The 43,898-nt window shown below is 71.0% G+C and carries 38 protein-coding genes and 1 pseudogene; 25 read left to right on the top strand and 14 right to left on the bottom strand.

The features are described from left to right. From AB0C73_RS34515 to AB0C73_RS34490, 6 genes and pseudogenes are all read right to left on the bottom strand, one after another. A pseudogene (locus AB0C73_RS34515) lies at nt 1–82 on the bottom strand (low molecular weight phosphotyrosine protein phosphatase); the annotation flags it as partial. A 102-nt stretch (nt 83–184) separates the two neighbouring features. Further along, entirely contained in the window at nt 185–1,234 is a 1,050-nt protein-coding gene (locus AB0C73_RS34510; RefSeq protein WP_362537626.1) for a PAC2 family protein, read from the bottom strand. 172 nt (nt 1,235–1,406) lie between these two features. After that, nucleotides 1,407–3,014 carry a glycerol-3-phosphate dehydrogenase/oxidase gene (locus AB0C73_RS34505; protein ID WP_362537624.1) on the bottom strand — a complete coding sequence of 536 codons (1,608 nt, stop codon included), beginning with the start codon at nt 3,012–3,014 and terminating at the stop codon, nt 1,407–1,409. Between the two features lie 16 nt (nt 3,015–3,030). Further along, nucleotides 3,031–4,560, bottom strand: coding sequence for a glycerol kinase GlpK (glpK, locus tag AB0C73_RS34500; RefSeq protein ID WP_362537622.1), 1,530 nt, complete (start codon nt 4,558–4,560; stop codon nt 3,031–3,033). Nucleotides 4,561–4,596: 36 nt separating this feature from the next. Continuing rightward, on the bottom strand, nt 4,597–5,355 hold the full coding sequence (locus AB0C73_RS34495) for an MIP/aquaporin family protein (RefSeq protein WP_362537620.1): 759 nt from the start codon (nt 5,353–5,355) through the stop codon (nt 4,597–4,599). Nucleotides 5,356–5,621: 266 nt separating this feature from the next. Next, a complete protein-coding gene (locus tag AB0C73_RS34490) occupies nt 5,622–6,386 on the bottom strand; it encodes an IclR family transcriptional regulator (RefSeq protein ID WP_362537618.1) in 765 nt (254 codons plus the stop codon). 243 nt (nt 6,387–6,629) lie between these two features. On the opposite strand from AB0C73_RS34490, the gene metH reads away from it, so the two are divergent. From metH to AB0C73_RS34470, 4 genes are all read left to right on the top strand, one after another. Then, entirely contained in the window at nt 6,630–10,139 is a 3,510-nt protein-coding gene (gene metH, locus AB0C73_RS34485) for a methionine synthase (protein WP_362537616.1), read from the top strand. Nucleotides 10,140–10,290: 151 nt separating this feature from the next. Next, complete coding sequence (locus AB0C73_RS34480; RefSeq protein WP_362537614.1) at nt 10,291–11,010, top strand: HAD family phosphatase; 720 nt, start codon at nt 10,291–10,293, stop codon at nt 11,008–11,010. 457 nt (nt 11,011–11,467) lie between these two features. Further along, nucleotides 11,468–13,057: an ABC transporter substrate-binding protein gene (locus AB0C73_RS34475; protein WP_362537612.1), complete on the top strand. Its 1,590-nt coding sequence runs from the start codon at nt 11,468–11,470 to the stop codon at nt 13,055–13,057. Between the two features lie 68 nt (nt 13,058–13,125). Further along, nucleotides 13,126–14,706, top strand: coding sequence for an ABC transporter substrate-binding protein (locus AB0C73_RS34470; RefSeq protein WP_362537610.1), 1,581 nt, complete (start codon nt 13,126–13,128; stop codon nt 14,704–14,706). A 118-nt stretch (nt 14,707–14,824) separates the two neighbouring features. Here AB0C73_RS34470 and AB0C73_RS34465 read toward each other — a convergent pair whose 3' ends face one another. Together AB0C73_RS34465 and AB0C73_RS34460 are read right to left on the bottom strand one after the other, a co-directional pair. Continuing rightward, a complete protein-coding gene (locus AB0C73_RS34465; RefSeq protein WP_265865528.1) occupies nt 14,825–15,496 on the bottom strand; it encodes a response regulator transcription factor in 672 nt (223 codons plus the stop codon). An 18-nt stretch (nt 15,497–15,514) separates the two neighbouring features. After that, complete coding sequence (locus tag AB0C73_RS34460) at nt 15,515–16,438, bottom strand: PD-(D/E)XK nuclease family protein (RefSeq protein WP_362537608.1); 924 nt, start codon at nt 16,436–16,438, stop codon at nt 15,515–15,517. Nucleotides 16,439–16,679: 241 nt separating this feature from the next. On the opposite strand from AB0C73_RS34460, the gene AB0C73_RS34455 reads away from it, so the two are divergent. From AB0C73_RS34455 to AB0C73_RS34445, 3 genes are all read left to right on the top strand, one after another. Further along, entirely contained in the window at nt 16,680–17,813 is a 1,134-nt protein-coding gene (locus tag AB0C73_RS34455; RefSeq protein ID WP_362537632.1) for a site-2 protease family protein, read from the top strand. A 109-nt stretch (nt 17,814–17,922) separates the two neighbouring features. After that, on the top strand, nt 17,923–18,810 hold the full coding sequence (locus tag AB0C73_RS34450) for a tRNA (adenine-N1)-methyltransferase (protein WP_362537606.1): 888 nt from the start codon (nt 17,923–17,925) through the stop codon (nt 18,808–18,810). A gap of 321 nt (nt 18,811–19,131) precedes the next feature. Continuing rightward, nucleotides 19,132–19,695, top strand: a complete 564-nt coding sequence (locus AB0C73_RS34445) for a hypothetical protein (RefSeq protein WP_362537604.1) — start codon at nt 19,132–19,134, stop codon at nt 19,693–19,695. 64 nt (nt 19,696–19,759) lie between these two features. Here the strand turns inward: AB0C73_RS34445 and AB0C73_RS34440 are convergent, their stop codons facing one another. Then, the gene (locus AB0C73_RS34440; protein WP_362537602.1) at nt 19,760–20,071 is read right to left on the bottom strand and encodes a ferredoxin; all 312 of its coding nucleotides are present in this window, start codon (nt 20,069–20,071) and stop codon (nt 19,760–19,762) included. A 242-nt stretch (nt 20,072–20,313) separates the two neighbouring features. Here AB0C73_RS34440 and arc point away from each other — a divergent pair, with 242 nt between their 5' ends. From arc to prcA, 5 genes are all read left to right on the top strand, one after another. Next, nucleotides 20,314–22,080, top strand: coding sequence for a proteasome ATPase (gene arc, locus AB0C73_RS34435; protein WP_362537600.1), 1,767 nt, complete (start codon nt 20,314–20,316; stop codon nt 22,078–22,080). A gap of 165 nt (nt 22,081–22,245) precedes the next feature. Beyond that, the gene (gene dop / locus AB0C73_RS34430; protein ID WP_362537598.1) at nt 22,246–23,766 is read left to right on the top strand and encodes a depupylase/deamidase Dop; all 1,521 of its coding nucleotides are present in this window, start codon (nt 22,246–22,248) and stop codon (nt 23,764–23,766) included. A 136-nt stretch (nt 23,767–23,902) separates the two neighbouring features. After that, nucleotides 23,903–24,115: a ubiquitin-like protein Pup gene (locus AB0C73_RS34425; protein WP_030759619.1), complete on the top strand. Its 213-nt coding sequence runs from the start codon at nt 23,903–23,905 to the stop codon at nt 24,113–24,115. 159 nt (nt 24,116–24,274) lie between these two features. Beyond that, complete coding sequence (prcB, locus tag AB0C73_RS34420; protein ID WP_362537596.1) at nt 24,275–25,114, top strand: proteasome subunit beta; 840 nt, start codon at nt 24,275–24,277, stop codon at nt 25,112–25,114. A gap of 56 nt (nt 25,115–25,170) precedes the next feature. Further along, nucleotides 25,171–25,932: a proteasome subunit alpha gene (gene prcA, locus AB0C73_RS34415; protein ID WP_362537594.1), complete on the top strand. Its 762-nt coding sequence runs from the start codon at nt 25,171–25,173 to the stop codon at nt 25,930–25,932. Between the two features lie 82 nt (nt 25,933–26,014). Here prcA and AB0C73_RS34410 read toward each other — a convergent pair whose 3' ends face one another. After that, a complete protein-coding gene (locus AB0C73_RS34410; protein ID WP_362537592.1) occupies nt 26,015–27,040 on the bottom strand; it encodes a LacI family DNA-binding transcriptional regulator in 1,026 nt (341 codons plus the stop codon). A gap of 185 nt (nt 27,041–27,225) precedes the next feature. Between AB0C73_RS34410 and AB0C73_RS34405 the strand changes: the two genes are divergently transcribed. The 12 genes from AB0C73_RS34405 (at nt 27,226) to AB0C73_RS34350 (ending at nt 40,151) form a co-directional block, all read left to right on the top strand. After that, entirely contained in the window at nt 27,226–28,563 is a 1,338-nt protein-coding gene (locus AB0C73_RS34405; RefSeq protein ID WP_362537590.1) for an MFS transporter, read from the top strand. A gap of 9 nt (nt 28,564–28,572) precedes the next feature. Next, nucleotides 28,573–29,934 (top strand): Pup--protein ligase, encoded by a 1,362-nt coding sequence (gene pafA / locus AB0C73_RS34400; protein WP_362537588.1) that lies wholly within the window; start codon nt 28,573–28,575, stop codon nt 29,932–29,934. Nucleotides 29,935–30,053: 119 nt separating this feature from the next. Next, complete coding sequence (locus tag AB0C73_RS34395; protein WP_362537586.1) at nt 30,054–30,992, top strand: FKBP-type peptidyl-prolyl cis-trans isomerase; 939 nt, start codon at nt 30,054–30,056, stop codon at nt 30,990–30,992. 62 nt (nt 30,993–31,054) lie between these two features. Further along, nucleotides 31,055–31,429, top strand: a complete 375-nt coding sequence (locus AB0C73_RS34390; protein WP_362537584.1) for an FKBP-type peptidyl-prolyl cis-trans isomerase — start codon at nt 31,055–31,057, stop codon at nt 31,427–31,429. Nucleotides 31,430–31,578: 149 nt separating this feature from the next. Beyond that, nucleotides 31,579–32,535 (top strand): WYL domain-containing protein, encoded by a 957-nt coding sequence (locus AB0C73_RS34385; protein ID WP_362537582.1) that lies wholly within the window; start codon nt 31,579–31,581, stop codon nt 32,533–32,535. Between the two features lie 16 nt (nt 32,536–32,551). Further along, nucleotides 32,552–33,502, top strand: coding sequence for a WYL domain-containing protein (locus tag AB0C73_RS34380; protein WP_362537580.1), 951 nt, complete (start codon nt 32,552–32,554; stop codon nt 33,500–33,502). A 119-nt stretch (nt 33,503–33,621) separates the two neighbouring features. Next, the gene (locus AB0C73_RS34375; RefSeq protein WP_362537579.1) at nt 33,622–33,876 is read left to right on the top strand and encodes a hypothetical protein; all 255 of its coding nucleotides are present in this window, start codon (nt 33,622–33,624) and stop codon (nt 33,874–33,876) included. Nucleotides 33,877–33,983: 107 nt separating this feature from the next. Beyond that, complete coding sequence (locus tag AB0C73_RS34370) at nt 33,984–34,181, top strand: hypothetical protein (RefSeq protein WP_362537577.1); 198 nt, start codon at nt 33,984–33,986, stop codon at nt 34,179–34,181. A 187-nt stretch (nt 34,182–34,368) separates the two neighbouring features. Then, entirely contained in the window at nt 34,369–34,653 is a 285-nt protein-coding gene (tatA, locus tag AB0C73_RS34365; RefSeq protein ID WP_362537575.1) for a Sec-independent protein translocase subunit TatA, read from the top strand. Nucleotides 34,654–34,757: 104 nt separating this feature from the next. Then, nucleotides 34,758–35,660, top strand: coding sequence for a twin-arginine translocase subunit TatC (gene tatC / locus AB0C73_RS34360; protein WP_362537630.1), 903 nt, complete (start codon nt 34,758–34,760; stop codon nt 35,658–35,660). Nucleotides 35,661–35,784: 124 nt separating this feature from the next. After that, nucleotides 35,785–38,613, top strand: a complete 2,829-nt coding sequence (locus tag AB0C73_RS34355) for a DEAD/DEAH box helicase (RefSeq protein WP_362537573.1) — start codon at nt 35,785–35,787, stop codon at nt 38,611–38,613. 152 nt (nt 38,614–38,765) lie between these two features. Further along, nucleotides 38,766–40,151, top strand: coding sequence for a cytochrome P450 (locus AB0C73_RS34350; protein ID WP_362537571.1), 1,386 nt, complete (start codon nt 38,766–38,768; stop codon nt 40,149–40,151). Here the strand turns inward: AB0C73_RS34350 and AB0C73_RS34345 are convergent. Genes AB0C73_RS34345 through AB0C73_RS34330 form a run of 4 tightly spaced genes read right to left on the bottom strand, consistent with a single transcriptional unit; the run spans nt 40,148 to nt 42,948 of the window. Then, nucleotides 40,148–41,095, bottom strand: coding sequence for an ADP-ribosylglycohydrolase family protein (locus AB0C73_RS34345; protein ID WP_362537569.1), 948 nt, complete (start codon nt 41,093–41,095; stop codon nt 40,148–40,150). The two genes, AB0C73_RS34350 and AB0C73_RS34345, sit on opposite strands and share 4 nt — an antisense overlap. Then, on the bottom strand, nt 41,089–41,604 hold the full coding sequence (locus tag AB0C73_RS34340; RefSeq protein WP_362537567.1) for a hypothetical protein: 516 nt from the start codon (nt 41,602–41,604) through the stop codon (nt 41,089–41,091). The genes AB0C73_RS34345 and AB0C73_RS34340 overlap by 7 nt, the downstream gene beginning before the upstream one ends. Before the next feature lie 16 nt (nt 41,605–41,620). Further along, a complete protein-coding gene (locus AB0C73_RS34335; protein ID WP_362537565.1) occupies nt 41,621–42,049 on the bottom strand; it encodes an ABA4-like family protein in 429 nt (142 codons plus the stop codon). After that, a complete protein-coding gene (locus AB0C73_RS34330) occupies nt 42,046–42,948 on the bottom strand; it encodes a hypothetical protein (RefSeq protein WP_362537628.1) in 903 nt (300 codons plus the stop codon). Before AB0C73_RS34330 ends, AB0C73_RS34335 begins: the two co-directional genes overlap by 4 nt. 196 nt (nt 42,949–43,144) lie before the next feature. Between AB0C73_RS34330 and AB0C73_RS34325 the strand changes: the two genes are divergently transcribed. After that, a complete protein-coding gene (locus AB0C73_RS34325) occupies nt 43,145–43,792 on the top strand; it encodes a MerR family transcriptional regulator (protein ID WP_362537563.1) in 648 nt (215 codons plus the stop codon). The last annotated feature ends 106 nt before the right edge of the window (nt 43,793–43,898 follow it).

Genomic DNA, 43,898 nt, shown 5'->3' with positions numbered 1-43,898 from the left:
GACCCTCACTCGCCGCCTCCACCATCTCCAGGCACTCCTCGAAGCCGCCCAGATCACCGTAATAGGGGTCCGGTACGTCGACGGGAGCGGCCCGCGCGCGTTCCTGGCCCGGCCTGTCGGTCTGTCCGGCCCGGGCCCGGAAAGCCGTACGGGAGGGGCGGCCGCGCCACCCCTCCCGTACCGCTCACTCCTCCGAGGCCGTGCCCTCGTCGCCGTCGCCGTCGCCGTCCTCGGCGTCGGGCCGCTCCGCCTCCGCGCCGCCGGGGGCCGCCTCCGGGCCCGGCTGCTGGGGCTTGGGCGGGCGGGTCCGCTCGCTGGGGGCGTCGCGGAGGTACGAGGCGTCGCCGCCCTCCGTCGCCACACCGGGTCCCTGACCCTGGCCCGGTCCCTGACCGGGGTCGCGGCGGCGCAGATAGCGCTCGAACTCGCGGGCGATGGCCTCGCCGGAGGCCTCCGGCAGCTCCGCCGTGTCCCGCGCCTCCTCCAGGGTCTGCACGTACTCGGCGACCTCGCTGTCCTCGGCGGCCAGCTGGTCCACGCCCAGCTGCCAGGCCCGCGCGTCCTCGGGCAGCTCGCCCAGCGGGATGCGCAGGCCGAGCAGGTCCTCCAGGCGGTTGAGCAGGGCCAGGGTCGCCTTCGGGTTCGGCGGCTGCGACACGTAGTGCGGGACCGCGGCCCACAGGCTCACCGCGGGGACCCCGGCGTGCGTGCAGGCCTCCTGGAGGATGCCGACGATGCCGGTCGGACCCTCGTAGCGGGTCTCCTCCAGGTCCATCGTGCGCGCCAGGTCGGGGTCGGAGGTGACGCCGCTGACCGGAACCGGACGGGTGTGCGGGGTGTCACCGAGCAGCGCGCCCAGGATCACCACCATCTCGACGCCCATCTCGTGGGCGAAGCCGAGCAGCTCGTTGCAGAACGAACGCCAGCGCATCGACGGCTCGATCCCGCGCACGAGGACCAGGTCGCGGGGCTTGTCACCGCCGATCCGCACCACGGAGAGCCGGGTCGTCGGCCAGGTGATCTTCCGCACGCCGCCGTCCAGCCACACCGTGGGCCGGTTGACCTGGAAGTCGTAGTAGTCCTCGGCGTCCAGCGCCGCGAACACCTCGCCCTTCCACTCCCGGTCCAGATGGGCGACCGCGGCGGAGGCGGCGTCACCGGCGTCGTTCCAGCCCTCGAACGCGGCCACCATGACCGGGTCGATCAGCTCGGGAACCCCCTCGAGCTCGATCACCCAGCGCCTCCTTCGTCGAAGTTCCTGTCGTACGGACCAACCTTATGCCTTGCGGGCGTCCCCTCGGCCTTGATCGGCTACCCAGGAACGCGGCCCGGCACACGGGGCACACGGGACACGCGTAAGGGGCGGTCTCCATCGAGACCGCCCCTTACCGCCCCGCGGGGGGTGGCTACTTGGCGCGCAGCATGTCCTCGACCCTGCCGCGGATCGCGTCGTCCGCGAGGCCGCGGATGGTCAGGGTGGTGCGGCGGCGCAGCACGTCGTCCGCGGTCTCGGCCCACTCGTGGTCGCGGGCGTAGGCGACCTGGGCCCAGATCTCCGGGGCGTCGGGGTGGACGCGCTCGGCGAGCTCCGGGTTCTCGTTCGCCATCCGGGCGATGCCGAAGGCGAGCGAACCGTAGTGGGTGGCCAGGTGCTTGGCGGTGTCGGCGGCCATCCGCGGGCCGGGCGCCGGGCCGTCCACGAGCAGCCGGTGGGCCACCGCGCTGGGGTTGGCGATGCCCGGCAGCGGCAGCCGCTTCGGCAGCGCGGAGACCGGCTCGTAGTCCTCGCCGAGCGGCCGGCCCGGCAGCGCCTCCAGCTTCTTCATGATGGTGCGGCCGATGTGCCGGAAGGTGGTCCACTTGCCGCCGGCCACCGACAGCATGCCGCCGCGGCCCTCGGTGACGACCGTCTCGCGCTTGGCCTTCGAGGTGTCGCCGGGACCGCCCGGGAGCACCCGCAGGCCCGCGAAGGCGTAGGTGATCAGGGAGCGGTCGAGCTGCTGGTCGCGGATCGAGAAGGCGGCCTCGTCCAGGATCTGGGCGATGTCCTTGTCGTTGACCGCGACCTCGCCCGGGTCGCCCTCGTACTCCTCGTCGGTGGTGCCGAGCAGGAGCATGTCCTCCCAGGGGAGGGCGAAGGTGATCCGGTACTTGTCGATCGGGGTGGCCAGCGCGGCCTTCCACGGGGAGGTGCGCTTGAGGACCAGGTGCGCGCCCTTGGAGAGACGGATGGAGGGCGCCGCGTTCGGGTCCTCCATCCTGCGCAGGTGGTCGACCCACGGACCGGTGGCGTTGAGCACCAGGCGGGCGTCGACGCCGAACTCCTCGCCCGACAGGCGGTCGCGGAGCTCGGCGCCGGTGACCCGGCCCCGGGTGAAGCGGAGGCCGGTGACCTCGGCGTGGTTGAGCACGACCGCGCCGGAGTCGACCGCCGCGCGCACCGTCATCAGCGCCATGCGGGCGTCGTTCATCTGGTCGTCGCCGTAGACGGCGACGGCCTTCAGGTTGTCGGTGCGCAGCTCCGGCACGTCCTGGGCGGCCTTGGCGGGGCTCAGCAGGTGGCCGACGCCGTCGCCGAACGCGGACAGCGCGCTGTAGGCGAAGACACCGGCGCCCAGCTTGGCCGCGCCGTGCGGGCCGCCCTTGTAGACGGGCAGGTAGAAGGTGAGCGGGTTGGACAGGTGGGGGGCCACCTGGCGGGAGACCGCGCGCCGCTCGAAGTGGTTCTCGGCGACGAGCTTGACCGCGCCGGTCTGCAGGTAGCGCAGACCGCCGTGGAGCAGCTTGGAGGAGGCGGAGGAGGTGGCGCCGGCGAAGTCGCCGGCGTCCACCAGGGCCACCCGCAGCCCGGACTGCGCGGCGTGCCAGGCGGTGGAGATGCCCAGGATGCCGCCGCCGATCACCAGGAGGTCGTACGTCGCCTTGGACAGCTGCTCCCTGGTCTCTGCGCGGGTCGGAAGCGAACCGGAAGCCGGGTGCATCCCCAGGGAGGGGAGGCTCTGCAGGGTGGTCATCGCGAATTGCTCCTCGTCAGTTCTCTTCTGCTTCGATCCAGCCCATGGAGCGCTCTACGGCCTTGAGCCAGTTCTTGTACTCGCTGTCGCGCTTGTCGGCGTCCATGCGAGGGGTCCATTCGGCGGCCCGGCGCCAGTTGGCGCGCAGGGCGTCGGTGTCCGGCCAGAAGCCGACGGCCAGACCGGCGGCGTAGGCGGCGCCGAGGCAGGTGGTCTCGGCGACCATCGGGCGCACCACGGGGGCGTCCAGGAAGTCGGAGAGGGTCTGCATCAGCAGGTTGTTGGAGGTCATGCCGCCGTCGACCTTGAGGGCGGTCAGCTCGACGCCCGAGTCCTTGGTCATGGCGTCGGTGATCTCGCGGGTCTGCCAGGCGGTGGCCTCCAGGACGGCACGGGCGATGTGCGCCTTGGTGACGTAGCGGGTGAGGCCGGCGATGACACCGCGGGCGTCGGAGCGCCAGTACGGGGCGAACAGGCCGGAGAAGGCCGGCACGAAGTAGGCGCCGCCGTTGTCCTCGACGGAGGAGGCGAGGGTCTCGATCTCGGCCGCGGACTTGATCAGGCCCATCTGGTCGCGCATCCACTGGACGAGCGAGCCGGTGACGGCGATGGAGCCCTCCAGGGCGTAGACCGGCTTCTGGTCGCCGATCTGGTAGCCGACGGTGGTCAGCAGGCCGCTGTAGGAGTTGATGATCTTGTCGCCGGTGTTCAGCAGCATGAACGTTCCGGTGCCGTACGTGGACTTGGCCTCGCCCTCGGCGAAGCAGGTCTGGCCGAACAGGGCGGCCTGCTGGTCGCCGAGCGCGGAGGCGACCGGGACGCCGTCGAGGACGCCGCCCTTGACGGCGCCGTACACCTCGGCGGAGGAACGGATCTCCGGCAGCACGGCGGCCGGGATCTCCATGGACTGCAGGATCTTCTCGTCCCAGCCCATGGTGTGCAGGTTCATCAGGAGGGTGCGCGAGGCGTTGGTGACGTCGGTGACGTGCACGCCGCCCTCGGTGCCACCGGTCAGGTTCCAGATGACCCAGGAGTCCATGGTGCCGAAGAGGATCTCGCCGCGCTCGGCGCGCTCGCGCAGTCCCTCGACGTTGTCGAGCAGCCAGCGGACCTTGGGGCCGGAGAAGTACGAGGCGAGGGGGAGGCCGGTCTCGCGGCGGAAGCGGTCCTGGCCGACGTTGCGGCCGAGCTCCTTGCACAGGGCGTCGGTGCGGGTGTCCTGCCACACGAGCGCGTTGTGCACCGGCTCACCGGTGTTCTTGTCCCACATCAGCGTGGTCTCACGCTGGTTGGTGATGCCGATCGCCTTGACGTCGGCGGCGGTGATCCCCGCCTTGGCGATGGCGCCGGCGACGACCTCCTGGACGTTGGTCCAGATCTCGGTGGCGTCGTGCTCGACCCAGCCCGGCTTCGGGAAGATCTGCTCGTGCTCCTTCTGGTCGACGGAGACGATGCGTCCGTCCTTGTCGAAGACGATGCAGCGCGACGAGGTGGTGCCCTGGTCGATGGCGGCGATGAACGGGCCGGCGGTGTGGGCGTCGGTCACGGTGAACTCCAAGGGGAAGTCTGGAAGAAGGACGGCTCAGGCGAACGCGATGTTGTAGATACCCGCGGCGAGGGCGCCGCCGATCAGCGGACCGGCGACCGGGATCCAGGCGTAGCTCCAGTCGGAGCCGCCCTTGTTCGGCAGCGGGAGGAGGGCGTGCACGATGCGCGGACCGAGGTCGCGGGCGGGGTTGATGGCGTAGCCGGTCGGGCCGCCGAGCGAGAGACCGATGGAGACCACGACGAAGGCGGTGATCAGGGCGCCGATGACGCCGAGGCCCTTGCCGCTGTCGTTGAGGCCCTGGGTGAGCACGGCGAGCACCAGCACCACGGTGCCGATGATCTCGGTGGCCAGGTTCTGCCAGGTGTTACGGATCTCCGGGCCGGTCGAGAAGATGCCGAGCACCGGACCGGGGCCCTCGACGGGCTTCTCGCTCACCGTCTCGGGGTCCGTGAGGTGGGCCCGGAACTGCCCGTAGTACGTGATCCATACCAGCGCCGCACCGATCATGGCGCCGAGCAGCTGACCGGCGATGTACACCGGCACGTTGCTCCAGTCGCCGTCCTTGATCGCTATCGCGACCGTGACGGCGGGGTTCAGATGGGCGCCGGAGAGGGAAGCGGTCATGTAGACCGCCGTCATGACGGCGAAGCCCCACCCGAAGGTGATCGCGAGCCAGCCCGCGCCGCGGGCCTTGGAGCTCTTGAGCGTGACGGCGGCGCAGACACCGCCGCCGAGCAGGATGAGTACGGCGGTACCGATGGTCTCGCCGATGAAGATGTCGGAGCTGGACACCCGCGACTCCTTTGTCCTTCGTCCAGGGGAAGGCGAACCACGGGTGACTCCGGTGGTCCGCGCCCTCACATGAGGGCGTTGCCGGCCCTTGGCACTGTCACACCCTAGCGTGTATTGCCGGTAGCTGTTCGACAATGCCGACCGATGAACGGAAGTTTTGCGTCACGGTTAACAGCGCGTCAAGGGTCGCGGGCGCGAAAAACCCGCCGATAACGCGATCGTTACCGACGGGTTTCAGGGGTGTCCGGGCGCGGTCGCCGCGTACGTCAGAAGCGGCCCGCCCCGAGGTCGCGGGAGACCGCACGGGCGCAGTCGCGGACCGCGGCCACCAGCTCCGAGCGCAGCTCGCCGCCCGAGCAGACCCGCTCCACGGCGCCGGTGATGGCCACCGCGCCCACCGGCATCCGGCGCCGGTCGTGGATCGGCGCGGCCACCGAGGCCACGCCCTCCCAGGTCTCCTCCACGTCGGCGGCCCAGCCGCGCGCCCGGGTCAGGTCGAGCAGCGTCTCGAAGTCCGCGAGCTCCGTGACCGTACGGGGCGTGTAGGGCTTGCGCTCGACCTCCACGACCTCGCTGTGCGCCACCGGGTCGTAGGCCGACAGGACCTTGCCCAGGGCCGTGGAGTGCAGCGGCTGCATGGCGCCGACCTCCAGGACCTGACGGCTGTCGTCGGGCCGGAAGACATGGTGGACGATCAGCACGCCGCTCTGGTGGAGCACGCCCAGGTGCACGCTCTCGCCGCTGGAGCGGGCCAGGTCGTCGGTCCACACCAGGGCCCGGGCGCGCAGCTCGTGCACGTCCAGATAGCTGTTGCCGAGGCGCAGCAGCTCCGCGCCCAGCTGGTAGCGCCCGGAGGCGGGGTCCTGCTCCACGAAGCCCTCCGCCTGGAGGGTGCGCAGGATGCCGTGCGCCGTCCCCTTGGCGAGACCCAGGGACGAGGCGATGTCGGACAGGCCGAGCCGGCGCTCGCCGCCCGCGAGCAGTCGCAGCATCGCCGCCGCCCGTTCAAGCGACTGGATGTTCTTCGCCATCGCCCGGCCTTTCTCCTCACATGCTGTTCGACAATGCTGAACACTATCGGTCGATGCCGACCTTGTGTCACACCTGACAGTGTCGGACAAGAACGGGCCGGACCGGGAGTCCCCGGACACAGGATGCCGTCCACCAGCTGGAACCCCATGCCCACCCCGGCCCTCGCACGGTTAGTCTGGGCCCGTGCACCCTCTGCCGAGCGTGCAAAGCCGACAGCCGTCGCATCCCAGGGAGCCCTATCCATGGCCTCGTCGCCGACCCCTTCCGCCGACCTCCGCAGCCGAGCGGCAGCGCTCCGCGAAGCACTCGCCACCCGAGTCGTCGTCGCCGACGGCGCGATGGGCACCATGCTCCAGGCCCAGGACCCCACCCTCGAGGACTTCCAGCAGCTCGAGGGCTGCAACGAGATCCTCAACATCACCCGGCCCGACATCGTCTCCTCCGTGCACCGCGCGTACTTCTCCGCCGGTGTCGACTGCGTCGAGACCAACACCTTCGGCGCCAACCTCGCGGCCCTCGGCGAGTACGACATCGCCGAGCGCGTCCACGAGCTGTCCGAGGCCGGCGCCCGGATCGCCCGCGAGGTCGCCGACGAGTTCACCGCGAGCACCGGACAGCAGCGCTGGGTGCTCGGCTCCATCGGCCCGGGCACCAAGCTGCCGACCCTCGGCCACGCCCCGTACCGCGCACTCCGCGACGCGTACCAGCAGAACGCCGAGGGCCTGATCACCGGCGGCGCCGACGCGCTGCTCATCGAGACCACCCAGGACCTGCTGCAGACCAAGGCCTCGGTCATCGGCGCCCGGCGCGCCCTCGACGCCCTCGGCGCGGACGTCCCGCTGATCTGCTCCGTCACGGTCGAGACCACCGGCACCATGCTCCTCGGCTCCGAGATCGGTGCCGCCCTGACGGCCCTGGAGCCGCTGGGCATCGACATGATCGGCCTCAACTGCGCCACCGGCCCGGCCGAGATGAGCGAGCACCTGCGCTATCTCGCCCGCCACTCGCGCATCCAGCTGTCCTGCATGCCGAACGCCGGCCTGCCGGTCCTCACCGCCGACGGCGCCCACTACCCGCTCTCCCCGGCCGAGCTCGCCGACGCCCAGGAGACCTTCGTCCGCGAGTACGGCCTGTCCCTCGTCGGCGGCTGCTGCGGTACGACCCCGGAGCACCTGCGCCAGGTCGTCGAGCGGGTCCGCGGCCTGGCCCCGGCCGCGCGCGAGCCGCGCCCCGAGCCGGGCGCCGCCTCCCTGTACCAGACCGTGCCGTTCCGCCAGGACACCTCGTACCTCGCCATCGGCGAGCGCACCAACGCCAACGGATCGAAGAAGTTCCGCGAGGCCATGCTCGACGAGCGCTGGGACGACTGCGTCGAGATGGCCCGCGAGCAGATCCGCGAGGGCGCGCACATGCTCGACCTCTGCGTGGACTACGTCGGCCGCGACGGTGTCCGCGACATGGAGGAGCTGGCCGGCCGCTTCGCCACCGCCTCCACCCTGCCGATCGTGCTGGACTCCACCGAGGTGGAGGTCCTGCGGGCCGGTCTGGAGAAGCTGGGCGGCCGCGCGGTCATCAACTCCGTCAACTACGAGGACGGCGACGGCCCCGAGTCCCGCTTCGCCAAGGTCACCCGGCTCGCCCAGGAGCACGGCGCGGCGCTCATCGCGCTGACCATCGACGAGCAGGGCCAGGCCCGTACGGTCGAGAACAAGGTCGCCATCGCCGAGCGGCTCATCGACGACCTCACGGGCAACTGGGGCATCCACGAGTCCGACATCCTCATCGACACCCTGACCTTCACCATCTGTACCGGGCAGGAGGAGTCCCGCAAGGACGGCGTCGCCACCATCGAGGCGATCCGCGAGCTCAAGCGCCGCCACCCCGACGTGCAGACGACCCTCGGACTCTCCAACATCTCCTTCGGGCTCAACCCGGCCGCCCGCATCCTGCTGAACTCCGTCTTCCTCGACGAGTGCGTCAAGGCGGGCCTGGACTCGGCCATCGTCCACGCGTCGAAGATCCTGCCGATCGCCCGCTTCGACGAGGAGCAGGTGACCACCGCCCTCGACCTGATCTACGACCGGCGCACCGCGGACTACGACCCGCTGCAGAAGCTGATGGCCCTCTTCGAGGGCGCCACCGCCAAGTCCCTGAAGGCCGGCAAGACCGAGGAACTCCTCGCCCTGCCGCTGGAGGAGCGCCTGAAGCGGCGGATCATCGACGGCGAGAAGAACGGCCTGGAGGCGGACCTCGACGAGGCCCTGGCCACCACGCCCGCCCTCGACATCGTCAACAACACGCTGCTCGACGGCATGAAGGTGGTCGGCGAGCTGTTCGGCTCCGGCCAGATGCAGCTGCCGTTCGTGCTCCAGTCCGCCGAGGTCATGAAGACCGCGGTGGCCTATCTGGAGCCGCACATGGAGAAGTCCGACAGCGAGGGCAAGGGCACCATCGTCCTGGCCACCGTCCGCGGCGACGTCCACGACATCGGCAAGAACCTCGTCGACATCATCCTCTCCAACAACGGCTACAACGTGGTCAACCTGGGCATCAAGCAGCCCGTCTCCGCGATCCTGGAGGCCGCCGAGGAGCACCGGGCCGACGTCATCGGCATGTCCGGTCTCCTGGTGAAGTCCACCGTGATCATGAAGGAGAACCTGGAGGAGCTGAACCAGCGCGAGCTGGCCGCCAAGTACCCGGTGATCCTCGGTGGCGCCGCCCTCACCCGCGCCTACGTCGAGCAGGACCTCCACGAGATCTACCAGGGCGAGGTCCGCTACGCCCGCGACGCCTTCGAGGGCCTGCGCCTGATGGACGCCCTCGTCGCCGTCAAGCGCGGCGTCCCCGGAGCCGTACTCCCCGAGCTGAAGCAGCGGCGGGTCGCCGTCGGCGGCGCCGGCCTCCAGGTCGACGAGCCGGAGCCGGGCGGCCGTTCCGACGTCGCCACCGACAACCCGGTGCCCACCCCGCCGTTCTGGGGCACCCGTGTCGTCAAGGGCATCCCGCTCAAGGACTACGCCTCCTGGCTCGACGAGGGCGCGCTCTTCAAGGGCCAGTGGGGCCTCAAGCAGAACCGGGCCGGCGACGGGCCGTCGTACGAGGAGCTCGTCGAGTCCGAGGGCCGGCCGCGGCTGCGCGGCTGGCTGGACCGGCTCCACACGGAGAACCTCCTCGAAGCGGCCGTCGTGCACGGCTACTTCCCCTGCGTCTCCAAGGGCGACGACCTGATCATCCTCGACGAGGCCGGCAACGAGCGCACCCGCTTCACCTTCCCGCGTCAGCGCCGCGGCCGCCGGCTCTGCCTGGCGGACTTCTTCCGCCCGGAGGAGTCCGGCGAGACCGATGTCGTCGGCCTCCAGGTCGTCACCGTCGGCTCGAAGATCGGCGAGGCCACGGCCAAGCTCTTCGCGTCCGACTCCTACCGCGACTACCTGGAGCTGCACGGCCTCTCCGTGCAGCTGGCCGAGGCCCTCGCCGAGTACTGGCACGCGCGCGTGCGGGCCGAGCTGGGCTTCGGCGGGGAGGACCCCGAGGACGTCCGCGACATGTTCGACCTCAAGTACCGCGGCGCGCGCTTCTCGCTCGGTTACGGCGCCTGCCCCGACCTGGAGGACCGGGCGAAGATCGCCGAGCTCCTGGAGCCGGAGCGGATCGGCGTCCACCTCTCCGAGGAGTTCCAGCTGCACCCCGAGCAGTCCACCGACGCCATCGTCATCCACCACCCGGAGGCGAAGTACTTCAACGCCCGGTGACGGCTCCATCGACGCCCGGTGACGGGGCCGGAAGTAATCCCTGCGTCTGATGTGAAGCGGACGTATACTGGTCGGTCCAGTGCAGGCCGGCGCCCACCCCCGTACCGGGGAGGGCGACCGGCCTCTTCGTCCCTCCAAGGAGGTGTGCCGGATGACCAGTACGGTCCCCGCGTCGCTGTTCCGTACCGACGGCGGCTCCGCGCTGCAGGCGGTCTTCCTCGACATGGACGGCACCCTCGTCGACACCGAGGGCTTCTGGTGGGACGCGGAGGTGGAGGTCTTCGCGGACCTCGGGCACCGGCTCGACGAGTCCTGGCGGGACGTCGTGGTCGGCGGGCCCATGACCCGCAGCGCCGGCTATCTGATCGAGTCCACCGGCGCCGACATCACCCTGGCCGAGCTCACCGTCCTGCTCAACGAGAAGTTCGAGCAGCGCATCGACCGGGGCGTGCCGCTGATGCCGGGCGCCGACCGGCTGCTCACCGAGCTGGCCCGGCACAACATCCCCACCGCCCTGGTCTCCGCCTCGCACCGGCAGATCATCGACCGGGTGCTCGCCTCGCTCGGGCGCGACCGCTTCGGGCTGACCGTCGCGGGCGACGAGGTGGGCCGTACCAAGCCGCACCCGGAGCCCTATCTGACCGCCGCCCGCGGCTTCGGCGCCGACCCCGCCCTGTGCGCCGTCGTCGAGGACACCGCGACCGGCGTCGCGGCCGCCGAGGCGGCCGGCTGCCGGGTCGTCGCCGTGCCCTCCGTCGCCCCGATCACGCCCTCCGCGGGCCGTGTCGTGGTGCGTTCCCTGGAGGAGGTCGACGTGCCCTTCCTGCGCACCCTGATCGCCTCTCCCGGCGCGGAGCGCAACGCGTTCTGAGCCACCCGGCTTCGCTTCCGGAAACGAACAGGCCATCCGCCCGAAAGAACCCTGAGTGACCTTGGTCACCCAGCGTGCCTGACGGTGGGTGGCCTTTCTGTGCGCGGTGTCCGGAAACCGGCGGTTACACCCGGCCCATGTGTCCCGATTCGCTCAGGCGCGTACGAATCATTCCCCTGCATGACTATCGAACCCTCCGTATTCATGCGCGGCCCCCGGCGGTCGCCGCGGTTGCTTCCGTCCAGTGGCACCGACGCCGCCCACTACGCTTTCGCGAGTACTCCGCCGCACCCCACTGCGTGCCCCGGCGCACCACCCAAGTCGCCGCGTACACAGGACCGATCGCACCCCCATCCCGGCCCGATCGCCACCGCCCCGACCGGGCGGCCGACGGAGTGACCAAGCCGCTGTACCAGTGCCGGCCGTCACCCCGTGCCGGATGAGGAGAACGTCCCTGATGAACCGCAAGACCCTGGTGCTGCCCGCCATGGCCGCCCTGCTCACCCCGCTGCTCGCCGGTTGCGGGGGAGGGGACGAGAGCCGAGCGATCGTCGTCGGCACCACGGACCAGTTCGTCACCACCGAGGACGCCCCCGCACCGCTCGACCCGGCCTACGCCTACGACACCGGCGCCTGGAACATCCTGCGGCAGACCCTGCAGACCCTGATGCACGCCCCGCGCGGCGGCGGCGCGCCGGTCCCCGACGCCGCCGAGAGCTGCGGCTTCTCCGACAAGGAGAGCGAGAGCTACCGCTGCAAGCTGCGCGAGGGCCTCACCTTCGCCGACGGCACCCCGATGACCGCCGCGGACGTCAAGTTCTCCGTCGAGCGCGTCCTCGCCATCAAGTCCGACAACGGAACGGCCGCGCTGCTCTCCAACATCGACACCGTGGAGACCGCGGGCGACCGCGAGGTGATCTTCCACCTCAGGACGCCCGACGCCACATTCCCGTACAAGCTGTCCACGCCCGTCGCCGGCATCCTCAGCAAGGCCAAGTACGACGGCAAGGCGCTGCGCGAGGGCTTCGACGTCGACGGCTCCGGCCCGTACACCCTGAAGACCGAGGTCTCCGGCGACAAGGCCACCAGGTTCGTCTTCACCAAGAACGCCAAGTACAAGGGTGACGTCACCCTGCGCAACGACAAGGTCGAACTGCGCACCTTCGCCGACTCCGACAGCATGGACAAGGCGCTGCGCGCCGACGACATCGACGTGACCGCCCGCGCCCTGTCGCAGCCGCAGATCCGCGAGCACACCGACAAGCCCCAGGAAGGCATCAACCTCACCGAGGTGCCCGGCCTGGAGATCCGCTACCTCGCCTTCAATACCAAGGCCCCCGCCGTCAAGGAGAAGGCCGTCCGGCAGGCCATGGCATCCGTGGTCGACCGCGGCCGGCTCATCGAGCAGGTCTACGGCCCCACCGCCGAGCCGCTCTACTCGCTGATCCCCTCCAGCATCACCGGCCACGCCACCTCGTTCATCGACACCTACGGCGAGCCCGATTCGGCGAAGGCCGCCAAGCTGCTGCGCGACGCCGGCGTGAAGACCCCCGTCCCGGTCACCCTGCACTACACCACCGACCACTACGGCGCCGAGACGGCCAAGGAGTTCGCGACGCTGAGCGCCCAGCTCAACGCCAGCAAGCTCTTCGACGCGAAGATCCAGGGCACCGAGTGGTCCAAGTTCCGCCCGGCGCAGAAGCGCGGCGACTACGCCGTCTACGGCCTCGGCTGGTTCCCCGACTACCCGGACCCGGACAACTACGTCGCGCCGTTCCTCGACAGCGACAACTTCCTCAACACTCCCTACGTCAACCAGTCCGTCCGTGACCGGCTGATCCCGCAGTCGCGCCGCCAGGCCGACCGCACCGCCGCGGCCCCGGTCTTCGAGCAGATCCAGAAGATCGTCGCCAAGGACGTCCCGGTGCTGCCGCTGTGGCAGGGCAAGCAGTACGTCGCCGCCCGCGACGACATCACCGGCGTCGAGTGGGCGCTGAACACCTCCTCCGACCTGCTCCTGTGGGAGCTGGGCCGCGGCACCGCCTGACCCCTTCGTTGTACCGGCCGCGCACTGCCCGCGCGGCCGGCCTGGCAAGAGATCAAGAGGCAAGTTCTGTGAAGGCACACAACAAGTGGCTGACCGCCCCGCTCGCCGCGGGCCTGGCCGCGACCCTGCTCAGCGGCTGCGGCACCGAAAAGGGCGGCGGCTCCGGCGACGCCGGGCCCACCGTCGTGGTCGGCATGTCGGACGAGATCGTCGCGACCGACCCGGCCGCCGGTTACGACCCCGGTTCCTGGCTGCTGTTCAACAACGTCTTCCAGTCCCTGCTCGCCTTCCCCAAGGGCGGCTCCGAGCCCGAGCCCGACGCCGCCGACCAGTGCGCCTTCTCCGGCGGCAGCAAGGTCTACACCTGCACCCTGCGCGAGGGCCTGAAGTTCTCCAACGGCAACCCGCTCACCTCGGAGGACGTCAAGTTCTCCTTCGAGCGCGCCCTGAAGATCGCCGACCCCAACGGCCCGGCCCCGCTGCTCTCCTCGATCGCCTCCATCGAGGCCCCCGACGAGAAGACCGTCGTCTTCAAGCTGAAGGTCGCCGACGCCACCTTCCCCAGCAAGATCGCCTCCGGCGCTGGCTCGATCGTCGACCACAGCGCGTACCCGGCCGACGCGCTGCGCACCGACGGCAAGGCGGTCGGCTCCGGCCCGTACAAGCTGGACTCGTTCAGCCCGTCCGAGGCCGTCTTCTCCGCCAACACCGGCTACCAGGGCACCGCCAAGCGGAAGAACGGCGGTGTCACGCTCAAGCTCTACCGCGGCGACCGCGAGGCCCTGTCCAAGGCCCTCTCCGACGGTGACGTCGACGTCGCCTACCGAGGCCTCTCCGCCGACGACATCGCCGCCCTGGAGAACGCCCAGAACGACGCCGACGGCATCCAGGTCGTCCAGGGCTCCAGCGCCGAGGTCCAGCACCTGGTCTTCAACGTCAAGGACCCGGTCGTCGGCAAGCTCGGCGTCCGCAAGGCCATCGCCCACCTCGTCGACCGCGAGGCGCTCGTCCAGAACGTCTACAAGTCGACCGCGACGCCGCTGTACTCCATCGTCCCGGCCGGCATCGCCGGACACGCCACCTCGTTCTTCGACACCTACGGCGCGCCCGACACGGCCAAGGCGAGGCAGGCGCTGCGCAAGGACGGCATCGACGGCAAGGTCGAGCTCACCCTCTGGTCCACCCCGAACCGCTTCGGTCCCTCCACCGACCAGATGATGGAGGCCATAGCCGGGCAGCTCAACGCCAGCGGCCTGTTCGAGGCCAAGGTCCAGTCCGTGCCCTACGAGCAGTACGAGAAGGACATCGACGCCGGCAAGTACGGCGTGTACGTCCGCGGCTGGGTGCCCGACTACCCGGACGCCGACAACTTCACCTCCCCGTTCTTCGGCGACGACAACGTCCTCGGCAACCGCTACCAGAACGCCGTGATCAGCGGCGAGCTGCTGCCGGCCGTCGCCGCCTCGCCCGACCGGTCCCAGACCGGCTCCACGTACAACAAGGTCCAGGACCTCGTCGCCGACGAGCTCCCGCTGCTTCCGCTGTGGCAGGGCAAGCAGTACGCCGTCGCCCGCGAGGGCGTCACCGGTCTCGAATGGACCCTGGACGCCTCCACCGTCTTCCGCTTCTGGGAGATCAAGAAGGGCTGACCGGGCCTCGGTACGGCGAAGGGCCCGGCGCGCGACTCGCGCGCCGGGCCCTCCCGCGTACCGGCCCGGACGCCGCCGGACCGGACGTCACCGGCCCGGACGCCGCCGGACCGGACGGTCACTGCGCGCCGGGGCGCACCAGACCGCTCTCGTACGCGTACACCGCGGCCTGCACCCGGTCGCGCAGGCCCAGCTTCGTCAGCACATGCCCGACATGGGTCTTCACCGTCGTCTCGCTGACGAACAGGTCCGCCGCGATCTCCGCGTTCGACAGGCCCCGCGCCACCAGCTTCAGCACCTCGACCTCGCGGTCGGTCAGCGTGTTCAGGGTGTCGGGCACCTGCTCCTCGCCCGACGGCAGATGCGCCGAGTACTTGTCGAGCAGCCGCCTGGTGATCGACGGCGCCAGCATCGCCTCGCCCGCCGCCACCACCCGGATCGCCTGCACCAGCTCCGTCGCCGGCGCGTCCTTCAGGAGGAAGCCGCTCGCCCCCGCCTTCAGCGCCTCCACCACGTACTCGTCCAGGTCGAAGGTGGTCAGCACCAGGACCTTCGCCGGCCCGTCCCGGCCGGGGCCGGTGATCTGCCGGGTCGCCTCGACCCCGTCCATCCGCGGCATCCGGATGTCCATGAGCACCACATCGGGCTGCAGCGCCCGCACCTGGTCCAGGGCCTGGAGACCGTCCCCGGCCTCACCCACCACCGCGATGTCCTGCTCGGCCTCCAGGATCATCCGGAAACCGGTGCGCAGCAGCGGCTGGTCGTCGACCAGTAGGACGCGGATAGCCACGGACAACTCCTCAGGAGCTCAGACGGCGGGCGGAACCCGGTCCATTCTGCCCTGACCGCCCTGACCGGGGTCCCCCGACTCCACCGGGCGCGCGGGCACCACCGGCAGCGGATACACCGGGGGAGTGCCGCCGAACTCCGGACACACCGCCTGGTGGTCGCACCAGCCGCACAGCTTCGTCGGCCGCGGCCGCCAGTCCCCCGACTCCGTCGCCAGCCGGATCGCCTCCCACAGCGCGTGCAGCTTGCGCTCCACCCGCAGCAGATCGGCCTCCACCGGGTCGTACGTCATGACGTCGCCGCTGCCCAGATACACCAGCTGCAGACGGCGCGGCACCACGTTCTTCAGGCGCCAGACCACCAGCGCGTAGAACTTCATCTGGAACAGCGCGCCCTCGCTGTACTCCGGGCGGGGCGCCTTGCCCGTCTTGTAGTCGACGATCCGCACCTCACCCGTCGGCGCCACGTCGACCCGGTCGATCACCCCGCGCAGCCGCAGCCCCGAGGCCAGCTCGGTCTCCACGAACAGCTCGCGCTCCGCCGGCTCCAGCCGCGTCGGGTCCTCCAGGGTGAACCACCGCTCGACCAGCGACTCCGCCTCCACGAGCCACTGCGCGAGCCGCTCGCCCTCGGAGTCCCCCTCGAACAGCTCGCCCAGCTCCGGACGCGAGGCGAGCAGCCGGTCCCACTGCCCCGGCACCAGCGACTTCGCCCGCGGCGCCGTCCGCTCCGCCGCCGGCGCGTCGAACAGGCGCTCAAGGACCGCGTGCACCAGCGTCCCGCGGGTCGCCGCCGCACTCGGCTTCTCCGGCAGCCGGTCGATCACCCGGAACCGGTAGAGCAGGGGGCACTGCATGAAGTCGCTCGCCCGCGACGGCGACAACGACATCGGCGCGCGGGGCGCCACCGGCGCCGCCACGGGCGGCTGCTCGCTCGTACTCATGACACAGACCCTACGGCCCGCCACTGACAGCGAGCACCGCTCCGACCCCGATCCGGTCCGCCGGACAGGCCCTGATCCCGCACACGGGCACGCGCGGAATACCATCGACGCAGGACCCGTCGCGCTGCATGATCGACACGTGACCGAGTGCGCGGGCCGAGCGGCCCGGCGACGAAAGGAACCCGTGAACCAGGACGAGTCCAAGCCGCAGCGGACCGAGGAGCCGGGCGGCGGCATCCTCATGGGCCGCCCCTTCGGCGTGCCCGTCTACGTCGCGCCCAGCTGGTTCCTGGTCGCCGCCCTCATCACCTGGGTCTTCGGCGACCAGATCGACCGCGTCCTGCCCGAACTCGGCGCCGCCCGCTACCTGGTCTCCCTCTTCTTCGCCATCGCCTTCTACGCCTCCGTGCTCGTCCACGAACTGGCGCACACCCTCGCCGCACTCCGCTTCAAGCTCCCCGTGCGCCGTATCCAGCTCCAGTTCTTCGGCGGCGTCTCCGAGATCGACAAGGAGACCGAGACCCCCGGCCGCGAGTTCGTCCTCGCCTTCGTCGGCCCGCTGCTCTCCCTGGTCCTCGCCGGCGTCTTCTACGCCAGCCTGTACGCCGTCGAGCCCGGCACCGTCCCCTCCGTGCTGCTCGGCGGGCTGATGATCTCCAACCTGATCGTCGCGGTCTTCAACCTGCTGCCCGGCCTGCCCCTCGACGGCGGCCGGATGTTCCGCGCCGTCATCTGGAAGCTCACCGGCAACGCCATGACCGGCACCGTCGCCGCCGCCTGGGTCGGCCGCGCGCTCGCCGTCACCGTCCTCATCGGACTGCCGCTGCTCACCCGCACCGGCCTCCTCGGCAACTCCACCGACGACATCAGCGGCTTCACCACCGTCACCGACGCCCTGCTCGCCGCGATCCTCGCCGCCATCATCTGGACCGGCGCCGGAAACAGCCTGCGCATGGCCCGGCTCCGCGAACACCTCCCCGAACTGCGCGCCCGCACCCTCACCCGCCGCGCCATCCCCGTCGAGACCGCCACCCCGCTCTCCGAGGCGCTGCGCCGCGCCAACGAGGCCGGCGCCCGCGCCCTCGTCGTCGTCGACGGCCAGGGCGCCCCCACCGGCATCGTCCGCGAGACCGCCATCGCCTCCGTCCCCCAGCACCGCCGCCCCTGGGTCGCGGTCAGCGCCCTCTCCCAGGACCTCGCCGAGGGCATGAAGGTCCCCGCCGACCTCGCGGGCCAGCCCCTCCTCGACCACCTCCGCGCCAGCCCGGCCACCGAGTACCTGGTCGTCGAGGACGGCGGCGAGATCTACGGCGTCCTGTCCACCACCGACGTCGAGAAGGCCTTCGTGAAGGCCATGGCACGCCCTTCTTCTTAGGCTCGGTTTGCCTCCGGGGCGCTGCAGCCGCTGTCGACGGGCGACCGTGCTCACTCGCCCTCGGGGCGAGACGGTAAAGGGGCTGTCACGCCCTTGATAAGCTGCTCACATGTCCGAACCGACCGGTGCCGCCCGCCGTCGCGGGCCCTTCAAGGTCGGGGACCAGGTCCAGCTCACCGACCCCAAGGGACGCCACTACACGTTCACGCTCGAGGCCGGGAAGAACTTCCACACCCACAAGGGTTCCTTCCCCCACGACGAGCTGATCGGCGCTCCCGAGGGCAGTGTTGTCCGTACCACGGGAAACGTCGCCTACCTTGCGCTGCGCCCCCTGCTCCCCGACTACGTCCTGTCCATGCCCCGCGGCGCCGCCGTGGTCTACCCCAAGGACGCGGGGCAGATCCTGGCCTTCGCCGACATCTTCGCCGGCGCGCGCGTCGTCGAGGCGGGTGTGGGCTCCGGCTCGCTCAGCGCCTTCCTGCTGCGTGCCATCGGGGACAGCGGCATGCTGCACTCCTACGAGCGCCGCGAGGACTTCGCCGAGATCGCCAAGGGCAACGTCGAGCGCTACTTCGGCGGCCCGCACCCCGCGTGGCAGCTGACGGTCGGCGACCTTCAGGACAACCTGTCCGACACCGACGTCGACCGGGTCATCCTCGACATGCTCGCCCCCTGGGAGTGCCTGGAGGCCGTCTCCAAGGCGCTCGTCCCCGGCGGCATCCTCTGCTGCTACGTGGCCACCACCACGCAGCTCGCCCGCACCGTGGAGTCCATCCGCGAGTTCGGCTGCTACGCCGAGCCGCAGCCCTGGGAGTCCATGATCCGCAACTGGCACGTCGAGGGCCTCGCCGTGCGCCCCGACCACCGGATGATCGGCCACACCGGCTTCCTGGTCACCGCCCGCCGGCTCGCCGACGGAGTGGAGCCCCCGATGCGCCGCCGCCGCCCCGCCAAGGGCGCCTACGGCGAGGACTACGAGGGCCCCAACAAGGGCTGACGCCCCCGCAGGGCCCGCCCCCAGGGGCTGACGCCCCGACAACGCGCGCGTGCCGCCGTCGAGTTCCCGCCCCAGGGCGCCGGAGACCGACGGCGGCACCGTCATGTGCGGGCCGTGCGCGGGTCGGTGTCCGGAGTCGTGTCACGGGCCGGGTCCAGGCCCGTACGAACCCGGCCGCACCCCGCCTGTTCCGCCCTCCTGTGACGTGTGGCACCATGCCGGTTCACGGGCTCCTCCGCCCCCGGTGCCGCACCCCGGCGGGCCGGCGGCACCGGAGTCGTACGAACGCCTTCCGCACCCCCCTCACAGGAGACGCCCCGCGTGCAGACCTCCGCCGTCACGGACCTCGCGCACACCCACGCCCGGCCGGTGCACTGGCTGGCCACCGCCGCCGCCATGGCCGGAGTCGTCGCCCTCGCCGGACTGCTGCAGCCCCACCCGGCCGGAGCGAGCGCCGCCCCCGCCGCTCCGCTGCCCGCCCCGGACGCCGCGACGGCCCACTACCCGCTGCAGTGCGGGGGAGCGCCCAGCACCGTCGCCCAGAAGGCCACCGGCGACCTCGACGGGGACGGAAACCCCGAGACCGTCGCAGTCGTACACTGCGAAGCCGGCTCCGGAACGCCGCCGAGCGGCATCTACGTCCTCACCCACGGCAAGGGCGCGGGCACCCCCGCCGCCCGCGTCGTGGCGACCCTCGTCGAGCCCTCGCAGCTGAAGAGCGTCGGCGACTTCGCCGTACGCGACGGAGCCGTCCAGGCGACCCTGCTCGGCTACTCCTCCGCCGACGTCCCCAGCTGCTGCCCCGACCAGCGGGAACAGGTGAAGTGGCGCTGGAGCGGCGGCGCCTTCGTACGCACCGCACAGGACGGCGCACGCGCCGTCTGACCGGCCGGACCGCCCTCGACGGGGCGGTCCGTCACCATGCAGCCACCACGCAGTCAGCGCGCCGTCACTCCGCGTCGGGGCCGTACACCTCGACACCGTCCGCGGCCCGGCGCACATGGATGCAGTCGCCCGGGCACTCCTTCGCGGAGTCCACCACGTCCTGCAGCAGCGGCAGCGGCACCGGGGTCGTCGCCCCCGGCTCCTGGAGCAGCTCGTCGTCCGCGCTCTTCACATAAGCGAGCCCGTCGATGTCGAGCTCGAAGACCTCCGGAGCGTACTGCGCGCAGATCCCGTCCCCGGTGCACAGGTCCTGGTCGATCCAGACCTCCAGCGCCTCCGCGGCGCCCACCACCGGGGCCTCCTGCTGCACGCTCATATCTCCTGCCGTTTCTGCCTCGCGCGGGTAAGTCGGGCCAAGCCTGACGGGTGTTGACCACCCACGACGATACAACCGGGCGCTTTTGCAATGACCGCCGGTGGGTATTCCCCTGGCGTGAGGGGAAGCGCAAGGGTGAAGATCGGACACACCCCGGAGTCTTTTTGATCTAGGGGTTTCAATCATCACCCACCCAGGTAGGGTCAGGAAGCGTCCAGCTCCCCTTGGAGGAGGTGAGGACCGTGGCAGCCCACGACGACGACATCAACCGCGGCATCCGGCCCGGGCGAGGGTCTGAGGACCCCGCCGGCCAGGTTGCCTATCTCGAGCAGGAAATCGCCGTCCTGCGCCGCAAGCTCGCCGACTCTCCGCGTCACACGAGGATTCTCGAGGAGCGGATCGTCGAGCTGCAGACGAACCTGGCCGGAGTGTCCGCTCAGAACGAGCGGCTCGCCAACACCCTCCGTGAGGCCCGCGACCAGATCGTGGCCCTCAAGGAGGAGGTCGACCGGCTCGCCCAGCCGCCGGCCGGCTTCGGTGTCTTCCTGCAGGCCAACGAGGACGACACCTGCGACATCTTCACCGGGGGCCGCAAGCTCCGGGTGAACGTGAGCCCCGGGGTCGAGCTCGACCAGCTCAGGCGGGGCCAGGAGGTCATGCTCAACGAGGCGCTCAACGTGGTCCAGGCCATGGAATTCGAGCGCGCCGGGGACATCGTCACCCTCAAGGAGATCCTCGAGGACGGCGAGCGCGCCCTGGTCATCGGACACACCGACGAGGAGCGCGTGGTCCGGCTCGCCGAACCGCTCCTCGACATCACCATCCGCCCCGGCGACGCCCTGCTCCTGGAGCCCAGGTCGGGATACGTCTACGAGGTGGTCCCGAAGAGCGAGGTCGAGGAACTCGTCCTCGAAGAGGTCCCGGACGTCGACTACGACAAGATCGGCGGTCTGGGCAACCAGATCGAACTGATCCGCGACGCGGTCGAGCTCCCCTACCTCTACCCCGACCTCTTCAAGGAGCACGAACTGCGGCCGCCCAAGGGCATCCTGCTCTACGGCCCGCCCGGCTGCGGCAAGACGCTGATCGCGAAGGCCGTCGCCAACTCCCTTGCCAAGAAGGTCGCCGAGGTGACCGGCCAGCCCGCGGGGAAGTCCTACTTCCTCAACATCAAGGGCCCCGAGCTCCTCAACAAGTACGTCGGCGAGACCGAGCGGCACATCCGCCTCGTCTTCCAGCGTGCCCGTGAGAAGGCGAGCGAGGGCACCCCCGTCATCGTCTTCTTCGACGAGATGGAATCCCTCTTCCGCACCCGCGGATCCGGTGTCAGCTCGGACGTGGAGAACACCATCGTCCCGCAGCTGCTCGCCGAGATCGACGGCGTGGAAGGCCTGGAGAACGTCATCGTCATCGGCGCCTCCAACCGCGAGGACATGATCGACCCCGCGATCCTGCGCCCCGGCCGGCTCGACGTGAAGATCAAGATCGAGCGCCCGGACGCGGAGGCCGCCAAGGACATCTTCGCCAAGTACCTCACCTCCTCGCTCCCGCTGCACGCCGACGACCTCGCCGAGCACAGCGGATCCAAGGACGCCGCCGCCCACGGAATGATCCAGTCCGTGGTCGAGCAGATGTACGCGGAATCCGAGGAGAACCGCTTCCTCGAGGTCACGTACGCCAACGGCGACAAGGAAGTCCTCTACTTCAAGGACTTCAACTCCGGCGCGATGATCCAGAACATCGTCGACCGGGCCAAGAAGATGGCCATCAAGGCATTCCTCGACCACGACCAGAAGGGCATTCGCGTCTCCCACCTCCTCCAGGCCTGCGTGGACGAGTTCAAGGAGAACGAGGACCTGCCCAACACCACCAACCCGGACGACTGGGCCCGCATCTCCGGAAAGAAGGGCGAGCGGATCGTCTTCATCCGCACCCTCGTCACCGGAAAGCAGGGCGCGGACACCGGCCGCTCCATCGACACGGTGGCCAACACCGGTCAGTACCTGTAGTGACGCGCACCGGCTGCGGATGTCCGGAAACCGGGCATCCGCAGCCGTCGTTTTCCACTCACCGAATCGCATTCGATCTCCCCGACGACGCGCGGCCGCTCTAGGCTCGTGGGTACCGCCGAATCACGCACCGTGCGGGGAGCGGCGCCGGGCAAGGAGGGCCGCATGACCGTACGGCGAGTAATGGGCATCGAGACGGAGTACGGGATCTCCGTCCCCGGGCACCCCAACGCCAATGCCATGCTCACCTCGTCCCAGATCGTCAACGCCTACGCGGCGGCGATGCACCGGGCGCGCCGCGCCCGCTGGGACTTCGAGGAGGAGAATCCGCTGCGGGACGCCCGCGGCTTCGACCTCGCCCGCGAGGCCGCCGACTCCAGCCAGCTCACCGACGAGGACATCGGCCTCGCCAACGTCATCCTCACCAACGGCGCCCGGCTCTACGTGGACCACGCCCACCCCGAGTACAGCGCCCCCGAGGTCACCAACCCCCGCGACGCCGTCCTCTGGGACAAGGCCGGCGAGCGGATCATGGCCGAGGCCGCCGAGCGGGCCGCCCAGCTCCCCGGCGCCCAGCCGATCCACCTCTACAAGAACAACACCGACAACAAGGGCGCGTCCTACGGCACGCACGAGAACTACCTGATGAAGCGGGAGACCCCCTTCTCGGACATCGTGCGCCACCTGACGCCGTTCTTCGTCTCCCGGCAGGTCGTCACCGGTGCCGGCCGGGTCGGCATCGGCCAGGACGGGCGCGAGGACGGCTTCCAGCTCAGCCAGCGCGCCGACTACTTCGAGGTCGAGGTCGGCCTGGAGACCACCCTCAAGCGCCCCATCATCAACACCCGCGACGAACCGCACGCGGACGCCGAGAAGTACCGGCGGCTGCACGTGATCATCGGGGACGCCAACCTCTCCGAGATCTCCACGTACCTCAAGCTGGGCACCACCGCCCTGGTGCTGTCCATGATCGAGGACGCCTTCATCACCGTCGACCTCGCCGTCGACCAGCCCGTGCGCACCCTGCACCAGGTCTCCCACGACCCGACCCTGCAGTACCTGGTCACACTGCGCAGCGGCCGGACACTCACCGCGGTCCAGCTCCAGATGGAGTACTTCGAGCTGGCCAGGAAGTACGTGGACGAGCGCTACGGCTCGGACGCCGACGAGCAGACCAAGGACGTCCTCGTGCGCTGGGAGGACACCCTCAACCGGCTCGAGAACGATCCGATGAGCCTCTCCGGCGAGTTGGACTGGATCGCCAAGCGCGAGCTCATGGAGGGCTACCGCCGCCGCGACGGCCTGGACTGGGACGCAGCCCGGCTGCACCTGGTGGACCTCCAGTACGCGGACGTACGCCCCGAGAAGGGCCTGTACAACCGTCTGGTGGCCCGCGGGCGCATGAAGCGCCTCCTGGACGAGCCGGCGGTGGAACGGGCCGAGACGAGCCCTCCGGAGGACACCAGGGCCTACTTCCGCGGCCGCTGCCTGGAGCAGTACGCGGACGACGTGGCCGCCGCCTCCTGGGACTCGGTGATCTTCGACCTGCCCGGTCGTGACTCCCTCCAGCGGGTCCCGACCCTGGAACCCCTGCGGGGTACCCGTAACCACGTCAAGGAACTCCTGGACCGGTGCCGCACGGCCGAGGAACTGGTCCGCGTCCTTTCCGGCACCGATCGCGGCTGAAATGCCCGGGCACTGGGAATCATGAGACCAGTGCCCGGACGTTACAGAAACTGCGGGGCCGATGTCAGTCCCGGCTTGTAGGGTCTGATCTTGTACAGACCCACACGAGCGGGCCGATTCGAGCGGGGTGAGGTTTATGGCGACCAAGGACACCGGCGGCGGACAGCAGAAGGCGACGCGTTCCACCGAGGAGGTCGAGGAGACCACGGCGGAGGCGAGCTCCGACCTCAAGGAACGCCAGGAGAAGCTTTCGGACGACGTGGATTCCGTTCTGGACGAAATCGACGACGTACTCGAGGAGAACGCCGAGGACTTCGTGCGCTCCTTCGTGCAGAAGGGCGGCGAGTAGCCGCTCCGGCGCGCCTGTCGCTCTCCGTCCCCGGAGCCCCGGAAAGCCGTGGGCCCGGGGACGGATGACAGGCCACGACACGGGTAAGGTCCGTGCACAGTACGCAAGATCGGCCCGTGCGTCCCGCGGCGGGCCGTCGTTCCCACCGGAAGGAATCGCGTGGAAGCCAACCCTCGTAGCATCGGGCGTCTGCCGGCGGCCTTCCTGACGCCGGGCTCGTCCTCCTTCATGGACTTTCTCGCCGACCACTCGCCGGAGATGCTCCCGGGCAACCGGAAGCTCCCGGAGGGGATCGTCGAGGCACCGCACGGCACGACCATCGTCGCCGCGACCTTCCCCGGCGGCGTGGTGCTCGCCGGTGACCGGCGCGCGACCATGGGGAACATGATCGCGCAGCGGGACATCGAGAAGGTGTTCCCGGCCGACGAGTACTCCGCGGTCGGCATCGCCGGTACGGCCGGCCTGGCCGTGGAGATGGTCAAGCTGTTCCAGCTGGAGCTGGAGCACTTCGAGAAGGTGGAGGGCGCCACGCTCTCCCTGGAGGGCAAGGCGAACCGCCTGTCCACCATGATCCGCGGCAACCTCGGGATGGCCATGCAGGGCCTGGCCGTCGTCCCGCTGTTCGCCGGCTGGGACGAGGGCAGGGAGAAGGGCCGGATCTTCTCCTACGACGTCACCGGCGGCCGCTCCGAGGAGCACGGCTACGCCGCCACCGGCTCGGGCTCGATCTTCGCGCGCGGGTCGATGAAGAAGCTCTACCGGGACGACCTGACCGAGCAGCAGGCCACCACCCTCGTCGTCCAGGCGCTGTACGACGCCGCGGACGACGACTCGGCGACCGGCGGCCCGGACCTGGCCCGCAGGATCTTCCCGATCGTCACCGTCATCACCGATGAGGGCTTCCGCAGGCTGACCGAGGAGGAGTCCTCCCAGCTGGCCCGGTCGGTCACCGAGCGGCGCCTGGAGCAGCCCGACGGGCCGCGCGCCGCCCTGCTGTGACCGCTCGCCGACCCTCGTAGAAGCTCCTTCAGACCGGAAGAAAGGGACGGTAGCCGGTGTCCACGCCGTTCTATGTCTCACCCCAGCAGGCCATGGCCGACCGGGCGGAGTACGCCCGCAAGGGCATCGCCCGAGGCCGCAGCCTCGTCGTCCTCCAGTACGCCGACGGCATCGTCTTCGTCGGCGAGAACCCGTCCCGCGCACTCCACAAGTTCAGCGAGATCTACGACCGGATCGGCTTCGCCGCCGCCGGCAAGTACAACGAGTACGAGAACCTGCGGATCGGCGGCGTGCGCTACGCCGATCTGCGCGGCTACACCTACGACCGCGACGACGTCACGGCCCGCGGCCTGGCCAACGTCTACGCCCAGACGCTCGGCACCATCTTCTCCAGCGCGGGGGAGAAGCCCTACGAGGTGGAGCTGGTCGTCGCCGAGGTCGGCGCGGAGCCGGAGGGCGACCAGATCTACCGGCTGCCGCACGACGGCTCGATCGTCGACGAGCACGGCTCCGTCGCGGTCGGCGGCAACGCGGAGCAGATCAGCTCGTTCCTGGACCAGCGGCACCGGGACGGGATGTCGCTCGCCGAGGCCCTGAAGCTGGCCGTGCAGGCGCTGTCCCGGGACACCAACGGCAGTGAGCGGGAGATCCCCGCGGAGCGCCTGGAGGTGGCGGTCCTGGACCGCACCCGCCCGCAGCAGCGCAAGTTCAAGCGGATCCTCGGCCGGCAGCTGAAGCGCCTCATGGAGGCGGACGACGCGGCCGTGGCGAAGACGGACGACCCGTCCGACGAGGCCGACGAGGCCACGGAGGAGTAGGCCGCACTTCGCGAGGGCGAGGGCCCCGGAGCCGTACACACGTGTACGGCTCCGGGGCCCTCGTGCGCGCGGCGGCAGGGCCTCAGACGGCCGGTGCCGGGCCCGTGGAGCCCCGGACGGTCAGGGTGACCGGCAGGTCGCCGCGCTCGGGCTCGCGGCCGTCCAGGACGGCGAGCAGGGCGCCCATGCCGCGCTCGCCGACGCGCTCGGCGGGCAGGGCGACGGTGGTCAGCTCGGGTTCGACGGCGGTGGCGAGCGCCAGGTCGTCGAAACCGGTCACGGAGAGGTCCTCGGGGACCCGTAGCCCGAGCCGCCGCGCGGCCTTGCAGGCGCCGGCCGCGAGGATGTCGTCGTCGCAGACGATCGCGGTGGGACGGGGCCCCGGCCCGGCGAGGGCGCGCTCGACGGCCCCGCGGGCGCCCTGGACGTCCAGCGGGGCCCGTACGGTCGTGACCGTGGCCGAGCCGCCGGCCAGGGTGTCGGCGAGGGCGTCGGCGCGCACGTCGAAGGTCCAGGAGGGCACGGCCGAGGCGAGGTGCAGGAAGCGCCGGTGGCCGAGGTGGAGCAGGTGCCGGGCGACCTGGCGCATGCCGTCGGCGATGTCGAGGTTGACGTGGGCGGCGGCGCCGCCGTCGGCGGGGTCGCTGTCCAGCATGACGAGGGGCAGGTCGGTGCCGCCGAAGGCCTTGAGGGCGTCGGTGGCCATGGAGGAGGCGATGACCCCGTCGAGGGCCGCGCGGGCGGAGGCGAAGGGGTCGCGGGCGGGGCCGACGCCGGCGGGGGAGGGGTAGAGCACCACGCCGAAGCCGTGCCGGGCGGCGACCGTGGCGGCGCCGGTGTAGACGCGGGCGAAGAACTCGTTGGTGAGCGCGGGGACGACCAGGAGCGCGGTGCGGGTGCGGCCGAGCCGCAGGTTGCGGGCGGCGAGGTTGGGGCGGTAGCCGAGCGCGGTGGCTGCCTCGCGGACGGCGGCGGCGGTGGGTTCGGAGACCCGGCCGCGCCATTTGTCGCCGAGCACCAGGGAGACGGTGGCCTGTGAGACCCCGGCCGCCCGTGCCACGTCCCGGCTGGTGGGGCGGTTCCCGCCGATGGACTGCGGGTTGTGCACTCGTACCTCCGCGGCGGCTGTCTGCGGGACCGTTCCTGTGACGGGGCCGTTCCCGTGGCGGACCCGCTCCTGTGGCGGGGCCGTTCCCGATGCGCGGGGTGGACCGGCGCGCTGCCGCCATGGTACGTATTACCCAGGACGTTATACGTAAAACTTCGGGCGCATGCCCCAGGAGGGGAGCGAACATGGCCACCGAGGCCAGGGCGAGCGGCGGCTATCTGGACATCCTGCGCGCCCCGCACGCGGCGCGCCTCCTGGCGGGCACCCTGGTCGGCCGGCTCCCCAACGGCACCGGCCCGGTCGCCATCACCGTCTTCACCCGCGCCGAGGGCGGCAGCTACAGCCTGGCCGGCGGCCTCATCGCCGCCTACGGCCTGGCCACGGCCGTCGGGCAGCCGCTCCTCGGCCGCGCCGTCGACCTCAAGGGGCAGCCCCGCGTCCAGCTGCCCGCCGCGGTCGTCTCCGCGCTCGGCATGGCCGCCCTCGCCGTCACCGGCGTCGGCAACCTGCTCCTCGCGTACGCCGCCGTCCTGGTCGCCGGACTCTTCACCCCGCCCCTGGAGGGCGGGCTTCGCGCCCTGTGGCCGAGCGTGCTCGGCCGCGAGGACCGGGTGCACCGCGCGTACGCCCTGGACGCCGTCGCCCAGGAGGTCATGTTCACCGTCGGACCGCTGCTGCTCACCCTGCTGGTCTCGCTGTGGTCGCCCGCCGCCGCGCTGCTCGTCATCAATCTGCTCGGCGTCCTCGGCGCCCTGTCCGTGGTGCTCTCCAAGCCCTCCCGCGCCTGGCGCTCCGCGCCCCGCGAGGCGCACTGGCTGGGCGCCCTGCGCTCGCCGGGACTCCTCGCGCTGCTCGCCTCGTTCTTCTTCGTCGGACTCGCCCTCGGCTCCATCACGGTCGCCGCCGTCGCCTACGCCGACGACCGCGGCCACGAGGCCGTGTACGGCTGGCTGATGGCCGCCCTCGGCCTCGGCGCCCTGGTCGGGGGTGTCGCCTACGGGGCCCGGCAGTGGGCCGGAGCGCCCGAGCGGCGGCTGCGGGTCCTGGTGCTGCTGCTCGCCCTCGGCTACCTTCCGCTGCTCCTGGTGCCCGGCCCGGCCGCCATGACCGCCCTCACGGCCTTCGCGGGCGTGTTCCTGGCGCCCGCCATCGCCTGCGCGTTCCTCGTGATCGACCGGCACGCACCGGCCGGTACGGTCACCGAGGCCTTCTCCTGGCTCGTCACCACCTTCGGCGTCGGCGCCGCCCTCGGTTCCGCCGTCTCCGGACCCGCCGTCGAACTCTTCGGGACCCCGGCCGGTTTCGCGGTGGCCGGCATCGGAGGCTTCGTCGCCTTCCTCGTCCTCCTCGGCACCGGCCGGGTGCTCGGACCGGACTCCGCGCCGCGCTCGCGACACGCCGCCGGCGGGGTCGTCGCGGACCCCGGCCGGGGCGGGGCACGGGCCGAAAACATCCCGCACTCATCGGAAAATGATCGAAACGGGGCGGCCGAACCCGGTTTCAGCTCAGGGCTTCAGGCGTAATGTTCAGACATGGACCGCCGCATTTTCGGGCTGGAGAACGAGTACGGCGTCACGTGCACGTTCAGGGGACAGCGCCGACTGTCTCCTGACGAAGTGGCGCGCTACCTCTTCCGCCGTGTCGTGTCATGGGGCCGCAGCAGCAATGTCTTCCTGCGGAACGGAGCCCGCCTGTACCTTGACGTGGGTTCGCATCCGGAATACGCAACTCCCGAATGCGACAACGTGGTCGAACTGGTCACCCACGACAAGGCCGGCGAGCGCATTCTCGAAGGTCTGCTCGTCGACGCGGAACGCCGCCTGCACGAGGAGGGAATCGCGGGCGACGTCTATCTCTTCAAGAACAACACCGACTCCGCCGGAAACTCCTACGGCTGCCACGAGAACTATCTGGTGGCCCGCCACGGGGAGTTCTCCCGGCTCGCGGACATCCTCATTCCGTTCCTCGTCACCCGCCAGCTCATCTGCGGTGCGGGAAAGGTGCTGCAGACCCCGCGCGGCGCCGTCTACTGCGTCTCCCAGCGTGCCGAGCACATCTGGGAGGGCGTCAGTTCCGCCACCACCCGCTCGCGTCCCATCATCAACACCCGCGACGAGCCGCACGCGGACGCCGAGCGCTACCGCCGTCTCCATGTCATCGTCGGCGACTCCAACATGTCCGAGACGACCATGCTGCTCAAGGTCGGCGCCACCGACCTCGTCCTGCGCATGATCGAGGCGGGCACCGTGATGCGCGACCTCACGCTGGAGAACCCGATCCGGGCCATCCGCGAGGTCAGCCACGACATCACCGGCCAGCGCAAGGTCCGTCTCGCCAGCGGCCGCGAGGCCTCCGCCCTGGAGGTCCAGCGGGAGTACTACGAGAAGGCCGCCGACTTCGTCGACCGGCGCGGCATCCGCACCGGCATCGTCGCCCAGGTCCTGGAGCTGTGGGGCCGTACGCTCGACGCCATCGAGCAGGAGCAGCTCGACCGCATCGAGACCGAGATCGACTGGGTCATGAAGTACCAGCTCATCGAGCGGTACCGGGCCAAGCACAACATGACCATGTCGCACCCGCGGGTCGCCCAGATAGACCTCGCGTACCACGACATCCACCGCCGCCGCGGCCTGTACTACCTGCTCCAGAAGAACGGTCAGGCGGCCCGGGTGTGCAACGACGTGAAGATCTTCGAGGGCAAGTCGGTGCCTCCGCAGACCACGCGCGCGCGGCTGCGCGGCGACTTCATCCGGCGTGCCCAGGAGCAGCGCCGGGACTTCACCGTCGACTGGGTCCACCTCAAGCTCAACGACCAGGCGCAGCGCACCGTGTTGTGCAAGGACCCGTTCCGTTCGGTCGACGACCGGGTGGAAAAGCTGATCGCCGGAATGTAGGACGCACGGCGGTCCGCGCACTCGGCCCCGCACGCCTCGCGTGCGGGGCCGACGGCTGCACAGAAGGGTCCCCTAGAGTGTCCGGACAACTACTGTGCCGTCTGAGATCTGAGGAACTAGTGCGCCGACTTGCCGGCCTGCTCGTCGTCCCGCTTCTGCTGCTCACCACAGCGGCCTGCGGCAGCGACGACAAGGGCTCCGATTCCGGTTCGATGAAGAACGGGCTTCCCGCCATCACCGCGGGGGAGAAGTTCGGGGAGAAGCCGACCCTCTCGAAGGGTGTGGGCGACCCGCCCAAGTCCCTCAAGGTCAACGTCATCAGCGAGGGCACGGGCGCGGTCACCAAGAAGGGCGACGCGCTGTCGGTGAACTACCTGGGTCAGGAGTGGGACGAGAGCACCCCCTTCGACAACAGCTTCGACCGGAAGGAGCCCTTCCAGCTGACCCTCGGCGCCGGCCAGGTCATCCAGGGCTGGGACCAGGGCCTGGAGGGCCAGAAGGTCGGCAGCCGCGTCGAGATCGGCATCCCGCCGGAGCTCGGGTACGGCGCGCAGGGCCAGGGCGACATCAAGCCGAACGCGACGCTGGTGTTCGTGGTCGACATCCTGAAGGCCGTCACCATCCCGAAGTCCGCCACCGGCACCGAGGTGGCCCAGGACAACAAGGACCTGCCGAAGGTCGGTGTCAACACCGACGGCAAGCAGCCCTCGCTGACCGTGCCGAAGGTCGACCCGCCGACGAAGCTGGTCTCCAACTACGTCCTCGAGTCCACGGGCGAGGTCGTCAAGAACACCGACACGGTGGTCGTGAACTACGTCGCCGCCCTGTGGAAGGACGGCAAGGTCTTCGACTCGACCTACACCACGGGCAAGCCGGCGAACTTCCCGCTCGACCAGCTGACCCTGAAGGGCCTCAAGGACGGCATCACCGGCAAGAAGGTCGGCAGCCGGATCCTGATCGTGGCGCCGCCGTCGGAGGCCTTCGGCGACCAGGAGAAGCAGGGCATCCCGAAGAACTCCACGCTCGTGTTCTCCGTCGACATCCTGGCGAAGATGTAAGACTGTCCGGGTCGCACAGATCATCGTCTGTGCGGTTCATAGGTTCAGAGGAGCACACTGCAGTGAGCATCGAGAAGCCCGAGGTCGACTTCCCGGGCGGCGAGCCGCCGGCCGACCTGGAGATCAAGGACATCTGGGAGGGCGACGGCGCCGTCGCCAAGGCCGGGGACAACATCCTGGTCCACTACGTGGGTGTGTCCTTCGATTCCGGCGAGGAGTTCGACGCCTCCTGGAACCGCGGCGCGCCGCTGCCGTTCCGGCTCGGTGTCGGCCAGGTCATCCCGGGCTGGGACCAGGGTGTGCAGGGCATGAAGGTCGGCGGCCGCCGCCAGCTGGTCATCCCGCCGCACCTGGCGTACGGCGAGCGTGGCGCCGGCGGCAAGATCGGCCCCAACGAGACGCTGATCTTCGTCTGCGACCTCGTGTCCGTCGGCTGACGCCCAGCTCGATCGGTTGTACGACCCTGAGGGCCCCCGCCTCCCCGGCGGGGGCCCTCGGCGTTCCGGCCCGGCTTTTGTCCGGACACCCCGGGGCGGTACGGTCGACGTCCAGAAGTCAATCCGGCAGAAGAGGGTGCGGGGCGTCGATGGCGATTGCCAAGGCCGAGCGGCTGATGAATCTTGCGCTGTGCCTGCTCGGAACCCGCCGTCCGCTGAGCAAGCGTGAACTCCGCGGCTCCATCGAGGCCTACATGGAGGCGACCGGTGAGGACGCCTTCAACCGCATGTTCGAGCGCGACAAGGACGATCTGCGCGAGCTCGGCCTGGTGATCGAGACCGTCGAGAACCTCGACGGCGAGACCGGCTATCTGGCCCGCCGCGACTCCAACCGGCTGCCCCCGATCACCCTGGACGCCGAGGAGGCCGCCGCCCTCGGCCTGGCCGCCAAGGTCTGGCAGCAGGTCCGCCTCGCCGGTGCCGCCAGCGGCGCCCTGCAGAAGCTGCGCGCCGCCGGGATGCCGGAGGCGGAGGACGCGTACGACGCGCACGCCAGCGCCCTGGAGCCGCGCATCCCGGTCCACGAGGCCGCCTTCGAGCCGCTGATGCTGGCCTGCCGCGACCGTCGGCCGGTCGTCTTCGACTACCGCAAGGCCACCGCCGCCCGCCCCGAGACCCGGCATGTCGAGCCGTGGACCCTGGAGTGCTGGCGCGGCCACTGGTACCTGGCGGGCTGGGACCGGGACCGCGGCGCCGAGCGGGTCTTCCGGCTCTCCCGTATCACCGGCAAGGTCCGCTCCCGGGCCGGCGCCTTCACCGCGCCCGTGCCCGACGTCGTCACCGTCCGCGAGACCGTGGAGAGCTGGGCCGGCGAGACCGCCACCCGCTCGGCGCGGATCCGGCTGCGCTCCGGCTGCGGTTATCCGCTGCGGGCCCGCGCGCTGTCCGTGACCGAGGGCGCCGACGGCTGGGACGAGCTCGAGATCCCGTACGGGCACGGCCTCGACGCCTGGCTCGTCGAGTTCGGACCGGACGCGGTCGTCCTGGAGCCCGCGGATCTGCGGGCCGACGTGGTGGAGCGGCTGCGCGCCGTCGCCAAGGGCTGAGGGGGAAGGAACGACCGTGGCCGCCAACGCCATCGACCAGACGAGGCGCATGCTCTCCCTCGTCACCTATCTCCGGGAGCGTCCCGGCGCGCACGTCGCCGACGTGGCCCGGGCCTTCGGGATCACCGAGGACGAGCTGATCTCGGACCTCGACGTGCTGCCGATGTGCGGCACCAGCTTCCGGGGCGGCGACCTCCTCGACATCGACACCGACGGCGACCGCATCTGGTGGCACAACCCCGACGATGTCGCCGAGCCGCTGCGGCTCGCCGCCGACGAGGCCACCGCGCTGCTCGTGGCCGCGCGGGCCGTGGCCACCCTGCCGGGGCTGCGCGAGAGCGACCGCGAGGCGCTGCTGCGCGCCACCGCCAAGCTGGAGGCGGCGGCCGGCGAGGCGGCCGGGGCCAGCTCCCGGCTCTCGGTGACCTTCGAGTCCGAGGGCGGGGTCTTCGCCGAGGTCGACCGGGCGATCTCCGAGCGCCGGCGCCTGTGGCTGCGCTACTACTCGCCCGCGCGCGACGAGCTGACCGAGCGCGAGGTGGACCCGATCCGGCTCTTCGCCGTCGGCCACACCTATATGGAGGCGTGGTGCCGGCTCTCCGAGGCGCGCCGCACCTTCCGGCTCGACCGGGTCGCCGAGATCAGGATCCTGGACGATCACGCCGCGCCGCCGGAGATCGAGCTGCGGGACCTGTCGGAGGGGCTCGTGCAGCCGTCCGCGGAGGACCCGGAGGTCGTGGTCGAGGTCGGGCCCGGCGGCCGCTGGGTCGCCGAGTACTACCCGCACGACCGGGCCGAGGACCTGGAGGACGGCGGGCTGCGGATCACCCTGCGCACCCCCGAGCCTGCCTCGCTGCGGCGGCTCGCGCTGCGGCTCGGCAGTGACGGACGGATCGTCGCCCCGCAGGAGCTCGCGGACAGTGCCCGGGAGGCCGCCACGGCCGCTCTGGCCGCCTACGAGGGCTGAGCACCGGCCGGCCGCGGAGCGTCTCCGGTACGGGGAACGTGACGTTCCGCGGGTGCCGGACGCTGATTCCAGTGAGAGTCGTAGCCGTACCCGTACCGCAGTGGGGAGTGTTGAGGGAAATGTCCGCGATGCCCGACCTTTTGGCGCCGGTCGCCCCGGTCCTCTTCAAGGCCGCCTGCCCCGACTGCCGTTCCCGCTTCGAACTCTCCGCCGGTGCGCTGCGGCTCGCCATCGGCGCCAGCCGCCGTACCACCTTCTACTCCTTCACGTGCCCCGAGTGCGGCAGCGCGGTACGCAAACCGGCCGGGGAGCGGATCGTCGAACTGCTCACCGGCGGCGGCGTCAACACCCTGCGCCTGCATACCACCGGCTGAGGGGTTTGCCGCCGGCAGGCACCAGAGGCACCCCCGGCGGACCATGTGGTGGACTGCCTGTCCGCCCGCCTGACGGGCGGCCCTCCGGCAGCGTCTAGGCTCGGCACATGTTCTGGCCCATGCTCGCCGTCGCCCTCGGCTTCCTCGGCATCGCCGTCCTCGGCGTCCTCGGCATCAAGGTGTTCCTGGAGGCCCAGCGCCTCGGCCGTCAAGTGGCCCGCACCACAGAGGCGATCCAGCGGGTCTCCGGGGACCTGGAGCGCGCCGCGGCCGATCTCGCCCGAACCGGCGAGACCCTGCGCTGATTTCGCGCGGTGCCCGCCGCGGAGCGCCCGCCAGGGGCGGGCGCGGGACGCAAGGGGGAGTATGCACAGGCAATACCGCCCGTTTACTCCTGGGGGTTACGATCGCTAGCAGCGCGGATGGCCGGACGCATGTCCGACCGGCCGGGCACGCACTCCAATGTCGCCTCGGTGAAGAAGGTAAACAGCTATGGGTAGGCTCGGCCCCACCGAGATCATTCTGATCCTCGTCGTGATCATCCTGCTGTTCGGCGCCAAGAAGCTCCCGGACATGGCGCGTTCGCTGGGCAAGTCCGCCCGGATCCTCAAGAGCGAGGCCAAGGCGATGAAGTCCGACGACCAGCAGAGCGCCCCCGCCGATCCGCCTGCCCCGGCCGCCCAGGACCAGGCCGCGACCCGCACCATCCAGGCCGCTCCCGGCGACGTGACCAGCTCGCGTCCGGTGACCGAGCCCACCGACTCCACCAAGCGCTGACCCGGTCCGCCGCGGCCGCCGCCGAGGGCGGCGGTCGCCGCCCGAGATGAGGACATGGGTTGCTCAAGTCTGCCCGCAAGCAGGAGAAGGATCCCGAGGGCCGGATGCCCCTCGTGGAGCACCTGCGTGAGCTCCGCAACCGCTTGGCGAAGGGCCTCCTTGCCATCGCCGCGGTGACCGTCGTCGCCCTCACATACAGTGAGGAGCTGATGGTGTTCCTGACGAAGTCGGTGCCCAAGTGCGGTCCCGACATCACCAGTGACGGCGGCAACTGCGCGATCGTCTCCTTCAACACGCTGATGGCGCCGTTCAGCACGACGATCCAGCTGTCCCTGACGGCCGGCCTCGTCGTCGCGAGCCCGGTCTGGCTCTACCAGCTCTGGGCCTTCGTCGCGCCCGGCCTGCACAAGCACGAGAAGAAGTACACGTACGCCTTCGTCGGCGCCGCGGTCCCGCTCTTCGCGGCCGGCGCCTACCTCGCGTACCTCATCCTCCCCGTCAGCGTGAAGGTGCTCATCAGCCTCACGCCCGCGGGCTCGGCCAACATCCTCTCGCTGTCCGACGTCCTCGACTTCACGCTGCGCATGGTGCTGGTCTTCGGCCTCGCCTTCGAGCTGCCCCTCGTGCTGGTCATGCTGAACCTCACCGGAGTGCTGAGCGGCAGGCGCATGGCCCGCTGGTGGCGCGGTGTGATCATGGGCGTCTTCGTCTTCGGCGCCGTCATCACCCCGACCACCGACCCGGTCGGCATGCTCGCCCTCGCCGGACCGATCACGCTGCTCTACCTCGCGGCGGTCGCCTTCTCGCTCCTCAACGACAAGCGGCGCCGGCGCAGGAACCCGGACGCCGAACTCGGCGACGACGAGGCGTCGAGCCTCGACCTCACCCCCGAGGCCATCGGCGAGATCGAGACGGTCGGCGCCGCCCGGGCCCTGCCCGAGCAGGCCACCGGCGAGTCGGACGGCGCCAGGACGCACCGGCTGAACGGCTACGACGACATCACCTGATCCCGATCTGGTCGTGAGAGGTCCCCCCGGATTTCGTCCGGGGGGACTTCCGTATGCCCGGAACCGAAGCCGCCCGATAAAGATCGCGTCACTGTCAGAGGGGGCGGGTAGGCTCGACAACAAGATGACAGAGGACCTCACACCAGCCGAAGCGTACGCAGCCGCCCGCGCCCGCAACGTGGAGCAGGCGACCGCGCTGGCCCCCTTCCGCGAGATGTACGACTTCGGTCTGGACCCCTTCCAGATCGAGGCGTGCCAGGCCCTCGAGGCGGGCAAGGGCGTGCTCGTCGCCGCGCCCACGGGCTCCGGCAAGACCATCGTCGGCGAGTTCGCCGTCCACCTCGCCCTCCAGCAGGGCCGCAAGTGCTTCTACACCACGCCGATCAAGGCGCTCTCCAACCAGAAGTACGCCGACCTCGTCAAGCGGTACGGCCACGACAAGGTCGGCCTGCTCACCGGCGACAACAGCGTCAACGGCGACGCCCCGATCGTCGTCATGACCACCGAGGTCCTCCGCAACATGCTCTACGCGGGGTCCCAGGCGCTCTCCGGCCTCGGCTACGTGGTCATGGACGAGGTCCACTACCTCTCCGACCGCTTCCGCGGCGCCGTCTGGGAGGAAGTGATCATCCACCTCCCCGAGTCCGTGACCCTGGTGTCGCTCTCCGCGACCGTGTCGAACGCCGAGGAGTTCGGCGACTGGCTCGACACCGTCCGCGGCGACACCGAGGTGATCGTCTCCGAGAGCCGCCCCGTGCCGCTGTGGCAGCACGTCCTGGCCGGCCGGCGGATGTACGACCTCTTCGAGGAGGAGACCGACCACGGCGGCCGCGGCGCGTCCCGCCGCGAGGTCAACCCCGACCTGTTGCGCCTCGCCCGCACCGAGAACTCGCGCACGTACAACCCGCGCGACCGGCGCCGCGGCAAGATGATCCGCGAGGCCGACCGCGAGCGCGAGCGGCGCCAGCGGTCCCGGATCTGGACGCCCGGCCGGCCCGAGGTCATCGAGCGGCTCGACGCCGAGGGACTCCTCCCCGCCATCACCTTCATCTTCAGCCGGGCCGGCTGCGAGTCCGCCGTCCAGCAGTGCCTCTACGCGGGCCTGCGGCTCAACGACGAGGAGGGACGCCGCCGCGTCCGCGAGATCGTCGAGGAGCGCACCGCCGCCATCCCGAGCGAGGACCTCCACGTCCTCGGCTACTACGAGTGGCTGGAGGCCCTGGAGCGGGGCATCGCCGCGCACCACGCGGGCATGCTCCCGACCTTCAAGGAGGTCGTCGAGGAGCTGTTCGTACGGGGCCTGGTCAAGGCCGTCTTCGCCACCGAGACCCTGGCGCTCGGCATCAACATGCCGGCCCGCTCGGTCATCCTGGAGAAGCTCGTCAAGTGGAACGGCGAGCAGCACGCCGACATCACCCCCGGCGAGTACACCCAGCTCACCGGCCGGGCCGGGCGGCGCGGCATCGACGTCGAGGGCCACGCCGTGGTGCTGTGGCAGCGCGGCATGGACCCCGGCCACCTGGCCGGACTCGCCGGCACCCGCACCTACCCGCTGCGCTCCAGCTTCAAGCCCTCGTACAACATGGCGGTCAACCTCGTCGACCAGTTCGGCCGGCACCGCTCGCGCGAGCTCCTGGAGACCTCCTTCGCCCAGTTCCAGGCCGACCGCTCGGTCGTCGGGATCTCCCGTCAGGTCCAGAAGAACGAGGAGGGCCTGCAGGGCTACCGCGAGGGCATGACCTGCCACCTCGGCGACTTCGAGGAGTACGCGCGGCTGCGCCGCGAACTCAAGGACCGCGAGACCGAACTGGCCCGGCAGGGCGCCGCCCAGCGGCGCGCCCAGGCCGCGGCGTCCCTGGAGCGGCTCAAGCCCGGCGACGTCATCCATGTGCCGACGGGCAAGTTCGCCGGTCTCGCGCTCGTGCTCGACCCGGGCGTCCCGGCCGGTCGCACCAACGGGCACCGCGGCTTCGAGTACCACGACGGGCCGCGCCCGCTGGTGCTCACCGCCGAGCGGCAGGTCAAGCGGCTCGCCTCGATCGACTTCCCGGTGCCGGTCGAGCCGCTGGAGCGGATGCGCATCCCGCGTTCCTTCAATCCGCGCTCGCCGCAGTCCCGCCGCGACCTCGCCTCCGCGCTGCGCTCCAAGGCCGGGCACATCAATCCGGAGCGGCACCGCAAGCAGCGCTCGGCCGCGGCCGACGACCGCGAGCTCGCACGGCTGCGCACCGAGATCCGCGCGCATCCCTGCCACGGCTGCGACGAGCGCGAGGACCACGCCCGCTGGGCCGAGCGCTACCACCGGCTGCAGCGCGACACCAAGCAGCTGGAGCGGCGCATCGAGGGCCGCACCAATACGATCGCGCGCACCTTCGACCGGATCGTGGCACTGCTCACCGAGCTCGACTACCTGCGGAACGACGAGGTCACCGAGCACGGCAAGCGGCTGGCCCGGCTCTACGGCGAGCTCGACCTGCTCGCCAGCGAGTGCCTGCGCGAGCGGGTGTGGGAGGGGCTGAGCCCGGCCGAACTGGCCGCCTGCGTCTCGGCGCTCGTCTACGAGGCCCGGCAGTCCGACGACGCCGTCGCGCCCAAGCTGCCCACGGGCCGGGCCAAGGTCGCGATGGGAGAGATGGTACGGATCTGGGGCCGGCTGGACGCGCTGGAGGAGGAGTTCAAGCTCCACCAGGCGGAGGGCGTCGGCCAGCGCGAGCCGGACCTCGGTTTCGCCTGGGCCGCCTATCAGTGGGCCTCCGACAAGGGACTCGACGAGGTGCTGCGGGAGGCGGAGATGCCGGCCGGCGACTTCGTCCGCTGGTGCAAGCAGGTCATCGACGTGCTCGGTCAGATCGCGGCGGCGGCGCCACGGGAGGACAGCACGGTCGCGAAGAACGCCCGCAAGGCGGTGGACAGTCTGCTGAGGGGTGTCGTGGCCTACAGCTCGGTGGGCTGAGGACCGGACCGGGCGGCCGGTCCGCCCGGCAGGGCTGACGGTGAACTGACAAGGGTTTTCCACAGGGCTGGCGGAGTGCCACTTCCTTCCGCTTCCATGGACTCGTACAGACGAACGAGATCATGGAGCAACTCCGCTGGAGGGAAGCACAGTTGACCACGCACGCCGGTTCGTCCGCCGTCGGCACCACGACGGCGGACGGACGGAAGACCGTCCCGGGACCCCGCGGCGTCCCGGGACTGGGCAACCTGCCGGAATTCGGCAAGGACCCGCTCGCCTTCTTCGAACGGCTGCGTGAGCGGGGCGACTTCGTCCGCTGGCGCTTCGGCCGCACGCCCGCGCTGTTCATCGCCCACCCCGAGACCATCGGCGAACTCCTCACCGAGGTCGAGCGGACCTTCGACCAGTCCGACCTCGGCATCGCCTTCCGCACCCTGCTCGGCAACGGGGTCGTCGTCTCCAAGGGCGCGGACTGGCGGCGCAAGCGCTCCCTGGTCCAGCCCGCGGTGCGGCCCAAGCAGGTGAAGTCGTACGCGGCGACCATGGCCGAGTGCGCGGTCGACCTGGCCGGGCGCTGGGCCGACGGGGCCCGGGTGGACGTCAAGAAGGAGATGGCCGCCCTCACCCAGCTCATCGCGGTCCGCACCATCTTCGGCGTCGACACCGCTGCCGACGCCGACTCGATCGGCCGCGCGATGGACATCGCCCAGCAGGAGATCGGCGCGGAGTTCAGCGGCCTGGGGGCCGTGCTGCCCGACTGGGTGCCGACCCCCGGGCGGGCCCGGATCAAGCGCGCCACCGAGGTCATCGACGCCGAGGTCGCCCGGGTCGTCGCCCGGCACCGCGACGGCGACACCGAGCGCCCGGATCTGCTGAGCCGGCTGCTCGCCGCCCGGGACGAGACCGGCGCGCCCCTCTCCGACCGGGAGATACGGGACGAGACCGTCACGCTCTACATCGGCGGCCACGAGACCACCAGCACCACCCTCGTCTGGGCCTGGTATCTGCTCTCCCGCAATCCGCGGGTGTACGAGGCGCTGGGCGCCGAGCTCGACCGGGTGCTCGGCGACCACGACCCCGGCTTCGACGCCTACGCCGAACTCACCTACACCCAGGCCGTGGTGAAGGAGACGCTCCGCCTCTACCCGGCGATCTGGCTGCTCACCGGCACCGCCAAGGAGGGTGCCGTGCTCGGCGGCGTCCCGGTCCCGCCCGGCACCCGGGTCTGGAGCAGTCAGTGGGCCACCCACCGCGACGCCCGCTGGTTCCGGGAGCCGCTGGAGTTTCGCCCGGAGCGCTGGCTGGCCCCGGCGGAGGGTGAGGAGGCGGAGGAGATACCCGAGTACGCCTGGTATCCCTTCGGCGGCGGACCCCGGGTGTGCCTGGGCACCCGGTTCGCCATGGTGGAGGCGGTGCTGATCCTGGCCGTGCTCGCCCGCCGCTTCCGCCTGGACCTCGACGCGGAGGAGATACGCCCGGTCCCCGGTCTCACTCTCCAGCCGGACCGCGAGATCCTGGCGACGGTCCGGGCCCGCTAGGAGCTTTTCCGGCCGCTGCGGACCAGTGCCCGCGCCAGGCCGGCGAGGTCGGCGGCGCGGAGCACCCGGTCGCCGGAGCCCGGCAGGGGCACATGCAGGGGGCCGGTCCAGCGTGCCGGGATCGCGGCCGGGCCGTGGACCGCGCCGGCCAGCATGCCCGTGACGGCGGCGACGGTGTCGGTGTCGCCGCCCAGGTCGATCGCGGCCGCGAGAGCGGCTTCGAAGGAGGAGGTGGAGCGCAGCGCCCAGAGGGCCGAGCCGAGGCAGGGCCACACGGCGCCGTTGAACTCGGTGGCGTCCTCGGGCCGCCAGGCGGGCGCGAGGACGGCGGCCCAGCGGTCGCGGTGGGCCGGGGCGACCTCGGCGAGGGTGGCGGGGACGGCGGCGAGCGGGTCCTCGCCGAGGAGGGCGGCCCGGACCAGTTCGTGGAGGATCGCGGTGCCCTCCCAGGCGGCGGCGTCGCCGGGGGTGAGCGCGGCGATCCGCCGGGCCGCTTCCATGGTGGCGGCGCGGCCGGCGGAGGCGAAGCGCACGGCCGGGGTGGCGGCCCGCATCAGCGAACCGTTGCCCGCGGCACGGCCGTTGACCTGGAAGTGCAGGGCGGCGGCGGTGTCCCACGGGTCGCCACCGAGCAGCACCGCCTCGGTCTGCAGCCCGATGTCCTTGGGATCGGCCGCGGCCCAGCGCCGGAACCGGTCGAAGACATCGGACGGATCGAGTCCGCCGCGTTCGAGGAGCGACTCCCCGACGAGCACGGCCATCTGTGTGTCGTCCGTGGCCTCGCCGGGCTCCCAGCCGCCCCCGCCGCACATCTCCCCGCGCCCGTCGGGGAACCGCTCGCGGAACACCCCGGGCAGGCCGAACTCGAAGGGTGCCCCGAGCGCGTCCCCGACGGCGGAGCCGAGCACGGCGCCGACGGCGCGGTCCTCGAAGGAGCTCAGCATGCGTCATCCACCAGATCGTCGAAGGATTCCCGGCTCATGGCCCGGGAATCGGCCCACACCTCGTCCGGGCGGAGGTTCGCCAGGTCCTCGGAGGTGAAGTAGACGACGCCGTCGTACGTGTCGGAGCCGCGCGGGCCGAAGTAGTCGAGGGCGTAGGTGCGGCCGGGCCGCAGTTCCTGTATCCCCTCCGCGTCCACCTGCCAGTCGGACGAGGGTGAGAAGAGAGGGAAGACCATCCGGTCGAGCCGTTCCGGCCGGCGGGAGGACCAGCCGCTGGGGAGGGGGTCCGGGATTTCGGAGGTGCTCGCGTCGCCGTCCGTGTTCTGGGTGGGCCAGCTGCCCAGCGACACCCGGGCGGCCTGGTGTTCCGGGGCGCACATGCGCAGCTCGGCCACCGGGCGGCCGTCCGGGCCGATCCAGACGGCCGCGAGCGGCAGTTGCGCCGGGGTGCAGCCGCTCAGCAGAGCGAGGCCCAGTCCCGCGCCGAGGGCACCGAGTCGTCGTCTCATCCCCCACCCCCTGGCGTCAGCTTAGGGCGTGGGGCTGTCGGAGGGCGCGGATCGGGAGGAAGAGGAGGAGGGCGAAGGGGGAGAGGAGGATCGTCAGGACGAGGAGGGGGCCGGTCAGGAAGGGGGAGAGGGACAGGCGGCGGGACTCGCGGTAGATCCACTGGCCCAGGAGCAGGTCCCAGGCGATGACCTGGGCCCAGACGGCGCCCGCGCCGTTCGCGAGGGCGGTGAGGTCGCGGAAGGTGTCGATGTCCGGGCTGCTGACCGCGGTCCAGAGTTCCGGGAGGACCGGGGCCACGAGGATCAGGTAGACCGCGAGGACCGGCAGGACGGTCAGGGGTGAGGCGGCCACGCGGTCGGTGACGCTCCGGCCCGGGGCGAAGATCATCAGCAGCCAGACCGGCGCCGCGAGGAAGAAGGTGAGTTCGAACAGGAAGCCGGTCATGCCGCGAACTCCTGGCGGTCGGTGGGCACGGTGGTGCGCGGCGTGCGGAGGGCCCAGGCGGTGGCCGCGAGGGTGAGGACCGCGAGGACGCCGGCCGCGGCGAGCGTGAGGGCGTCGGGGGAGAGCAGCGGCTGACCGCGCAGGGCCTGCCAGGTGACCAGGGCGAAGACCCCGGCGTACGCACCGGAGGCGACCAGGACCAGCCGCAGCCGGATCCGGTCGTCGGCGAGCCGGGTGAGGCGCGGGGCGAGCGCGGCGAGCAACAGCAGGACCAGCGGTACGAGTTGCAGCGCGTGCATCCCGAAGAAGTGCGCGATGCGCAGGTCGCCGCCGGTGGTGGACCAGCCGATCAGCGGCAGACCGGGGCCGCCGTCGGGCACGCCCACACTGTGCGCACCCGCGATGGGCGGGTCGTCCTGGGCGAGTTGCTGCGGGGTGGGCCGGACCATCGCGAAGCCGACGGCCGCGCCGGCCAGCGCGATCAGCGAGGAGAGCCGGACGGCCCAGGCCGTGGCCCGGTCCAGGATGCGGGCGCGCAGCAGCAGGACGGCGATCACCAGCGCCGCCAGCCACAGGATGACGACCGTCGCGCCCATGGCCTGGAAGACGGCCGCGTCGAAGGGCGTCGAGACGTTGAAGTGGCTCTGGGTGCCGCGCACCACCTGGAGGGTGATCAGCACCATCTCGATGGCACTGGCGACGGTGAGCACGGTTCCGGCCCACCAGCCGGTGCGGCGGGCCCGGGTGCCGGGGAGCAGGGAGAGCATCCAGGCGAGCGTGAGCGCGTACGCGATGAAGGAGAGCGAGAACTTGAAGGGTTTGGCCCAGATCGGCGCGCCGACCAGGACCCGGTCGTCGAGCAGGAGCCCGCCGGCCGAGACCAGCGCGAGCAGGACCATGGAGCCGGTGAACCAGACCAGGGGCCGGTGCAGCGTGCGGAGCTGTGGTGACACGTTCGAGGACATGGGAATCCCCCCGTGGGATGCGCGTCCGCGCAGAATGGATAGTGGCACTTGCTGCTATCTGATAGTGCCACTATCTATGATGGGGGGGCGGTCGGCAAGTCCCGAGCCCGATCGGAAAGGTGAACACGCGGTGCGCATCGGAGAGTTGAGTCGCAGGACCGGGGTGTCCGTGCCGACGATCAAGTACTACGTACGGGAAGGGCTGCTGCCCGCCGGGCAGCTCACGAGCCCCAACCAGGCCTCGTACGACGAGACGCACACGCGGCGGCTGCGCCTGATCCGCGCCCTGATCGACGTCGGCGGACTGTCCGTGGCAGGCGTCCGCGAGGTGATCGAGGCCGTCGACGACCCCGCTCAGCCGGTCCACATGATGCTGGGCTCGGTCGCTGAACAAGTGGTTCCGCAGTACGAGGGCGAGGACGGGAGCGAGCAGGGGGAGCAGCTCACGGCCGCCCGCAAGACCGTCGCCGAACTCATCGCGCGGCGCGGCTGGCGCAGTTACCCCGAGGCCCCGGCCGCCGAGGCCCTCGCGGTCGCCCTCGCCGCCCTCGAGAACGCCGGTCACGGCGCCTTCGCCGCCGCGGTCCTCGACGACTACGCCACCGCCGCCGAGCGCGTCGGCCAGGTCGACGTCGAGTTCGTGGCCCGCAACGTCGTCCGCGAGGAACTGGTCGAGAGCGTGGTCGTCGGCACGGTCCTCGGCGACGCCGTGTTCGCGGCCCTGCGACGGCTTGCCCACATTGACGCGTCGGGCCGGGTCTTCGGCCTCGGGGAGTGAGGGGTGGCGTCACCCCGTGGAACGCCCGAGGGGGCGGGAGCCGCACGGCTCCCGCCGATCGGAAAATCAAACATCTGAACACACCACAAACATCAGGCAATCGGCT

This window comes from Streptomyces sp. NPDC048623 (assembly GCF_040650755.1).
Lineage (GTDB): Bacteria > Actinomycetota > Actinomycetes > Streptomycetales > Streptomycetaceae > Streptomyces.
The sequence above is the reverse complement of the archived record's forward strand: the minus strand, read 5'-3'. Positions and strand labels throughout refer to the sequence as shown.

Bases quoted from the DNA above. Each gene is read 5' to 3' on its own strand.
- dop (WP_362537598.1), top strand. From the start codon at position 22,246: ATGACCGTACGGCGAGTAATGGGCATCGAGACGGAGTACGGGATCTCC.
- AB0C73_RS34335 (WP_362537565.1), bottom strand. From the start codon at position 42,049: ATGACCGGCTTCCTGTTCGAACTCACCTTCTTCCTCGCGGCGCCGGTC.
- AB0C73_RS34385 (WP_362537582.1), top strand. From the start codon at position 31,579: ATGGCGATTGCCAAGGCCGAGCGGCTGATGAATCTTGCGCTGTGCCTG.
- tatC (WP_362537630.1), top strand. From the start codon at position 34,758: ATGCCCCTCGTGGAGCACCTGCGTGAGCTCCGCAACCGCTTGGCGAAG.
- AB0C73_RS34475 (WP_362537612.1), top strand. From the start codon at position 11,468: ATGAACCGCAAGACCCTGGTGCTGCCCGCCATGGCCGCCCTGCTCACC.
- metH (WP_362537616.1), top strand. From the start codon at position 6,630: ATGGCCTCGTCGCCGACCCCTTCCGCCGACCTCCGCAGCCGAGCGGCA.
- tatA (WP_362537575.1), top strand. From the start codon at position 34,369: ATGGGTAGGCTCGGCCCCACCGAGATCATTCTGATCCTCGTCGTGATC.
- AB0C73_RS34355 (WP_362537573.1), top strand. From the start codon at position 35,785: ATGACAGAGGACCTCACACCAGCCGAAGCGTACGCAGCCGCCCGCGCC.
- AB0C73_RS34345 (WP_362537569.1), bottom strand. From the start codon at position 41,095: ATGCTGAGCTCCTTCGAGGACCGCGCCGTCGGCGCCGTGCTCGGCTCC.
- AB0C73_RS34490 (WP_362537618.1), bottom strand. From the start codon at position 6,386: ATGGCGAAGAACATCCAGTCGCTTGAACGGGCGGCGGCGATGCTGCGA.
- AB0C73_RS34405 (WP_362537590.1), top strand. From the start codon at position 27,226: ATGGCCACCGAGGCCAGGGCGAGCGGCGGCTATCTGGACATCCTGCGC.
- AB0C73_RS34425 (WP_030759619.1), top strand. From the start codon at position 23,903: ATGGCGACCAAGGACACCGGCGGCGGACAGCAGAAGGCGACGCGTTCC.
- AB0C73_RS34330 (WP_362537628.1), bottom strand. From the start codon at position 42,948: ATGGTCCTGCTCGCGCTGGTCTCGGCCGGCGGGCTCCTGCTCGACGAC.
- AB0C73_RS34340 (WP_362537567.1), bottom strand. From the start codon at position 41,604: ATGAGACGACGACTCGGTGCCCTCGGCGCGGGACTGGGCCTCGCTCTG.
- AB0C73_RS34375 (WP_362537579.1), top strand. From the start codon at position 33,622: ATGTCCGCGATGCCCGACCTTTTGGCGCCGGTCGCCCCGGTCCTCTTC.
- AB0C73_RS34455 (WP_362537632.1), top strand. From the start codon at position 16,680: ATGGGCCGCCCCTTCGGCGTGCCCGTCTACGTCGCGCCCAGCTGGTTC.
- AB0C73_RS34460 (WP_362537608.1), bottom strand. From the start codon at position 16,438: ATGAGTACGAGCGAGCAGCCGCCCGTGGCGGCGCCGGTGGCGCCCCGC.
- AB0C73_RS34440 (WP_362537602.1), bottom strand. From the start codon at position 20,071: ATGAGCGTGCAGCAGGAGGCCCCGGTGGTGGGCGCCGCGGAGGCGCTG.
- AB0C73_RS34450 (WP_362537606.1), top strand. From the start codon at position 17,923: ATGTCCGAACCGACCGGTGCCGCCCGCCGTCGCGGGCCCTTCAAGGTC.
- AB0C73_RS34480 (WP_362537614.1), top strand. From the start codon at position 10,291: ATGACCAGTACGGTCCCCGCGTCGCTGTTCCGTACCGACGGCGGCTCC.
- AB0C73_RS34505 (WP_362537624.1), bottom strand. From the start codon at position 3,014: ATGACCACCCTGCAGAGCCTCCCCTCCCTGGGGATGCACCCGGCTTCC.
- pafA (WP_362537588.1), top strand. From the start codon at position 28,573: ATGGACCGCCGCATTTTCGGGCTGGAGAACGAGTACGGCGTCACGTGC.
- AB0C73_RS34370 (WP_362537577.1), top strand. From the start codon at position 33,984: ATGTTCTGGCCCATGCTCGCCGTCGCCCTCGGCTTCCTCGGCATCGCC.